Raw genomic sequence first — 57,487 nt, forward strand, 5'->3', positions numbered from 1 at the left:
AGTGACACCCGCACCCTGGAAACCGATACCTCCGGCCAGGTCTTCGTCGAGCGCCTGGGCGCCGCGGGCCATCGATTGGCGGCGCGGGTGTTGCTCAAGGACGATCTGTACAAGATCCGCGCCCAGGTCGCTACCTGGATCGCTGATGACGTGGTGCAGGTGGTGTTGATCACCGGCGGCACCGGTTTTACTGGTCGCGACAGTACTCCGGAAGCTGTGGCCTGCCTGCTGGACAAGCAGGTCGATGGTTTTGGCGAGCTGTTCCGGCAGATATCGGTGGCGGATATAGGTACTTCCACTGTGCAGTCCCGTGCCTTGGCCGGGCTGGCCAACGGCACCCTGGTGTGCTGCCTGCCGGGTTCCACCAATGCGGTACGTACCGGCTGGGACGCAATACTGGCCGAGCAATTGGATTCGCGGCATCGGCCGTGCAACTTCGTCCCTCACCTGAAACAGGCGGCGCCTTGTGAATCCCGTGGGTAAGCCGGGCAAGCAGGGGGCCTTGATGCCGGTGGAGCAGGCATTGGCGCGCCTGTTGGCCATGGCCGAGGCAGCGCCCATTGTCGAGCGTGAACGGCTGCCATTGGCAGCCACTGAGGGCCGGGTCCTGGCTGAGGCGCTGGTATCCAGCCTGGATCTGCCGCCTTGGCCCAACAGCGCCATGGATGGATACGCCTTGCGCGTGGAGGACTGGAAGGGCGAGCCCTTGCCGGTCAGCCAGCGGATTTTCGCCGGGCAGTCCCCCGAGCCCTTGCAGCCGGGAACCTGTGCGCGGATCTTCACTGGCGCTCCGGTGCCGGCGGGTGCGGATTGCGTCGAGATGCAGGAAAACACCCAGGTTCAGGATGATCAGCGCGTACGTTTTACCGAGCCATTGAAGGTCGGCCAGAACATCCGTCCCCAGGGCCAGGAAACCACCATAGGTGAGCAGGTCTTGGCTGCCGGTACGCGCTTGGGGCCCATCGAGCAGGGCCTGGCAGCGTCCTTGGGATGTGCCGAGCTTGAGGTGCTGCGTCGAGTCCGTGTGGCGGTGTTGTCCACCGGCGACGAACTGGTGGAGCCTGGTCAGCCTCTTGGTCCGGGGCAGATCTACAACAGCAATCGAGTGCTGCTGTGCAGTTGGTTGAAGCGTCTGGGTTGTGAGGTGCTGGATGCGGGAATCCTTCCCGACGATCTTCCCGCGACCCGTCAGCGCCTGGCGGAGTTGGGGGATGTGGACCTGATTCTTTCCACCGGCGGTGTCTCTGTGGGGGAGGCGGACTTTCTCGGTATCGCCCTGCGGGAAGCCGGTGAACTGGCCCTGTGGAAACTGGCGATCAAGCCTGGCAAACCCCTGACCTTCGGACATTTTCGTGGGGTACCGGTGATTGGCCTGCCGGGCAATCCGGCATCGACCCTGGTGACTTTCGCCCTGCTGGCGCGGCCTTATCTACTGCGGCGCCAGGGCGTGCAGCAGGTGCAACCATTGAGTTTCCAGGTGCCGGCAGGCTTTGTCTGGCCCAAGCCCGGCAATCGTCGCGAATACTTGCGTGGCCGCCTGGAGAATGGGCGAGCGATCATCTATCGCAATCAGAGCTCTGGCGTACTGCGCAGCGCTGCCTGGGCGGAAGGTCTGGTAGAGGTGCTGGAAGGTCGGACCCTGGAGGAAGGTGACGTGGTCAATTTCATTCCCTTGAGTGAAGTGCTGGAGTGAAGTGTTGGATTGATCGGCCACGGGCCCGGTTCTGCGCCGGGTCCGTGCTTTGCTTCAGCGCAGCAGCAATAACAGCAGCAGTCCGAAGCGACTGTGGAAACCCCAGGTCACCAGCCCTGCCATTATCGAGGCCGCACATGTCAACCAGGCCAGGCGTTTGATTATCGATAGCGGCCTGGAATGAGGCGGATGTGCTTCGGACGAGAGTGGCACATCGAACTCCCGAAGTGGAGGAGCCGCCAGCCAGGAGCTGTCGTTGATGCGATTGAGCGTTGAATGCCCTTGTGGATAAAACCCCTTGTCGTTCATGACGGTGCACTTCCTTGTATGAGGCGTCAGCGCCTGGCATGCACAGTCACTGATTGGCTCCGCAGGGTCAATTCAGGCAAATCTCATTCTTCGGTCAGAAAATTCACTTTGAGTCCTACGTCTCGTTTCAGGCGCCTGTACTGAGGCTGCCCGACGCCTGGGCCTGGGTTTATTTATCGGGCGAGTTGCCTGACGAGCAGCTTCGTCACTTGCCGTTGTGGCAGATTTACGGGGCCAACGCTGTTTCAAGTGCTACCGGGGGCGGCCGGAGCTCGGCCATAAATGTCGTTGAAGCGCACGATGTCGTCTTCGCCCAGGTACTCCCCGCTTTGCACTTCGATTATTACCAGGTCGATCACCCCGGGATTGCGCAGTCGATGAGGGCGACCGGGCTTGATAAAGGTCGACTCATTGGTGTCGAGCAGAAACTCGTCTTCTCCGTTGGTCACCCGGGCCATGCCGCTGACCACGATCCAGTGCTCACTGCGGTGGTGGTGCCTTTGCAGCGACAGCGAGGCGCCGGGTTTGACTTCGATACGCTTGATCTTGAAGCTCGGTCCTTCCTCAAGCACGGTATAGGTGCCCCAGGGGCGGTTCACGGTGCGGTGCAGGCGGTAGGCGTCGTGGCCCAGGCGCTTGAGCTCCTGGGCGATCAGTTTGACCTCCTGGCTGCGCTTGCCGTCGGCGATCAGCAGGGCGTCCGGGGTGTCGATGATGATCAGGTTGTCCAGGCCGATACCGCCCACCAGGCGCTGGCGTGAATCGATGTAGCAGTTGCGGACGTCATGCAGCACGGTCTCGCCGTTGCACTGGTTGCCGTGTACGTCCGCCGGGCTCAGCTCGCGCACTGCTTGCCAGGAGCCGATATCGCTCCAGCCGAGCTGGCAGGGCACCACGGCGACCTCCTTCGATCGCTCCATCACCGCGTAGTCGATGGAGATGTCCGGCGCCAGGGCGAAGCTGTCGCGGTCCAGCTCCACTTGCACTTCGCGTTGGCCTTGCCTGTGGCGGCTCAGTTCCAGGCAGCGCTCGACGGCATTGACCACCTGTGGCGCGAATTTGCGCAACTCACGGAGGATCACATCAGCGCGCATGCAGAACATGCCGGCGTTCCACAGGTGCTGGCCGCCGTCGACGTAACACTGGGCAGTGGCAGCATCGGGCTTTTCGACGAAACGGCTGACCTGGAAGCTTTCACCGTGCAAGCCCAGGCCTTTCTCGATATAGCCGAAACCGGTTTCGGCATGGCTCGGCTCGATACCGAAGGTCACCAGCCAGCCTTGCTCGGCCAACTGCCGGGCGCGCGCCACCGCGTTGGCGAATGCCTGGAGGTCATTGATCAGATGGTCGGCGGGCAGCACCAGCAGTTGTGCGTCAGCGCCGTAGTGCTGGTTGACGTGCAGCGCTGCGGCGGCAATGGCCGGCGCGGTATTACGGCCGAAGGGTTCGAGGATGAAATCCAGTTCAAGCTGAGTCTTGTTCAGCGGGCGGTAGTCATCCAGGGTGCGAAAGAGCACTTCACGGTTGGTCACCGTCAGCAACCGGCCGACGTCTTTCAGGGCCGTGGCGCGCACGAAGGTCTTCTGCAGCAGGCTCTCGCCGTCTGGCAGGCGCATGAAGGGTTTGGGCATCGCCTCACGGGACACCGGCCACAGGCGGGTGCCGGCGCCGCCAGCAATGATGCAGGGAATGAGCGGGCTCATTTAGAAGGCCTCGTGGATCATGATGACGGACGCGATGGTGCGGAACAGAATGTGCAGTTCAAGCCAGGCTGACCAATTTTCGATGTATTCCAGGTCGAATTCGACACGTTTTTCGATTTTTCCAGGGTATGAGGCTCGTCACGGTAGTTATTGACCGGCGCCAGCCCGGCAGCGGCAGATTGCGCAGGATCAGTTGCAAGCGCAGCCGGTTGTCGAAGAGCGACTCGGCGTACTAGCTATGAAAGATTTTCCTCGTTGGCAGGCTAACCTGGGTCATGAGTGGTGAGGTACGAGCCAGGCTGGCTTGGGCAAAAAAATAATCGATGGGACAGACTTATTTTGCTGTGCCCGAGGTCAACATCCCTCAAGGAACCCATAACCGGAGTCATGGTTGATGAATGAGCGCAAGGCACTGTTGATACTGCACGGCAAGCAGGCCCTCAACGATGAGGTGCGCGCTGCGGTTGAGGCCAAGCGTGCTGCCGGCTGGGAGGTTTCGGTGCGTCTGACCTGGGAGGCGGGAGATGCCCAGCGTCTGGTGAGCGAGGCGCTGGACGCCGGGCATACCCGGCTGATTGCCGGAGGCGGCGACGGTACGCTGCGCGATATCGCCGAGGCCCTGGCCAACGCGTCGACCCAGGCCAGTCTGGCGCTGCTGCCATTGGGCACGGCCAATGACTTTGCCCGGGCTGCCGGTGTTCCCCTTGATCCGGCGGCGGCCCTGGAGCTGCTGGACGTCCCGGCCCGGACGATCGACCTGGGGGAGGTTGGCGGGCAGATTTTCCTCAATATGGCCACCGGCGGCTTTGGTAGCCAGGTCACCGCCAATACCTCTGAAGACTTGAAGAAAGTCCTTGGCGGTGCCGCTTATCTGTTCACCGGGCTGTCGCGCTTTGCCGAGTTGAGTGCGGCTTATGGCGAGTTGCAGGGGCCGGATTTCCATTGGCGTGGTGAGTTGCTGGCCCTGGGCATCGGCAACGGCCGGCAGGCGGGAGGCGGGCACGAGCTTTGCCCGGGAGCCATGGCCGACGACGGCTTGCTGGATATCAGCATTCTGCCGGCGCCTCAGGAGCTGGTGGGCACTCTGAAGAGTCTGCTGGCCGGTGGCTTGGGGATCGACAATATGTTTGTCCGCGCGCGTCTGCCCTGGGTCGAGATCAAGGCCTCAAGAGGCCTGGACATCAATCTTGATGGCGAACCGCTGCAGGGCGACACTTTGCGGTTTACCGCCCGTCCTGCGGCCTTGCAGGTGCATTTGCCGGCGGATTCGCCGTTGCTCGGCGCCGCTCGCTGAGTCAGTCGTCGAGGCTGATGATGCGCTCGCGCACGGCGAACAGCACCAGCCCGGCGACGTCGAAGATCTGCAGGCGTTTCATGATCTGCGAGCGATGGGTTTCCACGGTCTTGATGCTTAAACCCAGGCCCAGAGCGATCTCCCGGGTGGACTTGCCCCGCACGATCAGCCGCAGTATTTCCAGCTGGCGAGCCGTCAGGTTGTGGTTTTCCGCAGGCTGGGGCTGGTGCTTCTGGGCTCGGGTCAGCGCCTGGTTGATCACGGTATGAGCAATGGCCGGACTCAGGTAGCGCTCGTTGTTGCGCAAGGCTTCCAGGGCGTGTTCGAGTTCGGTGGCGGTGGTGTCCTTGAGCAGATAGCCGTGGGCGCCGGATTCCAGGGCCTGCATGATCAGGGAGGGGTCGGTATGCATCGACAGAATCAGGACTTTGCTCTGGGGCCGCATTGCCTTGAGCCGGCGCAGGGCGTCCAGGCCGCCGATGCGTTTCATCGACAGGTCCAGCAGGACGATGTCCGGATGCAGTTTCTCGACCATTTCCAGCAGTTGCGCGCCGTCATCGGCTTCACCGATCACCGCGTATCCGGGAATGTCCGTGACCAGGGCACGCACGCCAGCCCGGATAAGCGAGTGGTCATCCACCAAGAGTAAATTACAGGTCAATGTGAAACCTTATTCGTGCTGGCCCGCTCCAGGGTGCGAGGGGCCCAGGGAAAGAGTGCTTCGATCTGGGTGCCTTGGTCGAGCTCGCTGGTGATCTGTAACAGGCCGCCCAACTGGCTGATTCGTTCCTGCATCCCGGCCATGCCTCGCTGGCCCAGGGCGCCGGGATCGCTGGCCGGGGCGAACCCCTGGCCATCATCGCTGATGAACAGCGAAAGGCCTTCCGGCAGTCGCTGTATTCGTACCAACAGGTTTTTCGCCTGGGCGTGGCGCAGCATGTTGGTGACCGCTTCCTGGGTGATGCGGAACGCTGCGACGGCCATCTCCTCCGGGATTCCCGACAGGCGCTGGCGGCATTCCAGGCTCCAGTGCACCGAGGTGTTTTCCAGGGTCTTGAGCAGGTGGGCGCGCAGGCTGGCCTCCAGTCCCAGGCTGGCCAACTGCCGGGGATTGAGGATTGCGGACACGTCACGCACTTTGGCCAGGGTCTCTTCCAGAGTGGTGCCGAGCACCGCGCAGGAGTCCTGCAGGTCGTCCGGCAGGCGACGCTTGAGCCAATCGGTCTGCAGTTTTGCCGCTGTCAGCAACTGGCCGATGTCATCGTGCAGTTCACGGCTGAGGCGGTGTCGCTCATTTTCCTTGACCTCTAGCAGGCGTTCGGCGAGCTCCTGGGGCTGAAAGCGGATGGACTTTCGCGAATAGCCGTATTGCACCCAGATACAGGTCAGCGCCGCGATGTTGAGCAGCAGCAAGATCAGCGGCAAGGGCCGGTCCAGGCAATAGATCAGTGCGTTGCCCAGGGTCGAGCAGGAACACAGCAACAGGCTGAGCCAGCGCAGATGATCTAGAGAGAGGGGCCAAGAGAAGAGAGACTTGAGGCTGGCGTACATAGCGGATGGAGCCAATGAATGTTCGCTGCGAGAGCCCTGTCAGAAGTGGATGACGAGGCTTGTTTGAGAAACGGTGTTATTTGAATACTCGGTTTCAATCAACGTTGTCTGTTTGTCTTGTACAAGCCGAGTAGTGACTGCCGACACTGGAATCAAAGTGCCATTACTGTGTCCGTTTATGGGCGACATAATACCACCGAAGATACCGTTGGTCGCGTTTATACGCACAGTTATATATGTCCTGAAAGTCAGGAATATGGATCTGCTGTACGTTTGTTCCATTTCCTCCATGGACTTCGGGAGGGGTAATGAAAGCGCGGGATATGGACGATGTTGCGGGCCCATACAGGGCTCTGAACAGTAAGTCCCGGGGCTGGCGCTAGTTGGAGTTGGTGAATCGATAATGTCGCTCTTGGGTATGAAATACTCAATAACGACCAGATAGTTGACCCTGAGTCTGAAGTTCTAGTGATATTTCGGGTTGGCTATTGTAACTGCGGGTTTTATCTGCCAGCCAGCGGCACAAGTGCAACTTCAATGGGTGCAGGATGGATAAGCGCAGGTACAGTTTTGCGCCACTTGATCGGTCAGTTCGTTGATCAGCAGGGCCTGTTCGCTGTCATCCAGATTGAGTTGGCCGTTGTGCGGGTCGATCAATTCCAGTTGCCAGGCCATCAGGGTCAGGCAGCTTTTCAAGGCGTCGAGGATCGGATCGTTGAGGTCCACTGGATGGGCTGTACGTTTCAACACGCCATGAATGTGCAAGGCGAATTCGGCCAGCGGGCTGATGGAATGGCGTGCTGCCGTCTGGGCCAGGCACAGCAGGCTGGCGAGCAGGCAGTTGATCGCTTCTTCGTCATTCCTGATCAAGTGCAGATGGCTCAGGCAATCTTCCGATTTAGCCAGTAGAGCCTGAGCTTCAAGCAGGAACTCAGGCAGGGGGGGAGCGCACTCATGGCCGTCCTTTAGCATGCTTATCTCCATGACTTCGAGTCCGATGGCGGGATAGGGCCTTGGCTGAACGGTTTTAAGGTATGACGCGTTTTTTGCGTTTGCATATCAGATATATCTGATTTTTTTTCAGGTGGCGCGAGCGGCTGTGAGAGTGGTTGTTCATCGCTTTTGCAAGCAGCCCGAATACCGGCCACAGCAATGCGGCGCACTTGCGCTGGGGCTTGATGGGCGTGGGTGCTGAGGCTTGAAAGGGTGCTGGGCCACCTTTCTGCGATCACAAACAAAAGCCTGACTCCGTTCATGCAATGAGAATGGCGTCACATTAATGGCTATTGGATATTGCGAATATCAGGATGGTCCTGATTGTTGCTAGGGGAAACCCTTAGGCGCGGGAACTTCACGCCGCGAAGGAGGTCGCGCCGTCGGAGAGTCGTGCTGATGAATTGACCGGCTCAGTAAAGCATGATGTTAATGTGACATCAATGGCTTTCATGCGGCAATTTGCATGCGGGTCAAGATCCGGCGGATCCCGCCGATATCTGTCTTTAGTGAATTCATCAGAACAAGCCCAGGAGTCATTAATGGCCGGCATTCTCGACACGGTAGATCAACGCACGCAGCTGGTGGGTGAGAATCGCCTGGAAATCCTCATGTTCCGCCTGGCCGGTCGGCAGCTGTTCGCGATCAACGTCTTCAAGGTCCAGGAAGTCCTGCAGCTGCCCAAGCTGACCCTGATGCCGCAGCGCCACCCGTTCGTTTGCGGTGTGGTCAACCTGCGTGGCCAGACCTTGCCGGTCATCGACCTGTCCCAGGCCATCGGCATGCGCCCGCTGGTTCCGGGGCCCAACAGCACCATCATCGTCACCGAGTACAACCGTTCGGTGCAGGCGTTCCTGGTGGGCGGCGTGGACCGCATCGTCAACATGAACTGGGAAGCCATCATGCCGCCGCCCACCAGCGCCGGGCGCCAGCATTACCTGACGGCCATCAGCAAGGTTGACGAGCAACTGGTGGAAATCATCGACGTCGAGAAGGTCCTGGCGGAAATCGTGCCCTACAACGCCAAGGTTTCCCGGGACAAGCTGGAAGATCCTGTGCTCGAACGTGCTCGCGGCCGTGAAGTGCTGCTGGTGGATGACTCCAACGTGGCGCTTTCGCAACTGCGCGACACCCTCGGCCAGTTGGGGGTGAAGATGCACATCGCCAGCGATGGCCTCAAGGCTCTGAACATGCTCAAGGCCTGGGCCGACACCGGGGTCGACATGACCGACAAGTTGTTGATGGTATTCACCGATGCGGAAATGCCTGAGATGGACGGCTATCGCCTGACTACCGAGATCCGCAACGACCCACGCCTGCGTGGGCTGTATGTGGTCCTGCACACATCCTTGTCCGGCAGTTTCAACGAATCGATGGTGAAGAAGGTCGGTTGCGACAACTTCCTCTCCAAGTTTCAGCCGGACAAACTGGTGGACGTGGTCCGTCAGCGTTTGATGCTGGATGAAGTCAGCGTCTGATTCATGAGGATGTCCGGCTGCTTTTCCCTTGCACCTTTGTTTCGTCGAAGCGCTGGTATAGGGTGAGGCTTTTTGCCCACACAGGGAGCTGGACATGCGTCTTAGCGCGCTTTATCGATACCCGTTGAAATCCGCAAAGGGCGAAACCCTGCAACAGATCGGCCTGGACAAGCTCGGCCTGGAGGGGGATCGCCGCTGGATGCTGGTGGACGAGGCCAGTGGGCGCTTCCTCACCCAGCGTGCCGTGGGCCGCATGAGTCAGCTCTCGGCGTTGTGCAATGACCAGGGTGGCCTGACCCTCAGCGCTCCAGGGTTTTCCACCCTTGACGTGCCCCTGCCAGCGGCCGATGCCGTACTGCGCGGCGTGACCATCTGGCATGACAGCCTGCGGGTGCCTGATGCCGGTGACGAAGCGGGCGCCTGGGTCAGTGACTTCATCGGCAAGCCCACCCGCCTGGTGCAGGTACCCGCGGAACGGGCGCGAAGCACCGCCGCCGGTTACGGCAGGGACGATGATCAAGTGGCGTTCGCCGATGGTTTTCCACTCTTGTTGATTGGCCAGGCATCCCTGGAGGACCTGGCCGGTCGCGTCGGGCGGCCTCTGGAGATGCTGCGTTTTCGACCCAATCTGGTGATCGAAGGCAGCGAGCCCTTTGCCGAGGACCAGTGGCGGCGCATACGGATTGGCGATGTCGAGTTTCGTGTGGTCAAGCCGTGCTCGCGCTGTATCCTGACCACCATTGACCCACAGACTGGCGAACGCAGCGCCGACCGCGAACCCCTGGCCACTTTGCAGAAATATCGCGCCCAGGCTGACGGGGCGATGTTCGGGCAGAATCTGGTCAACGACGGCAATGGTCGCTTGCAGGTGGGGATGCCAGTGACTGTCCTCGAATAGCGTTTCTTGGCCCCATGAAAAATGCCCGTCTCTTATAGGAGACGGGCATTTTTTGTCAGCGCGACAGCCGTGACAGGTGAATCAACCGCGGTATTCGCACAGGTAGGCGGTTTCCACGGCGACTTTCAGTTGGAACTTGCTGTTGGCCGGTACGTTGAACTGGCTGCCGGCAGGAAAGGTTTCCCAGTCGGCGCTGTCGGGCAGGCGCACGGTCAGGGCGCCGGACACCACGTGCATGATTTCCCGTTGCGCCGTACCGAACTCGTATTCGCCCGGGGCCATGACGCCAATGGTGGCTGGACCTTCGGCCGTGCCGAAGGCAATCGACTTGACGGTGCCGTCGAAGTACTCGTTGACTTTAAACATGGGCGATTCCTCAAGAAAGGGTCAAAAAGGTCGGCCAGTATGCACAAGGCCTCAAAGGCCGTCACCTGCCGCCATCATGGAAGAATCAGCGGCAATAAGCGCGCGGTATTGCGTGCATCTTCCAGGGCTCGATGCTGCTGGCCGTTGAACTGCATGCCGGCCAGTTGCAAGGCTGCATTCAGGCCCAGGGGGCGCTCCAGACGCCTGGCCTTGGCAAAGCGCTGCTTGAGGTTCATGTGGGGGACGTCATTCAACAGGCTGTGCAGTTGCTGGTTGTGCCACTCCAGTTGCAGTTGCTTGCGGTCATAGTCGCCCCAACTGGCCCAGCCCTCCAGGCGCGACTGATGCTGGCCCAGCCAGCGTTCGAACAGGGTCCAGACTTCGCCCAACGGTGCGGCGCTGTCGATATTGGCCTGGGTGATATGGGTCAGTTCGCGACAGAACGGCGTCAGCCTGGGACGTCGCAAGGGGCGGACGAAACGCTGGAAATGGTCCTGTTCCCGACCCTGACGGTTGACCAGGGTGGCTCCGATTTCGATGATTTCCATCTCGCTTACCGGCCAGCCCCCTTCATCCGTCGTGGCTTCCAGATCTATTACCAGCCAGTGGGGCATCGCTATTTCCAGCCTTCAAGCTCCTGATGAGGCTTGAGCGTAGCCAAAGCTGAGGCATCCGCCTAGTGCTCCATTTCCGCGGCGGGGGCGGCTTGCTCCACCTCCAGCAGAATCTGCCGGTTCTTCACCTGGTCCCCGAGGTTGACCTGGACCCGGGTGATCACTCCGTCGATCCCGGCCTTGAGCGGGTGTTCCATCTTCATCGCCTCCAGCACCAGCAGCAGCTGGCCCTTGCTGACACTCATGCCCTCGCTGACCAGTACGTCGACTATGGCCCCGTCCATGGGCGCCTTGAGGGTGCCGGAATCGGTGCTCAGTTGGCCCTGTGCCGGCGCATGGGTGCGGTCCTGCAGATGCAGGCTGCCCTGGCGGCTGCTCAGCCAGAGTTCGCCGTCGTGCAGTTGATAGATGTAGTGCCGACGAATGCCCGCGACCTCCAGCGTGGCCCGGCGGCCATCGGCGGCCATGACCTTGATTGCCCACACGTCATCCCCCTGCCGCACGTGCAACAGGCCCGATGCCGAGGGGCTCAGTTCCAGCGACCATTGACTGTCATCCAGACCGATGCGGTAGCCCAGGGGCACACCGGCGTTGTTGCTCCAGGCGCTCAGGTTTGAGCGGTGTGCGCTGGCGCTGTGGTGATAGAAGAGCGCAGCGGCAATGGCCAGTTCCTCAAGGCTGGGGCGCTGCGGTTGCAGGCTCAGGTCCTCGGCAAAATGTTCGGCGATGAAGGCGGTGCTGAACCGACCGCTGGCAAATACCGGGTGCCTGAGCAGACCGGCCAGCAGCCGGCGATTGCTCTCAAACCCCAGCAGCACGCAGTCCTCGACCCCGCGCAACAGCTTGCGCCGGGCTTCCTCGCGGGTGGCACCGTGGGCGATCAGCTTGCCCAGCATCGGATCATAGAAGGGGCTGACCCATTGGCCCTCCTGCAAGCCGTGGTCGGTGCGTATCCCCGGCGCCGGCTGCCAACGCAGGACCTGGCCGGTCTGGGGCAGAAAGTTCTGCGCCGGGTCCTCGGCGTACAGGCGAACTTCGATGGCATGGCCGTTGAGCTGCACCTGCTCCTGGGTCAAGGGCAGGGGCTCGCCTGCAGCGACTTGCAACTGCAGGGCCACCAGATCCAGGCCGGTGACCAGTTCCGTGACGGGATGCTCCACCTGCAGACGGGTGTTCATTTCCAGGAAGTAGAACTGACCGCGGGCGTCCAGCAGGAACTCCACAGTGCCGGCGCCGACATAGTTCACCGCGCGCCCGGCCTTGAGCGCCGCTTCGCCCATGGCTCGCCGCAGTTCCTCGGTCATCACCGGGCAGGGTGCCTCTTCTATGACCTTCTGATGGCGGCGCTGAATCGAGCAGTCCCGTTCACCCAGATAGATCAAGTGACCGTGCTGGTCGCCGAAGACCTGCATTTCCACGTGCCGCGGCTCGATCAGCGCCTGCTCCAGAATCAGCTCGTCGCTGCCGAAGGCATGCAGGGCTTCCGAGCGTGCGGTACGGATCTGCTCCAGCAGGTCTTCGTGCTGCTGCACCAGACGCATGCCGCGTCCGCCACCGCCGGCGCTGGCCTTGATCATCAGCGGATAACCGATGCGCTGGGCCTCGCGCTGCAAGGTGGCGTCGTCCTGCTCCTCGCCCTGGTAACCCTGGATGCAAGGCACGCCGGCTTCGAGCATGGCGATCTTCGAGCGGCGCTTGCTGCCCATCAGTTCGATGGCGGCGGCACTGGGGCCGATGAAGGTGATACCGGCGGCGGCACAGGCCGCGGCGAACTCGGGGTTTTCCGAGAGGAAGCCGTAGCCCGGATGAATGGCGTCGGCACCGCTGCGCCGGGCAGCGTCGAGGATCGCCTCGCTGTTGAGGTAGGACTGCTGCACCGGGGACGGGCCGATGTGGATGGCTTCGTCGGCCATGTGCACATGCAGGGCCTCGGCGTCGGCGTCGCTGAACACGGCCACGGTGCGATAGCCCAGGGCCTGGGCGGTGCGCTGGATGCGGCAGGCGATTTCGCCACGGTTGGCGATCAGGATCTTGCTGAAGGTGGGCATACAGGCTCCCGGGAATCGGTGGGGGGCATTCGCCGGCAAGCCGGCTGCTACAAGGGCTCAGCTGGCCCAGGCCGGTTTGCGTTTCTGCACAAAGGCCAGGGTGCCTTCGAGGCCTTCGGCGCCGGTGACGGCCTGGGCGAAGTCTTCGGCGGCCTGATCCAGCAGGGGCCCCAGAGGCTGGTCGACGCTGGCCAGGAGCAGGGCCTTGGTCGCAGCGTTGGCCCCGGGCGCGCAGCGCAGGACCTGTGACAACTGCTGTTCAAGGCGTTCTTCCAGGGCCCGGGGATCAGCTTCGACAAAGTGCACCAGGCCCAGCTGCAGGGCCTCGGCACCGTCGAAGCGGGCGGCGGTCAGGGTCAGGCGTCGGGCCTGGGTCAGGCCGATGCGCCGCACCACGAAGGGGGCGATCTGCGCTGGCAGCAGCCCGAGGCCGGTTTCCGGCATGCCGAACTGCGCACTGTGTTCGGCGATGGCGATATCGCTGACACACGCCAGGCCGAAGCCGCCACCCAACACCGCGCCTTGCAGCACGCAGACCAGCACCTGGGGCGTCTGCTGGGCTTCTTCCAGCAGTGCACCGAAGGCCCGGTTCAGTTCACGGTAGGCAGCGCTGCCTCGTGTGCGGGCGCCGGCCATGTCCTTGAGGTCGCCGCCGGCACAGAAATGGCCACCGGCGCCCCGCAGGACCAAGGCGCGGATGCTCCGCCGATCTCGCACGGCGGCGAGCACGGTACGCAGTTCCGCCACCATCTGCAGGCTCATGGCGTTGCGGCTCTCGGGGCGGTTGAGAGTAATGAACAGCACGCCGTGGCGTGGCTCCAGCAGCAGGGTCTGGCAGGTCGGGAGCGGGCTCATTTCTTTTTCCCCGGCAGGATGCCCATGAGTTTGCAGATGATCCCCAGCATGATTTCGTCGGCGCCACCGCCAATGGAAACCAGGCGCACATCGCGATAGGCGCGGGCCACCGGGTTGTCCCACATGAAGCCCATGCCGCCCCAGTACTGCAGGCAGCTGTCGCTGACCTCACGGCCCAGGCGCCCGGCCTTGAGCTTGGCCATGGAGGCCAGGCGGGTCACGTCCTGGCCGCGCACATACTGCTCGGTGGCCTGGTAGACCAGGGCCCGCAGGCACTCGATCTCGGTGGACAGCTCGGCCAGGCGGAAGTGGATCACCTGATTGTCGATCAGCGGGTTGCCGAAGGTGCGGCGCTCCTTGCAGTACTCGATGGTGCTGTCGACGCAGTACTCCAGGCCCTTGATCATGTTCGCCGCGCCGAACAGCCGTTCCTCCTGGAACTGCAGCATCTGCATCATGAAACCGGCGCCTTCATGACCGATTCGATTGCGCTGGGGCACCCGCACATCGTCGAAGAACACCTGGGCGGTTTCCGAACTGCGCATGCCGAGCTTGTCCAGATGCGAACTGAGGCTGATGCCCGGGGTGTTCATCGGCACCATGATCAGCGACTTGTTGATGTGCGGCTTGTCGTCCGAGGTATTGGCCAGCAGACAGATGAAGTCGGCGCTGGGTGAATTGGTGATCCACATCTTGCTGCCGTTGATCACGTAGTCGTCGCCGTCCTTGCGCGCATGGGTCTTGAGCCCGGCCACATCGGAACCGGCGCCGACTTCGGAGACGCCGATGCAGCCTACCTGCTCGCCCGTGATGGCCGGGCGCAGAAACTCGTCGCGCAGCTCATCGGAACCGAAGCGCGCCAGGGCCGGGGTGCACATGTCGGTCTGTACGCCGATGGACATGGGGATGCCGCCGCAATGGATGGTGCCGAACTCTTCGGCGGCGACGATGGAATAGCTGTAGTCCAGGCCCATGCCGCCGAATTTTTCCGGCTTGGAGATGCCCAGCAGCCCCAGCTCGCCGGCCTTGCGGAAAATCTCGTGGATGGGAAAGCGCCCGGCTTTCTCCCATTCCTCCACATGGGGGTTGATTTCGCGGTCGACAAATTGGCGCACCGTGCGCCGCAGTTCTTCGTGTTCCTGGGTGAAGATCATTGTTGTTCTCCTCAAGTGGGGTCAGACCGCGAAATGCCCTATCAAAACCGTGCCACACCGAAACTGTTGGGCTGCAAGACCCGGGCCTCGGCCTCATGGCAGATGTCCAGCAGATAGCCCAGCAGCGTGCGGGTATCCCGGGGGTCGATCAGGCCGTCGTCCCACAGGTTGGCGCTGCCGTACAAGGCCGTGGACTGGCTGTCGAGCTTCTGCGCGGTGACCTGCTCCAGCATGTCGAGCATCTTCGGGTCGGCTTCCTGGCCGTTCTTCGCATGCTTGGCCTCGGTGACGATGCGCAGCACCTTGCCGGCCTGGGCGCCGCCCATCACCGCGGTACGGCTGTTGGGCCAGGCGAAGATGAAACGCGGGTCCAGGCCACGGCCACACATCGCATAGTTGCCGGCGCCGTAGGAGCCGCCGACGACGATGGTCAGCTTCGGCACCCGGGCATTGGCCACCGCCTGGATCATCTTCGCCCCATGCTTGATCACCCCTTGCTGTTCCGACTCGGTGCCCACCATGAAGCCGGTGGTGTTGTGGAAAAACAGCAGCGGGGTGCGGCTCTGGTCGCAGAGCTGGATAAACTGCGCCGCCTTGCTCGCGCCCTGGGGCGTGATCGGGCCGTTGTTGCCGATAAAACCGCAGGGCCGGCCCTGGATCTGCAGGTGGCCGCACAGGGTCTGGGCATCGAACTCGCCCTTGAATTCCAGGAACTGCGAGCCGTCCGCCAGGCGGGCGATGATTTCCCGGGCGTCATAGGGCTTTTTCGGATCAAAGGGAATCAGTCCGAGCAGTTCGTCGATGGGATACAGCGGCTCGCTCCAGGTTCTGGCGGGCTGTACCGGCAGTTGAGCATTCCACGGCAACAGGCTGACGATCTCGCGGACGATGCGGATGCCGTCGGCGTCGTTCTGCGCCAGGTACTCGGCGGTACCGGCGACCTGGGCGTGCATCTCGGCGCCCCCCAGTTGTTCATCGGTGGCCACCTCGCCGGTGGCGGCCTTGAGCAGTGGTGGCCCGGCGAGAAACAGCTTGGCCTTGCCGCGTACCACCACCACGTAATCCGAGAGCCCGGGCTGGTAGGCGCCACCGGCGGTGGCCGAGCCGTGGACCACGGTGATCTGTGGCAGGCCCATGGCCGACATCCGCGCCTGATTGGCGAAACTGCGCGCGCCTTCGACGAAGATCTCCGCCGCGTAGTTGAGGTTGGCGCCCCCGCTTTCCGCCAGGGTTACCACCGGCAGCTTGTTCTCCATGGCGATCTGTTGCAGGCGCAGGGACTTCTTCAGGCCACTGGGGGAAATGGTCCCGCCCTTGATCGCACTGTTGTTGGCCACCACCAGCATGCGCACCCCGCACACGTAGCCGATGCCGGCGATCAGGCCGCCGCCGGCCTGGCTGCCGTCCTTGTCGTCGTGCAGCTTGTAGCCGGCGAGGCTGGCCAGTTCAAGAAAGGGCGCGCCGGGGTCCAGCAGCAGGTTGAGGCGTTCCCGGGGCAGCAGCTGGCCGCGCTTGTCGAATTTGGCCTTGGCCTCGGCCGCCTTGTTCAGCAGGTTTTGCTGCAGGGTCTGCAACTGTTGCAGGCCCGCCAGCATCGCCTCGCGGTTCTGCGCGAACTGCGGGCTGTGGGGATCGAGCTGGGATTGGATCACCGGCATGGCTCAGTCCTCGCCTTTGAGCACATCGGGCAGATAGGCCCGATGAAAACCGTTGTACGACTCACTGTTGCGCGCCTTGGCCAACGGCCAGGCGCGGCTGCCGAGGCTGGCGGCGCCGTCGATGCGCAAGGTGCTGCCGCTGACAAAGGCCGCACCGGGGCTGAGCAGAAAGACGATGGCCGCGCTGACTTCCGATTCCGTACCGATGCGTTTGAGCGGCACGTGCTCGCGCAGGGTGGGAATGATTGCCTTGAACGCGCCTTCGTAGGTGTCCATGCCACTGGAGGCGATCCAGCCCGGGGCCACGGCGTTGACCCGGACCCCGGCGTGGCCCCATTCGTAGGCAGCGGTCTTGGTGAAGTTGTCCATCCCCGAGCGGGCCGCGCCGGAGTGGCCCATGCCGGGCATGCCGCCCCACATGTCGGCGAGCATGTTGACGATGCTGCCGCCGTGGCGGCTCATGGATTGGTTGAAGACTTCCCGGGCCATCAGGAAGCCGCCCACCAGATTGGTGCGCAGCACGGTTTCGAAACCTTTCTGGTTGATCGAAGCCAGGGGCGCCGGATATTGGCCACCGGCATTGTTCACCAGGCCATGGATCGGACCAAAGCGCTCGACCAACTGCCCTACCAGGGCCTTGACCGCTTCCTCGTCGCGAATGTCGCAGGCCCGCCAGTGGGCCTGGCCGCCGTCCTCGGCGATCTCCCCGGCAACCTTCTGCAGTTTTTCCGCCTTGCGCCCCACCAGCAGCACCTGGGCCCCCAGGGCCGCCAGCTCATGGGCGGTGCAACGACCAATGCCGCTGCCACCGCCGGTGACGATGATGGTCTGGCCGGTAAACAGTTGCGCTTTGAAAATCGAGTCGTACACCACGGCAGCTCCTTTAATTGACGGCATCGGCAATGCTCTGCGGCACCGGGATCTGGATTTCCAGCAACTGCTGGGCGAAGGCCTTGCCTTGCGGGTCGATGCGCAGGCTGGCGACACCGCCGCCGCCCAGGGCGTTTTCCAGCAGGAAGTTGAGGCCATGAATGCCCGGCAGGTACCAGCGCTGGACCCGGCCGTGGACCGGGTCCAGCACATGCCCCATCCAGTCCACCAGCACTTCGGGGGTCAGGGCTTCGGCGATCCATGGCAGGTAGTCGGGATGGCGCGCCAGCACACCGATGTTGCTGTGGTTGCCCTTGTCGCCCGAGCGCGCCACCGCCAACTTGACCAGGGGCACGCTGGCATCGGGACGACCTTGGGGCTTGGGCAGTGAATGCGGGGCGGGCAGGGCGCTGGCGTCCAGGCGGTCGACTTCGGGCAGGGCGCAGGGATGACGCTGGCCGGCGAGGTCGATTTCCAGGTGGCAGGCGTCCTTGTCCAGCAGGAAAGAAAACAGCCGGATCACTGGATACACCGTGGGTCGTCCACCGACGATGCCGGTCAGCCCTGGAGCCATGCCGGTGGCGGCCTGGGCAATCTCCCTGGAGAACAGCACCAGCGCCGCCTTGTGCGGATGGCGCACCGCCAGCTTGATCACCACTTCGCGGCTGTCCTGGCGACGGCCATGGGGGCCGTAGGTGGCTTCGCTGCCCAACAGTTCAATGTTGACTTCGCTGTAGTCCGGCCAGCCGCGCTGGCTGAACATTTCACGGGTCTTGTCGATGATCGCCTGGCTGACCCGGCGTGCCTTGGCCACCGCGTCGATCCCGGCCATCAGGCAACTGGCGGTGCAACGGAAGCCGTCCGGGTAGGTGGCGCTGACCTTGTACTGGTGGCTTGGGGGCAGACCCTTGGCGCCCTGGACCCGGACTTCATTCGGTGCCGACTGCTGCACCTGCACCTGGGAGAAATCGCACACCACATCGGGAAGCAGATAAGCCCGTGGATTGCCTATTTCGTACAGCAACTGCTCACCGACTGTCAGCGGACTGATGAGCCCACCGGTACCCGGAGCCTTGCTGACCACGAACCCGCCGTCGGCGTCGACCTCGACGATGGGAAAGCCGATGTGCTCGTAGTCCGGCACCTCGCGCCAATCGGTGAAGTTGCCGCCACTGCACTGGGCGCCACACTCGATGATGTGTCCGGCGAGGGCCGCCTGGGCCAGGCGGTCGTAGTCCCGCCAGGACCAGGCGAATTCGTGGACCAGGGCGCCGCTGACCACCGCGCTGTCGACGCCGCGACCGGTGATCACGATATCCGCTCCCAGGCGCAGGGCCTCGACGATGCCCGGGGCGCCGAGGTAGGCATTGGTGGAGACGCACATCGGTGGCAAGGGGGCATCACTGAACATTTCCTTGATTGCGGCGCCGGCCAGTTGCTTGAACTGCGGTTGCAGGTCGTCCCCCAGCAGCACGGCGATCTTCAGTGGCACCCCGGCCTGCTCGCAGGCGCTGCGCAAGGCACTGGCGCAGGCGTGGGGATTGACCCCGCCGGCATTGCTGATCACGCGGATCTGCTGTTCATGGATCGATGCCAGCAGCGGCTTGAGCACCTCGACAAAATCCGTGGCGTAACCCGTGTCCGGGTCTTTCATGCGGGCCCCGGCCATGATCGACAGGGTGATCTCCGCCAGGTAATCGAACACCAGGTAATCCAGGCGTCCACCTTCCACCAGTTGCGCGGCGGCGCTGCTGGTATCGCCCCAGAAGGCGCTGGCGCAGCCGATTCGTACGGTCTTGGTCATGGCAGGGCTCTCGAGAAAAGAACTGCGAGGAGGCTACCAAGCAAGCGCTTGGTTTGTAAATGGGCGAGTGGATTCTTCGACCCAAGCGCTTGCTTGGTAGCACTGAGGGGCTTAAATTGCGCGCGCTACAGCCGGTTTCCGGCTGAGCTTTTGACGAAGTGACGGTAGGAGAACACCGGTGGATGAGCAAAAAGCCTTGCAGGTAGTGCGCGAGCTGATCGCCAGCGGACAAGTGACCGATCCCGAGAGCGCCCGGGGCAAGCTGTTGCAGACTGCCGCGCACCTGTTTCGCAACAAGGGTTACGAACGCACCACGGTGCGCGATCTGGCCGGCGCGGTGGGTATTCAATCCGGCAGCATCTTCCACCACTTCAAGAGCAAGGACGACATCCTGCGCGCGGTGATGCAGGAAACCATCCACTACAACACCGCCTTGATGCGCGCCGAACTGGCCGAGGCCGGCAGCGTGCGCGAGCGGGTGCTGGCGCTGATCCGCTGCGAACTGCAATCGATCATGGGCGGCAGCGGCGAAGCCATGGCGGTGCTGGTCTATGAGTGGCGTTCGCTGTCCCCGGAAGGCCAGGCCGCGGTTCTGGCATTGCGGGACATCTACGAACAGATCTGGCTGCAGGTGCTGGGCGAGGCCAAGGACGCCGGATTCATCAAGGGCGATGTGTTCATTACCCGGCGCTTCCTCACCGGCGCCTTGTCCTGGACCACTACCTGGTTTCGCGCCCAGGGCAGCATGACGCTGGAGCAATTGGCCCAGGAAGCCTTGCTGTTGGTGCTCAAGGATCATTGAGGCGCTGATTTATTCTCTGCCGCGAGATTGTCGAAGCGCCTGAAAACGCCTAGCTTTACGGCATTCCTTTTCTTTTCTCCGAGGTGTGTTGCCTTGATGTCCTTGCCGCTGCGGTCAGCCTTGCGAATGCTCTTGCTGGCGCTGGCAACACTTTGGGTCTGTCCGGCCTTCTCGGCGCAGCTGGTGCGGGTCGCGGCGGCGCATTTTCCGCCCTATACCGTCCGTCCTGAAACCGGTGCCGATACCGGTTTGCTGCCGCAATTGGTGGAAGCGCTCAACCAGTCCCAGAACGACTACCAGTTCGTCCTGGTTCCCACGTCGATTCCCCGGCGCTTCCGAGACTTCGAACAAGGTCGGGTGGACCTGGCGATCTTCGAGAATCCGGCCTGGGGCTGGCAGAGCATTGCCCATACCAGTGTCGACATGGGCCTGGAAGATGCGGAGATTTTCGTTGCCCAGCGCGAGCCCGGCCGCGGCCAGGAGTATTTTGCCGAGCTCAAGGGCAAGCGCCTGGCACTGTTCAGCGGCTATCACTACGCCTTTGCCCAGTTCAATGCCGACCCCAAGTACCTGGCCGACAGCTACAACGCCACGCTTACCTACTCCCATGACAGCAACCTGCTGATGGTGCTGCGGGGCAGGGCGGACATTGCCCTGGTGACCCGTTCCTACCTCAGCGACTTCCTGGCCCGCAATGCCCAGAGCAGTGGCCAATTGCTGGTGTCCCAGCGCATCGATCAGGTCTACCACCACTACACCCTGATCCGGCCCAAGGCGCCCATCAGCGCCGAAGACTTTGCCGGGTTCCTGCAAAAACTGCGGGACAACGGCCAGATGCGCAAAATCTTCGATCCCTACCGCATCGTCGTGATGCCCGTGCCCCACGCCTGAGGCCCGGGTTTTCCCGCTTCTGCGGCGAGCGCGCCTAAATTTCTCCTCGCGGCCCACGTCACTTGGTTGAATGCCCAATGACGGTGAGCCTTGCCATGTCCCTTGTGAATCCGCTGAGTGTCGAGGCTGTGTCCGCCGGCAGGGCGCCGGTGATCGACGAAGTTGCCGGCCGGCAGCGGCTGTTCGAATGGATCTGTGCCCGGGGGGCGGCGCCCATCGATGCCCAGTCCGTCGAAGTGGCCCGGCAGGACCGGCTGGCATTCTGGCTGTCGGCGCAGGTGCACGCGCTGTACCTGGACCCGCCGGGTACGCAAGCGCCCCCGGCATTCGCCCACGCCCCCGCCTGTGCCGGGCATAACCGTTGTCGGTACTGCCAGCAGGAGTTCGATCTGTTGCACAAACGTGCGGCATTGCTGGTGCTTGGCCAGAGTGGCCTGCTTGAGGTGTGAACACGGTTCAAGCCAGGTGCTGCAGGGTGCCGGTCGCAGGTCAGCGGCGGGCGAAGGTGTCGGGTCGGTTGCCCGAGACTTTGCGGCAATGCACCAGGGCATCGCGAATCATGAAGTTCACCAGGGTCGGCGAGACACCCAGCTCCTTGGCGATGTCCTTTTGCGGAACGCCATGCAGGCGGTACATCTCGAAGGCGTAGCGCGTGCGGCTGGGCAGTTCGGTCAGGGCTTCGGCGATGTTTTCCAGGGTGGAAAAGTTCATGTGGGAGGTTTCAGGTGAGGCGCCATGAATGACCACATTCAAGCCTTCCTCTTCAGTGCCTGAATACTTCTGCTCCAAAGCCTGCTTGCGGTAGTGATCGATGGCCAGGTTGCGCACGATCTGGAACAGGTAGCTGAGCTGGGCCTTGAACGAGGAGGTGATTTGCGGCGCCGACTGCAGGCGGAAAAAGGCATCTTGGACCACATCTTCAGCCCGGGATCGGCAGCCGGTAATACGGGCTGCGATCTTGACCAGGATCAGACGGTTGTCGACAAAAGCCTGGAGTAACGGTGAATCGCACCTGCTTGTGGATACTTGTTCCGTCATGGAAATCACCTTGTTGCAAAGAGGTAAGTGGGACGTCAGAAAAATCCGACCTGTCCTACACATCGAGCGACAAATTAGGCTGAATGATAATGATTGTCAATTGAGAAAAAGAACTAATGCTCTCTGCCGGTGAAGATTGAGAACGGCTGCTCGTTCATGGGGTGGATCAGGGCCTTGAAGGGCAGCATGCGGACTAATTATTTCAAGACGTCATCCGTTCTCATTGGAGAAAGATTCCGGGCAGCAAGCCCGGCCACGGCGCCTTCCGGATGCCCATGATTTACTTATAACTATTTGATTTATAGATAGTTTTTAGGTTATGGCAGAGCAGGGCCCGATCTCCATTGCAAGCATAATCCTGGCAGGAAACCCCATGACGGACGCGTTCGAACTCCCCAGTACCCTGGCCCAAGCCCTTCAACGCCGGGCAGTCCTGGCACCTGATCAAGTGGCGTTGCGTTTCCTCGCCGAAGAGCAGGCGCAGAGCGTGGTCCTCAGTTATCGGGATCTGGACCTTCGCGCGCGGACCATTGCGGCCGCCCTGCAAGCCAATGCCCGGCAGGGGGATCGGGCGGTCCTGCTATTCCCCAGTGGTCCGGACTACGTCGCGGCATTTTTCGGTTGCCTGTATGCCGGGGTGATCGCGGTGCCGGCCTACCCGCCGGAATCGACCCGTCGTCATCACCAGGAGCGCCTGATCTCGATCCTCGCCGACGCCGAGCCGCGGCTGCTGCTGACCAGCGCCGGGCTGCGCGATTCGCTGTTGCAGATGGACGAACTCAAGGCCACCGGCGCGCCGCAACTGCTGTGCGTGGACACCCTGGACGCCGGGCTGGCCGAAGACTGGCAGGCCGTTGAGCTTGAGGACCACGACATCGCCTTCCTGCAATACACCTCTGGTTCCACCGCGCTGCCCAAGGGCGTGCAGGTCAGCCACGGCAACCTGGTGGCCAACGAGCTGTTGATCCGCCGCGGCTTCGGCATCGACCTCAACCCGGACGACGTGATCGTCAGCTGGCTGCCGCTGTACCACGACATGGGCCTGATCGGCGGCCTGCTGCAGCCGATCTTCAGCGGCGTGCCCTGCGTACTGATGTCGCCGGCTTACTTCCTGGCTCGCCCCGTGCGCTGGCTGGAAGCGATCAGCGAATACGGCGGCACCATCAGCGGTGGCCCGGATTTCGCCTACCGCCTGTGCAGCGAGCGAGTCAGTGAATCGGCCCTGGAGCGCCTCGACCTCAGCCGCTGGCGCGTGGCCTATTCCGGTTCCGAGCCGATCCGCCTCGACACCCTGGAAGGCTTTGCCGAAAAGTTCAGCGCCAGCGGTTTTTGTCGCGACAACTTCCTGGCTTCCTACGGCCTGGCCGAAGCCACCCTGTTCGTCGCCGGCGGCGTGCGCGGCCAGGGCATCCCGGCCTTGCGCCTGGACGACCAGGCCCTGGCGCAGAACCGTGCCGAGCCGGGGCAGGGCAGCGCCATGATGAGCTGCGGTTTCAGCCAGCCGGAGCACGCCGTGCTGGTGATGGACCCACAGCAGCTCAGCGAACTGCCTGACAACCGCATCGGCGAAGTCTGGGCCGCCGGGCCGAGCATCGCCCACGGCTACTGGCGCAATCCCGAAGCCAGCGCCAAGACCTTCGTCCAGCATGCCGGCCGCACTTGGCTGCGCACCGGCGACCTGGGTTTCATGCGTGACGGCGAGCTGTTCATCACCGGGCGCCTGAAAGACCTGCTGATCGTGCGCGGGCACAACCTGTATCCCCAGGACATCGAAAAGACCATCGAGCGCGAAGTGGAAGTGGTGCGCAAGGGGCGGGTGGCGGCGTTTGCGGTCAGCGACCAGGGCCAGGAAGGCATCGGCATCGCTGCGGAAATCAGCCGCAGCGTGCAGAAGATCCTGCCCCCCGAGGCACTGATCAAGGCCATCCGCCAGGCTGTGGCCGAAGCCTGCCAGGAAGCGCCCAGCGTGGTGGTATTGCTCAACCCCGGGGCCCTGCCGAAAACCTCCAGCGGCAAGTTGCAGCGCTCCGCCTGCCGCACCCGGTTGGCCGATGGCAGCCTGGATTACTACGCGCTGTTCCCGCAGGCCGGCAGCGAACCCGCCCGCGTCGGTGAAGGTTCTGATGATGAACTGCAAAACCTGATCGGGCGAATCTGGCAGGAACAGCTGCAATGCGCGGCAGTGGCCGCCGACGATCACTTCTTCCTCCTGGGGGGCAACTCCATCGCGGCCACCCAGGTCATGGCCCGCCTGGGTCAGGAACTGGGCCTGGAGTTGAGCCTGCGCCTGTTGTTCGAAGCGCCGACCCTGGGTGAATTCAGTGCCGCCGTGGCACGTCTGCAACAGGACGGCGGCGTGGCCCAGGGCAGCATCCAGGCCCTGTCGCGCCAGCAGCCGCTGCCCCAATCCTTGGCGCAGAACCGCCTGTGGATCACCTGGCAACTGGACCCCCACAGCAGCGCCTACAACATTCCCGGCGGCCTGCGCCTGCGTGGCGAACTGGACGAAGACGCCCTGCGCAGCAGCTTCCAGCACCTGCTCCAGCGCCACGAAGCGCTGCGCACGCGGTTCTTCGAGCGCGACGGCCAGGCCCTGCAACAGGTGGACGCGGCCGGTGAGTTCAATCTGCAGGTGATCGACATCAGCGACCTGCCGCCAACCGAGCGCGAAGCCCGGGCGCAGCAGATTCGCGAAGACGAGGCGCGCACCCAGTTCGACCTGGAAAAGGGCCCGTTGTACTGGGCGACCCTGATCCGCCTGGATGATGAAGAGCACCAACTGCTGTTGACCCTGCACCACATTATCGCCGACGGCTGGTCGCTGACTGTGCTGATCGACGAGTTCTCCCGGCTCTACGCCGCCGCGGCCCAGGGCCAGCGCCTGGAACTGGCGCCCCTGGCCCTGCAATACGCCGACTACGGCAGCTGGCAGCGCCAGTGGCTGGCCCAGGGCGAAGGCCAGCGCCAGCTGGACTACTGGAAGCAGCAACTGGCCGATGAGGCCCCGGTACTCAGCCTGGCCACCGATCACCCGCGTTCGGCCCAGGTCCGTCACAGCGCCGCACGCCACAGCCAGCGCTTGAGCGTGACCCTCAGTGAGGCGATCCGCCAGACTGCCCAGGCCCAGCAAGTGACGCCGTTCATGCTGTTGCTGGCCACCTTCCAGACCCTGTTGCACCGCTACAGCGGGCAGACCGACATTCGCATCGGCGTGCCCAACGCCAACCGTCCACGCCTGGAAACCCAGGGCCTGCTGGGCTTCTTCATCAACACCCAGGTACTGCGCGGCCAGCTGGATGCGCGCCAGACCTTCGCCGAGCTGCTGCAGCAGACCCGCCGCATCGCCCTTGAAGCCCAGGCGCATCAGGACCTGCCCTTCGAACAGTTGCTCGAAGCCTTCCCCGACGCCCGCGAGCAAGGCCTGTTCCAGGTCATGTTCAACCACCAGCAGCGCGACCTCAGCGCCTTGCGCCGCCTGCCCGGTCTGCTGGCCGAAGAGCTGCCGTGGCACAGCCGCGAGGCCAAGTTCGACCTGCAACTGCACAGCGAGGAGGACCGCAACGGCCGCCTGAGCCTGGCCTTCGACTACGCTGACGAGCTGTTCGACGCGGCGACCATCGAGCGTCTGGCCGGGCACTTCATCAGCCTGCTGGAGCAGGCCTGCCAGCAACCGGACAGCGCCCTGGGCGACTTGCCGTTTCTCGGCAAGGTCGAAGCGGCGCAATTGCAGCAATGGAGCATGGCCCCCTGCGCGCGCGCCGAGCGTTGGTTGCCGGAGCGCCTGCAGGAACAACTGCAGCAGACCCCGGAGCGCACCGCGCTGATCTGGAACGGCGGCCATCTGAGCTTTGCCGAACTCCATGCCCAGGCCAACCGCCTGGCCCATTACCTGCGGGACAAGGGCGTCGGCCCGGACGTGTGCGTGGCCATCGCCGCCGAGCGTTCGCCGCAACTGCTGATCGGCCTGTTGGCGATCATCAAGGCCGGTGGCGCCTACGTGCCCCTGGACCCGGATTATCCCGCCGAGCGCCTGGCCTACATGCTCGAAGACAGCGGCGTGCAACTGCTCCTGACCCAAACCCATTTGCTCGGCCAGATGCCCGAGGCCCCAGGCGTCAGCACCATCGCCATGGACAGCCTCAAGCTCGACAGCTGGCCGAGCCAGGCCCCGGGCCTGCACTTGGACGGCGAGCACCTGGCCTATGTGATCTACACCTCCGGCTCCACCGGCCAGCCCAAGGGCGTGGGCAACACCCATCGCGCCTTGATGGAGCGCCTGCAATGGATGCAGGACAGCTATCAATTGCAGGCCGACGATGTGCTGATGCAGAAGGCCCCCATCAGCTTCGACGTCTCGGTGTGGGAGTGCTTCTGGCCGTTGATCACTGGCTGCCGCCTGCTGCTCGCCGCCCCCGGCGAGCACCGCGACCCGCATCGCATCGCCCAGCTGGTTCAGGAGTACGGCGTGACCACGCTGCACTTCGTGCCGCCGCTGTTGCAGCTGTTTGTCGATGAACCGCTGAGCGCCGAATGCCACAGCCTGCGCCGGGTGTTCTCCGGTGGCGAAGCCTTGCCCGCCGAACTGCGCAACCGGCTGTTGGAGCAGTTGCCGAACGCGCAACTGCACAACCGTTACGGCCCCACCGAAACCGCGATCAACGTCACCCACTGGCAGTGCTCGGTGGAGGACGGCGAGCGCTCGCCCATCGGCCGCCCGCTGGGCAATGTGCTGTGCCGGGTGCTGGATGCCGAGCTCAACCTGCTGCCCGCCGGGGTTCCGGGCGAGCTGTGCATCAGCGGCCAGGGCCTGGCCCGGGGTTACCTGGGACGCCCGGCGCTGACCGCCGAACGCTTTGTGGTCGACCCGCTGAGTGAGGAGGGCGCGCGCCTGTATCGCACCGGCGATCGGGTGCGCTGGTGCGCTGACGGCGTGCTGGAATACCTCGGCCGCCTCGACCAGCAGGTCAAGCTGCGGGGCTTTCGGGTCGAGCCGCAGGAAATCGAAGCGCGGCTGCTGGCCCAGGACGGCGTGGCCCAGGCCGCGGTGCTGGTGCGCGACAGCGTCGCCGGCCCGCAGTTGATCGGCTACTACACCGCCCCTGCCTGCGACGAAGATGAAACCGAGCAACGCGCTCGGCTGACCACCGCCCTGGCCGCCGAGTTGCCGGAGTACATGGTGCCGGCGCAACTGCTGCGCCTGGAGGCCATGCCCCTGAGCCCCAGCGGCAAGCTGGATCGCCGGGCCCTGCCGGAACCGCAATGGCAGGTGCGCGAACACGTCGAACCGAGCACCGATCTGGAACGGCAGATCGCCCAGATCTGGCGCGAAGTGCTGGGCCAGCCACGGATCGGCCTCAAGGACGACTTCTTCGCCCTGGGCGGGCATTCGCTGCTGGCCACCCAGATCATTTCCCGTACCCGTCAGGCCTGCGATGTCGAGTTGCCGCTGCGGGCGCTGTTCGAAGCCAGCGAGCTGGGAGACTTTGCCGAACAGGTGCTGCTGATCCAGCAGTCCGGCGCGCGCAACCAGCAGCCGCCGATTGCCCGGGTCGACCGCAGCCAGCCGGTGCCGCTGTCCTATTCCCAGCAGCGCATGTGGTTCCTCTGGCAGATGGAGCCCGACAGCCCGGCCTACAACGTCGGCGGCATGGCGCGGCTGTCCGGGGTGCTGGACGTGGGCCGCTTCGAGGCCGCGTTGCAGGCGTTGATCCTGCGCCACGAAACCCTGCGCACCACCTTCCCCAGCGTCAATGGCGTGGCCCACCAGCAGGTGCATGCCGACACCGGCCTGCGCATGGCCTGGAAGGATTTCTCGGCCCTGGCTCCGGATGCCCGGCAACAACGCCTGCAACAACTGGCGGACAGCGAAGCGCACCAGCCCTTCGACCTGGAGACCGGCCCCTTGCTGCGCGCCTGCCTGGTCAAGGCCGGCGAGCAGGAGCACTACTTCGTCCTGACCCTGCACCACATCGTCACCGAAGGCTGGGCCATGGACATCTTCGCCCGCGAGCTGGGCGCGCTGTACGAAGCCTTCCTCGACGACCGCGAATCGCCCCTGGAACCCTTGCCGGTGCAGTACCTGGACTACAGCGTGTGGCAGCGCCAGTGGCTGGAATCCGGCGAGCGCCAGCGCCAGCTGGACTACTGGACCGGGCAACTGGGCCGCGAACACCCATTGCTGGAACTGCCCAGCGATCGGCCACGGCCCGCGGTGCAAAGCCACCAGGGCGAGCTGTACCGCTTCGACCTGAGCGACGAGCTGGCGGCCCGGGTGCGGGCTTTCAATGCCGAACACGGCCTGACCCTGTTCATGACCATGACCGCCGCGCTGTCGGTGCTGCTCTATCGCTACAGCGGCCAGACCGACCTGCGCATCGGCGCGCCGGTGGCCAACCGTATCCGCCCGGAAAGCGAAGGGCTGATCGGTGCCTTCCTCAACACCCAGGTGCTGCGTTGCCAGCTCGACGGGCAGATGAGCGTCGGCCAGTTGCTGGAGCAGGTGCGCCACACGGTGATCGAGGGCCAGTCGCACCAGGACCTGCCGTTCGACCATCTGGTGGAAGCCTTGCAGCCGCCGCGCAGCACCGCCTACAACCCGCTGTTCCAGGTGATGTGCAACGTCCAGCGCTGGGAGTTCCAGCAAAGCCGGCAACTGGCGGGCATGACCGTGGACTACCTGGTCAACGATGCCCGGGCCACCAAGTTCGACCTCAACCTGGAAGTCACCGACCTGGATCAGCGCCTGGGTTGCTGCCTGACCTACAGCACCGACCTGTTCGACGAGCCGCGCATCGCGCGCATGGCCGCCCATTGGCGCAACCTGCTGCAGGCTCTGATCGACGATCCGCAGCGGCGCCTGTGCGAACTGCCGCTGCTGCACGCCGAGGAACAGCAACAGCTGCTGGACAGCCTGAGCGTCGAGCCCGGTGAGCACCGCCTGGATCAGTGCATCCATCACCTGTTCAGCGAGCAGGCCCTGGCCCGTCGCGACGCTCCGGCCCTGACCTTCGCCGGGCAGACCCTGAGCTACAGCGAACTGGACAGCCGCGCCAACCGCCTGGCCTGGATGCTCCGCGAGCGTGGCGTGGGCCCGCAGGTGCGGGTCGGCCTGGCGCTGGAACGTTCCCTGGACATGGTCGTCGGCCTGCTGGCGATCCTCAAGGCCGGTGGCGCCTACGTGCCCCTGGACCCGGAATACCCTCTGGACCGCCTGCACTACATGATCGAAGACAGCGGCCTCGGCCTGCTGCTCAGCGATGCGCGAATGTTCGCCGCCCTGGGTGAGTTGCCGGCGAGTGTTGGTCGTTGGTGCCTGGAGGAGGACGGCGCGTTGCTGGCCGACTACCCGGCCAGCGAGCTGCCCTTGATCAGCCTGCCCCAGCATCAGGCGTACCTGATCTACACCTCCGGCTCCACCGGCCAGCCCAAGGGCGTGGTGGTGTCCCACGGGGAAATCGCCATGCACTGCCAGGCGGTGATCCGCCGTTTCGGCATGCGCCCGGACGACTGCGAGTTGCACTTCTATTCCATCAACTTCGACGCCGCCACCGAGCGTCTACTGGCACCGCTGCTCAGCGGCGCCCAGGTGGTGCTGCGGGCCCAGGGCCAGTGGGATGCCGAAGAGATCTGCCAGCTGATTCGCCAGCATCGCATCAGCATCCTCGGCTTCACCCCCAGCTATGGCAGCCAGTTGGCCCAGCATCTGGCCACCCAGCAGCAGACCCTGCCGGTGCGCATGTGCATCACTGGCGGCGAGGCCCTGACCGGCGAACACCTGCAGCGCATTCGCGCGGCGTTCCAGCCGAGCCTGTTCTTCAACGCCTACGGCCCCACCGAAACCGTGGTCATGCCCCTGGCCAGCCTGGCGCCGGAGCACTTGGCCGAAGGCGTGGCCAGCGTGCCCATCGGCCGCATCGTCGGGGCGCGGGTGGCTTACATTCTCGACGCTGATCTGGCGCTGGTGCCCCAAGGGGCGACCGGTGAGCTGTATGTCGGCGGCGCCGGGCTGGCCCAGGGTTATCACCGTCGTCCGGGGATGAGCGCCGAGCGTTTCGTGGCCGATCCGTTCTCCGGCGATGGCGGGCGCCTGTACCGCACCGGCGATCTGGTGCGCCAGTGCGCCGACGGTCAGCTGGAGTACATCGGCCGGGTCGACCATCAGGTGAAGATTCGCGGTTTCCGCATCGAGCTGGGAGAGATCGAAACCCGTCTGCTGGATCATCCGGCCGTGCGTGAAGCGGTGGTGCTGGCCCTGGACACCCCGGCGGGCAAACAGCTGGCCGCTTATCTGGTGACCGAGGTGGCCGAGCACAACGAGGTGCAGCAGGCCAACCTGCGGGAAGCCCTCAAGCAGCAGCTGAAAACCCAGCTGCCGGACTACATGGTGCCGACCCACCTGATCCTGCTGGAGAGCATGCCGCTGACCGCCAACGGCAAGCTCGACCGCCGGGCCCTGCCGATGCCGGACCCGGAGCTCAACCGCCAGCAGTACGTGGCGCCGAGCAATGATCTGGAGCAGACCCTGGCCAAGGTCTGGGGCGAAGTGCTGAACGTGCAGCGCGTGGGCCTCAACGACAACTTCTTCGAACTGGGGGGCGACTCGATCCTGTCGATCCAGGTGGTCAGCCGCGCCCGCCAGCTGGGGCTGCACTTCACTCCGCGGGACCTGTTCCAGCACCAGACCGTGCAGACCCTGGCCCGGGTCGCCAGCCATACCCAGCGCATCAGCGCCGAGCAGGGCCAGCTCAGTGGTGAAGCGCCGTTGACGCCGATCCAGCACTGGTTCTTCGACAGCCGCATTCCCCAGCCACAGCACTGGAACCAGGCGCTGCTGCTGGAGCCACTGGGCCTGCTCGATGCCCAGACGCTGGAACAGGCGCTGCTGGCGGTGCTGGAGCAGCACGACGCCCTGCGCCTGCGTTTCTCTCAAGCGGACGGTCAGTGGCGCGCCGAGTACCTGCCGCTGTCCGACGCGCCTGTGCTGTGGCAAGTGCGGGTGCCGTCCATGGCCACCTGCGAGGCACTGTTCGCCGATGCCCAGCGCAGCCTCGACCTGGAACACGGGCCGCTGTTGCGGGCGGTGTTGGTGGACGGGCCGGAAGGCGAGCAACGCCTGCTGCTGGCGATCCACCATTTGGTGGTGGATGGCGTGTCCTGGCGCGTGCTGTTGGAGGATCTGCAGAACGCTTATCGCCAGTTGCAAGCCGGACAGAGCCTGAGCCTGCCGGCCAAGACCAGTGCCCTGCGGGACTGGTCGAGCCGCCTGCAGGCCTATGCCGGCAGCGAATCCCTGCGTGAAGAACTCGGCTGGTGGCAGCAGCAACTGGCCGGCCCGGCCGCGCAACTGCCGGGCTTGAATGCCGCCGGTAGCCAGCAGCATCAGCAGGCTCGCAGCCACAGCGTGACCCTGGATGCCGAGCGCACCCGCCAACTGCTGCAACAGGCCCCGGCGGCCTACCGCACCCAGGTCAACGACCTGCTGCTGACCGCCCTGGCCCGGGTGCTGTGCCGCTGGAGCGGGCAGCCTTCGGCCCTGGTGCAACTGGAAGGCCACGGCCGCGAGGCGCTGTTCGACGAAATCGACCTGACCCGCAGCGTCGGCTGGTTCACCAGCGCCTATCCGCTGCGCCTGACCCCGTTGCAAGTGGAAGAAGCGGCCGGGCAGGGCGCTTCGATCAAGGCCATCAAGGAACAACTGCGGGCCGTGCCGCACAAGGGCCTGGGTTACGGCGTGCTGCGCTACCTGGCCGATGACGCCTGCCGCGAGGCTTTGGCGGCGCTGCCGCTGGCGCCGGTGACCTTCAACTACCTGGGGCAGTTCGACCAGAGCTTCGGCGCCGACGCATTGCTGCGTCCGCTGGATGAATCCGTCGGTCCGACCCATGCACCTGAAGCACCGTTGCCCAACGAGCTGAGCATCGACAGCCAGGTCTATGGCGGCGAGCTGGTACTGCGCTGGACTTACAGCGGCGAACGCTTCGCCGCCGAGCTGATCGGCGAACTGGCGGACGCCTACCTGGGTGAGCTGCAGAGTCTGATTGCCCATTGCCTGCGCGACGATGCCGGTGGCCTGACGCCGTCGGACTTCCCCCTGGCGCGCCTGACCCAGGCCCAGCTCGATGGCCTGCCGGTGCCGGCTGTGCAGATCGAAGACGTCTACCCGCTGACCCCGATGCAGGAAGGCATGCTGCTGCACACCCTGCTGGAGCCGGGCACCGGCTTGTATTACATGCAGGACCGCTACCGCATCAACAGCGAGCTGGACCCGGAGCGTTTCGCCCAGGCCTGGCAGGCGGTGGTGGCGCGCCACGAGGCTCTGCGCGCGTCGTTCTGCTGGAACGTCGGCGAAGACATGCTGCAAGTTATCCACAAACCGGGCCGCACCCCGATCGAGTTTCTCGACTGGAGCGCGGTGCCCGAGGCCGAGCAGGAACCCAAGCTCCAGGCCCTGCATAAAGCCGAGCGCGAGGCCGGTTTCGATCTGCTCAACCAGGCGCCGTTCCACCTGCGGCTGATCCGCGTCGGCGCCGCGCGCTACTGGTTCATGATGAGCAACCACCACATCCTCATCGATGCCTGGTGCCGCTCGCTGTTGATGAACGACTTCTTCGAGATCTACACCGCCCTGGGCGAAGGCCGCGAGGCGCAACTGGCGGTGCCACCGCGCTACCGCGACTACATCGGCTGGCTGCAACACCAGAGCCTGTCCGAGGCGCGGCAGTGGTGGCGGCAGAACCTTGAAGGTTTTGAACGCACCACGCCGATCCCCAGCGACCGGCCGTTCTTGCGTGAACACGCCGGTGACAGCGGCGGCATGATTGTCGGCGACTGCTACACCCGCCTGGATGCCCGGGACGGCGCGCAACTGCGCGAGCTGGCGCAGCAGCATCAGCTGACCGTCAACACTTTCGCCCAGGCGGCCTGGGCCCTGGTGCTGCGGCGCATGAGTGGCGATCGCGACGTATTGTTCGGGGTCACCGTGGCCGGGCGCCCGGTGGACATGCCGGAGATGCAACGCACCGTCGGCCTGTTCATCAACAGCATCGCGCTGCGGGTCAAGCTGCCCGAGGAGGGCCAGCGTTGCAGCGTGCGCCAGTGGCTCGGCGACCTGCTCGACCGCAACATGCAACTGCGTGAATACGAATACCTGCCGCTGGTGGCGATTCAGGAGTGCAGCGAGCTGCCCAAGGGCCAACCGCTGTTCGACAGCCTGTTCGTGTTCGAAAACGCCCCGGTGGAAGTCTCGGTGCTGGACCGCGCCCAGAGCCTGAACGCCAGTTCGGATTCCGGCCGTACCCACACCAACTTCCCGATCACCGCCGTGTGCTACCCGGGGGATGACCTGGGCCTGCACCTGTCCTACGACCAGCGCTACTTCGAACAGGCGACCATCGAGCGCCTGCTCGGCGAGTTCAAGCGCCTGCTGCTGGCGCTGATGCAGGGCTTGCATGGCGACATGGCCGACCTGCCGCTGCTGGGTGAAGAGGAGCAGGATTTCCTGCTGGCCGGCTGCAACCAGAGCCAGCGTGAGTACCCGCTGGAGCGCAGCTACGTGGAGCTGTTCGAGGCCCAGGTGGCGGCCCATCCGCAGCGCATCGCCGCCAGTTGCCTGGACCAGCGCTACAGCTATGCCGAGTTGAACCGCTACAGCAACCGCTTGGGTCATGCCTTGATCGCCAACGGCGTGGGCTTTGATCAGCCAGTGGCCTTGCTGGCCGAGCGCGGCCTGGAACTCTTGGGCATGATCATCGGCAGCTTCAAGGCCGGGGCCGGCTACCTGCCCCTGGACCCGGGCCTGCCAAGCCAGCGCCTGGGGCGCATCATCGAGCTCAGCCGCACGCCGATCCTGGTCTGCACCGCGGCTTGCCGCGAACAAGCCCAGGCCCTGCTGGACGAGTTCGCCTGTGCCGCACGGCCACGGTTGCTGGTCTGGGAAGAGCTGCAAGCCGCCGGGCATGCCGAAAGCAACCCGGGGCGCTACAGCGCGCCGGACAACCTGGCCTACGTGATCTACACCTCCGGTTCCACCGGCCTGCCCAAGGGCGTGATGGTGGAGCAGCGCGGCATGCTCAACAACCAGCTGAGCAAGGTGCCGTACCTGCACTTGAGCGAGGCTGACGTGATCGCCCAGACCGCGTCCCAGAGCTTCGACATTTCGGTCTGGCAGTTCCTTGCCGCGCCGCTGTTCGGTGCTCGGGTCGACATCGTGCCCAACGCCATCGCCCACGATCCCCAGGGCCTGTTGGCTCACGTCCAGGAGCAGGGCATCACCGTGCTGGAGAGCGTGCCGTCGCTGATCCAGGGCATGCTCGCCCAGGACGCCATCGCCCTGGATGGCCTGCGCTGGATGCTGCCCACCGGCGAGGCCATGCCGCCAGAGTTGGCACACCAATGGTTGCTGCGTTATCCACAGATCGGTTTGGTCAACGCCTACGGTCCGGCGGAATGTTCCGATGACGTGGCCTTCTTCCGGGTGGACCTGGCTTCGACCCGGGGCGCCTACCTGCCCATCGGTACGCCCACCGACAACAACCAGCTGTACCTGATGGACGAAGCCCTGGCGCTGGTGCCCCTGGGCGCGGTCGGCGAGTTGTGCGTGGCTGGCACCGGGGTTGGCCGCGGTTACGTCGGCGACCCGTTGCGCACCGCGCTGGCCTTCGTGCCCCATCCGTTCGGTGCGGCGGGCGAACGCCTGTACCGCACCGGCGACCTGGCACGCCGGCGCAGCGACGGCGTACTGGAATACGTCGGCCGGATCGACCATCAGGTGAAGATCCGCGGCTACCGCATCGAGCTGGGGGAGATCGAAGCGCGCCTGCACGAACAGCCGGAAATCCGCGATGCCGCCGTGGCGGTGCAGGAAGGGGTCAACGGCAAGCACCTGGTGGGTTACCTGGTGGCCAGTGACTCAAGCCTGAGCCCGAGCGAATGCCTGGAGCGGATCAAACCGCGCTTGCGCGCCGAACTGCCGGAATACATGGTGCCGCTGCACTGGCTGTGGCTGCCGCGCCTGCCCCTCAACGCCAACGGCAAGCTTGATCGCAAGGCCCTGCCGGCCCTGGAGATCGGTCAGTTGCAGAGCCAGGACTACCAAGCCCCGGGCAGCGAGCTGGAGCAGACCCTGGCGGACATCTGGGCCGAGGTGCTCAAGGTCGAACGGGTGGGCGTGCGCGACAACTTCTTCGAGTTGGGCGGGCATTCCCTGCTGGCCACGCAGATCGCCTCGCGGGTACAGAAAACCCTGCAACGCAACGTACCGCTGCGGGCCATGTTCGAATGCAGCACGGTGCAGGAGTTGGCCGCGTACATCGACGGTTTGGGTGCCAATGAAATCAGCGAGGAGAAGGTCGACCGGCTGAGTGATCTGATGGCTGAGTTGGAGGGCTTGTAAGCTTTTACGGCGGGCGCAGCCACCCCAAAGGCTGCGCCTCACTCCTTCAGGAAGGTCGCGTATTCAGGCTTTACGGCCGTTGCATAACCGAGCGGTCTCTACAGGAAGCCTATTCAGGGGGGAAATAGAAAGGCAGTATTCAGCTAAGGGTTTTTGTTTGCCCTTATCGATTGGACTGAGCATGAAGAAAAAATAACAAGGATGCACCGAATGAAAGCAGAGTTGCGAGGCGGCGAAAAAATCATCAAAGAAGGGCCGGCAAACCTTCAAAGAAATATTGAGACGGTGGGCGGAAGGCTTTTTCTGACGAACCAGCGTCTGCTATTTGTCGCGCATAAAATTAACTTCCAAAGCGCTCCTGACGAGATTGAAATCTCAAACGTCCAGTCATTGCAGCCGGCGTGGACTAGATTTTTAGGTTTTATCCCCATTTTCCCCAACTCTTTATCTGTTTTTACAAAGCAGGGTATAGAGTCTCGATTTGTACTGTTTGGCCGTGACGCATGGGCTGCTGCTATTGCTGCAACCATGAATGGGGCCAATGGCTAAATAACCTTCAGTTTGAAATAGTTCGCCGCGCATTGCCCGACAGCAGCCCTGTCGGGCTTTGTCGTTTCAGACAGTTCAAGGACCGGAACCATGGCAGAACAGCTTTACTGGCACGACATCGAAGACACCCTGGGCAACTGGAGTGGCCTCGGTGTCGAGGTCGAACCGGGTGCCACGGACAGGCCGCCGCTGCACCTGCGCACCGGCGCCAATGCCCGGATCAAGCTGATGCACCACGACACGCCACTGTTCTGGGCCACCTTCGCCTGGGATCACGGCGGCGTCTGGCTGGTGCGCAACCCGCTGGCGGAAGGCGCCGAATGCCGAATGCTGGCCCCCATCGATTCACCCACAGTCCAACAGTACGCAGCCCTGGCGCCTGAGCTACGGATCAAAGCCTGGAGCCGCTATTTCGTCAGCCGCCTCAGCGAAAGCGCCCGGCACTTCCTCACCCCCGGTTACTGGCTGGCCCAGAGCCTGCTGCCGGAGCCCTCCAGCACCGCGAACGGCCTGGACCACTGGCGCTTCAGCTCCCGCGAAGATGCCCTGACCCACGTGCCCAACTGGCGGCTGTACGGCGAGGATTTTCTCGACAACCTGCAACCCCAGACCCTGGAGTGGATCGACTGGTGGCACGGCGGCGGCAAGCTTATCGGCCTGCACCGGGTCGACCCCGAGGCTGGGCGCTTGAAATGGTGGCGCAAGAAGGCCCGGGAAGGCAGCCTGCCGCCGATTCTGCTGTGGTACGTCGGCGGGCTGGCCTCCTATGTGGTCATCGATGGGCATTACCGCTTGCAGGCGGCCATCGCGGAAAACCTCGCGCCATCATTCATCGTCCTCAGCGCCACCCGCGAGCGCGACTTCGCGCCGAGCCTGGAGCATCAGCAGCGGGTCATGGATTCACTGCGCAAGCGCGGCGACGCGGTGCCGCGCAACCCGGCGCTGAGCACCGAGCACCTCAACCGGGTGCTGATCCAGGCGTTCGATGACCGGCCGCAATACCGCAGCGCTACCCCGGCCTGGGCCGGCAACGAGCCGCAATCGCAGTGGTGCGACGAGGTGCGCCAGTGCCTGAGCGGGCAAGGGCTGGAGGACCAGATGGAGGCGGTGATTGCCCGGCGTGGATAGGGCGCTGGCCGTGTCGCTGGCAAGCCAGCTCCTACAGGGGGGCTGCGTGTAGGAGCCGGCTTGCCGGCGAACAGGTCCCCAAACACTCTGCTATATTCGCGCCCGCCCGCCGCAGGGCCGGTCATTGATAAAGGATTAGGGACAATCGTGGAACAGCTTTTCTGGCGTGACATCGAGGATTTGGCCGGCCAGTGGAACGGCCTCGGCGTGGACGTCAAACGCCCGGCCAGTGGCAAGCCCAACCTGTGCCTGCTCAGTGGCGACAACCGCCGCATGCAGCTGGTGCTGGGGGACCAGACTCTGCTCTGGGGCACCATGTCGCACTGCCGCTATGGCGTGTGGCTGGTGCGCAATGACCTGCCGGAGCAACTGCCGCAAACCCTGGTGGGCCCCATCGACTCGCCTCAGGTTGAACAACAGGCGCGCCTCGACCCGGCCCTGCGCCTCAAGGCCTGGAGCCGCTTCTTCGTCGAGCAACTGATGCAGCACCAGCCGGACTTCTTCTACCCCGGCTCCTGGCTGGTGCGGGCCTTGCGCCCGGCGTCCCAGAAACCCATGCGGCCGCTGCTCAGCGGCACCGAAGCCTGGTACTTCAAGGGCGGCGAAGACGCCCAGAGCCATATGCCGCAGTGGGCGATCTACGGCCGCAACATCCTCGACAACCAGCAGCCCGGCTCGGCGCGCTGGGTCGAGTTGTACGAGGGCGGCGGGGTGGTGGTCGGCCTGCATGCCGTGGACCCCCATTCCGGACGCTTGAAATGGTGGCGCAAAAAAGCCCGCGAAGGCAGCTTGCCGCCGATCCTGCTGTGGTACGTCAGCGGCCTGAACTGCCACCTGATCCTCGACGGTCATTACCGCCTGCAGGCGGCCATCGATGAAAACCTGCCACCGGAGTTCCTGGTGCTCAGCACGCCGCGGCTCTACCACTATCGCCCCAACCCGCAAGAGCAGCAGAAAGTGCTGGGGGCGCTGCAAGTGCAGGTCCAGCGCAACAACCTGGACACTAGGCGCTTCAACCAGTTGCTGATCAGCACCTTCGACGATCGGCCGTATCACGGCTTCGGCAGCCAGTCGTGGGCGGGGATTGCTTCGGAGCAGGAGTGGATCGACCAGGTCAGCGGCATCCTCAAGGCGCGCGGAGGCCTGAGCGATCTGGAGGAAATCCTCGAACGCGAGGCGCCGGAAGAATACCGCTGAGTCATGCTTGCGGCTGATGCCAGTCGGTTTTTTGTAGCCGCTGCCGCAGGCTGCGTACGGCTGCGCAGCAGACGCGGCGATTTCAAGGCCGCCAGCGTTCTTTGACGGGAGATCGCCAAGCAAGGTCCTGCGGACCTTTTCGCAGCCTCGCCAAGGCTCGACAGCGGCTACAGTACCCCCTGGCGACCCTGTAGCCGCTGCCGCAGGCTGCGTACGGCTGCGCAGCAGACGCGGCGATTTCAAGGCCGCCAGCGGTCTTTGACAGGAGATCGCCAAGCAAGGTCCTGCGGACCTTTTCGCAGCCTCGCTAAGGCTCGACAGCGGCTACAGTACCCCCTGGCGACCCTGGAGCCGCTGCCGCAGGCTGCGTGGCAGACGCGGCGATTTCAAGGCCGCCAGCGGTCTTTGACGGGAGATCGCCAAGCAGGGTCCTGCGGGCCTTTTCGCAGCTTCGCCAAGGCTCAGCAGCGGCTACAGGGCAACAATTCCATAGGTCCATAGGTCCATAGGTCCATAGGTCCACAGGCCAATGCCGATCGGGGCAAGGTGGTTTCGGAAGCGGGCTGGAAGGTCGCTGGAACGGTGTTTAGTCGCTTTCTTTTGTAAGGCAAATCCGAGAAACTGCGGGCCGCTTGAATGCGCCTGGTGGGCGGGCTAGGGTTCCGGAGCCATCGCCCAATCGATGGCTCGGATGTGCAAGTCCGACCGTTACCAGACGCATAAGCGCTCAGTCATGCCTGAGCGATTTCATGTTCGCCGTGTTATGGCGGCCGTGCGCGGGAGGTCTTCGGATCTGCCGGGGTTCTGGTAACTCGGTCTTGCACACCCGCGTACGGCTGCCACCTTATTCGTGTGCAAGCGAACGGTGTCAGCTCCTTGTCATTACCAGGAGTTTGACCATGAAAAAGCTCGTCCCCGATCCCCCCACGTCCTATCGCGATCCCGCCCTGAAGGAAGCCAACGCCACCCTGCGCGTGGCCCTGGCCCGGCAACCGCTGGACCCCGCGCTGTTCCAGCTCACGACCCAAGCCAAAGCCGTTTCCCCCGACTCGCTGTTCAGCGTGCGCGAAGGCGTCAGCGCCGAAGAGGCCCTGGTGCATGTGGCGTTGTTGCTCAAATGTGCTGAAGAGGTCTGCGATGAAATTACCCAGCAGGGCAGCGGCCTGGAGCGCGGGCTGATCTGGTCCATGGTGCATTCGGTGGAGATGGCCCGCGCGGTGGTGGAGGCCTTGCTCGACGGCCAGCGCGGGCCGTGAATCCGGGCATTTCCTGATACGTTTTTGTCGCCCCGGTCCGATTGACTGAGCCTGGTTCACGGCACAGTCTGTCGGACCTTTTTCGTCATTCCCTACAGGAGCTAGCCGATGCCTTTCGCGACCATCGATGGACAACCGTTGCACTACCTTGACCAGGGCCAGGGGCCGGTGGTGTTCCTGGCCGGCAGTTATTTGTGGGACACCAGCATGTGGGCGCCGCAGATCGAGGCGTTGTCGGCGCAGTACCGGGTGATTGCGGTGGACCTGTGGGGCCATGGCCAGTCCGGGGCGCTGCCGGCAGGCACCGCGTCGCTGGACGATGTGGCGCGGCAGATGCTGGCCTTGCTCGATCATTTGCACATCGAGCGGGTGACGTTGGTGGGCTTGTCGGTGGGCGGCATGTGGGGTGCACGTCTGGCCCTGGCGGCGCCGCAGCGCATCGACGGTCTGGTGCTGATGGACACCTACCTGGGGGCCGAGCCGGAGCCGACCCGGCAATACTACTTTTCCCTGTTCCAGCAGATCGAGGACAGCGGCCTGATCGCCGAAGCGCTGCTGGATATCGTGGTGCCGATCTTCTTCCGCTCGGGTATCGATCGGCAGTCGGCGCTGTATCAGGATTTTCGTGCCAGCCTCGCGGCGCTGCCGGCCGAGCGTTTGCGCGCGAGCGTGATTCCCATGGGGCGCATCACCTTCAGCCGGGCGGATGTGCTGGAGCAGTTGCAGCACCTGGATGGGCCGAACACCTTGCTGCTGTGTGGCGACCAGGACCAGCCGCGGCCACCGGCGGAAACCATCGAGATGGCCGAGCGCATTGGCTGCCCTTATCAGCTGGTGCCCGAGGCCGGGCATATTTCCAACCGTGAGAATCCGGAATTCGTGACCCGGGCCTTGCTGGCGTTTTTACAGCGCCACGGTTGAAGCCCGATTCTTCCGTTGCAGGAGCTGGCTTGTCAGCGAAGGGGCCTGCAAGTCAGGCGCCCATCGCAAGGACGCTTTCGCCGGCAAGCCGGCTCCTACAGAGGCTGCACAATGGCGAGGTGTTCACCTGCTGTCGTAGGAGCTGGCTTGCCAGCGAAGGGGCCCGCAAGCCAGGCGCCCGTCGCAAGGACGCCTTCGTCGGCAAGCCGGCTCCTACAGGGGCGGGGATTTATTTCGGGCCGAAAATCTGCGTCAGCTTGCCCGGGGCCGGGGCGCCTTGCTGTTGTTGCAGTTCGCCCTTGTCGTCGAGGTAGAAGATCGCCGGGGTCGCCGACAGCTCCAGTTCCTCCATCAGCTTCATGTTGGCGTCGAGCTTGGCCTGCACCGCCGCTGGAATGCTCGCCAGGGGTTTCAGGGCGCTGGCCTTGCCGGCTTTCTCGTGGTCCTGCAGGGCCTGTTGCGGGTCCTTGGCGGCCAGCAGGGCGGCGGATTTGCCCGGGCTGTCTTCGCGGATGATGCCCACCATGATGTGCCGCAATTGCACCTTGCCGGCGTTCACCCAGGGCCGCGCCTGTTGCCAGAACATGTTGCAGTAGGGGCAGTTGGGGTCGCTGAACAGGTAGACGATGCGCGGCGCATCAGCCTTGCCGTCGGCGATCCAGTTGCTCTTGTCCAGGTTGTTCCAGACTTCCTTGGCCATCGGTGCGTAGACCAGTTTCTGCAGCGGCTCGGCGCTGAGGTCCTTGCCGTCGGCGTCGTACAGGTTGCCCAGCAGCACGTGCTTGCCGTCCGGGGTCAGGTACAGGGCCATGCCACGGTTCTGGTACTGCGCGGCGTAGCCCTTGAGGCCATCCGGGGCATCGAAGCTGCCGAGGATCTTGGCGCCTTTTTCTTCGATCTTGCGGATCGGTGCGGGCAGTTCTTCGGCGTGCAGCAGCGGCGCGCTGAGCAGGGCTGCGCCCAAGGACAGGCTCAGCAGGTGGCGGATGAAGGGCATGGCAGTTTCCTTGCAGGGGCGACCGGGGTCGGATGGGCGTCGTCGAAGTTTTCCAGGGCACGGGCCAGGCTGGCTTCCGAGAGTTCACCCAGGTGACTGCTCAGCAGGCGGCCGTCGGCGCTGTAGAACAGTGTAGTGGGCAGGGCCATGGAGCCCACGGCCTGGCCCAGGCGGCCGCCGCTGTCGAACAGCACGTTGTTCAGGTTCAGTTCCTGGGTGGCGAGGAAGGTGGCCACGCTTTGCATGCTTTCGCCCTGGTTGACGAACAGGAAGGTCAGGTCCGGACGTTGCTGCTGGGCGCGCTCCAGGACCGGCATTTCTCGCCGGCACGGCGGGCACCAGGTGGCCCAGAGGTTGATCACCAGTGGCCCACCCTGGTAGTCGGTGAGCTGCACGGTGTCGCCTGTGGCATTGCGCAGGGGCATTTCCGGCAGGCGGGTGCCCTGGTCGTAGAGCGTCAGGGACAGGCTGGCCAGCAGCCAGAAGGCCAGGCCGCTGGCGATACCGGCGCCCAGCGGGCGGCGCAGCGGTGGGCGTTTCCAGCCCCAGGCCAGGGCCGCCAGGAGCATGAAGATGACCCCCGGCCAGGCCAGGAAGCCGCCGTCGCGCAGGTCGATGATCAGCCACAGGTTGTGCTGGTAGTGCTTCCAGTAAGCGATGACGAAGCAGATCCGCGCCGCGAGCATGCCCAGCAGGAACAGCATGAACAGCACCGATTCCGGGTTGTCGCCGCCGCGCTTGGCCACCCGCCAGCCCACCAGGGTGGCCAGGGCCAGGGCACTGATCAGCAGCAGGTGGTTGAGGGCGATGGCGAAGGTGCCGATGGTAAAGGTCAGCATCAACGGGCTTCCCGGGTCTGGGTCCAGCGTTGCAGGAAGGTGTTGGCATCCACTTCACCGGTGATGCGCTGGCTGCGGCGTTCGCTGCCGTCCGGGCCGATCCACAGCATGCTCGGTGGCCCCGGCACTTTGTAGCGGCCCAGCAGTTCGCGGCCGTCGGCGTTGTCCAGGGTCACGTCCAGGCGCAGCAGGCGCACGTCCTTCAGGGCGTCGAGGACTTGGGGCTGGCCGAACACGGTTTTCTCCATGATCTTGCAGGACACGCACCAGTCGGCGTAGTAGTCCAGCAGCACCCATTGGCCCTGGGCCTGGGCGCTGTCCAGGGCACGTTGCAGTTCCGCGGGCGACTTGACGGTGGTGAAGGCATCGTGGGCGGTGGCGCTGCTGGCCACGCTGCCACCGCTGTAGACCTTCAGCGGTCGCCACAGGTCATCGCTGCCACCGGCGGCGCCCACCAGCAGCACGCTGCCCCACAGGCCGAACAGCACGGCGGCGGCGCCGAACAGGTGCAGCAGGCGCCCGGCGATGGCCCGTTGCTGCCAGGCGCAGTAGGCCAGTACCAGGGCCAGGGCGCCCCACAGACCGATCCACAGGCTGGTGTCGAGCACCGGGCGCAACATATAGATAGCGGTGCCCAGGAACAGGAAGCCGAACACGCCCTTGAGCAGGTTCATCCAGGGCCCCGGCTTGGGCAGGAAGCGGTTGCCCAGGGTCACCAGCAACAGCAGCGGCAGGCCGATGCCCAGGCCCAGGGCGAACAGCGCCAGGCCGCCAAACAGGGCGTTGCCGGTCTGGGCGATGTACAGCAGGCCACCGGCCAGGGGCGCGGTCATGCACGGACCCACCAACAGCGCCGACAGCGCGCCGAGAGCGCCACAGCCGATCAGGCTGCCGCCCTGGCGCTGGCGGCTGGCGCCCTCCAGGCGGTCGCGCAGAAACGCCGGCATTTGCAGTTCAAAGAAGCCGAACATCGGCAGCGCCAGCAGCACGAACAGCGCGGCGAAGCTGCCCAGCACCCAGGGCTGTTGCAACCAGGCCTGCAGGTTGCTGCCCAGCAGGGCGGCGATCACCCCCATGCCGGCATACACCAGGGCCATGCACAGCACGTAGCTGGAGGCCAGGGCCAGGCCCCGGCGCGGGCTGGCGCCGCTGCCGACCACGATCCCCGCGAGGATCGGCAGCATCGGCAGTGAGCAAGGGGCGAAGGCCAGCAGCAGGCCGAAGCCGAAGAAGGCCAGCAGACCCAGGCCCCAGGATTTTTGTTGCAGGTCGTTGGCCAGCAGTTGGTCCTGGGCCGTGCCGTTGCCGGTTGCGGCGCTGTTGCCGGCGGCAACAGCGGGGGCGCCCCCCAGGTTGACTTCCAGGGTCTGTGGCGGGTAGCACAGGCCGGCATCGGCGCAGCCCTGCCAGCCCAGCTTGACCTTGCCGCTGGCGGCTGCCGGCAGCTTCACTTCCAGGCCCTGGCGATACACCGTCTGTTCGCCGAAGAACTCGTCGCTGTGGTGTTCGCCGTCCGGTAGGGCCGGCTGATGGTCCTGGGCCAGGCCGTCGAACTTCAGGCGTTTCTGGTACAGGTAGTAGCCGTCGGCAATCTGCCAGAACAGCTGGGTTTCCCCAGAAGGCAGGCGCTCGGAGGTGAAGGTGAAGGCCTTGTCCACCGGCAGGAAGTCGGGCTTGACCTCGAACGGATTGTTGCTGGCTTCTGCCAGGGTGGTGAACAGCATAAACAGCAAAATGAGCAATCGACGCATGGTCAAGCCTTAAACCGGTGCAAGTGGGATGCACAATGGCGGGTCCTGATTAACCGATGATTAACCATACTTGGGTTGTTGCACGGCAGTGGCGGGCATAATGTCCGCTTAATCCGCCGCCTGTCTAATCAACGCCTTTGTTACAGGACCGACCATGCACGTACTTGTCTGTGAAGATGATGAGCTGATTGCCAGCGGAATAGTCGCCGGCCTCACGGCCCAGGGCCTGACGGTCGAGCATGTGGCCTCTGCCTCGGCGGCGCGGGCCATGCTCGGCGTGGCCGATTTCGACGTGATGGTACTGGACTTGGGCCTGCCGGATGAAGATGGTTTGAAGTTGCTCAAGCAACAGCGCCAGCAGGGCCTGGAGATTCCGGTGCTGATCCTCACCGCCCGCGACTCGGTGACCGATCGGGTCGACGGCCTGCAGGCCGGGGCCGACGATTACCTGCTCAAGCCCTTCGACCTGCGGGAACTGGCGGCGCGTCTGCATACCCTGTTGCGCCGGGTGGCGGGGCGCAGTGTCAACCTGATCGAACACGGACGCCTGACCTACGACCCCAGCACCCGGGAAACCCGCCTGGGCGGCGAGCCGGTGGACCTGTCCCGGCGCGAACAGGCGCTGCTCCAGGCCCTGCTGCACAACCGCGGCCGGGTGCTGTCCAGCGAACAGCTCAAGGACAGCGTCTACGGGTTCAACGATGAGCTGGAAAGCAACGCCCTCAACGTGCACATCCACCACCTGCGACGCAAACTGGGCAACGGCATCGTCGAGACGGTGCGCGGCCTGGGCTATCGCCTGGGGCCGGCCGATGGCCAGGAGAAGTCCTAAGTGAGGAGCCTGCGCCTGCGCCTGAGCGTGACCCTGGGCGCCGCCTTCATTCTGATCTGGACCCTGGCCGCGGCCTGGATGCTCAGCGATCTGCGCAATCAGATGATGTTCTCCCTGGACCAACGCCTGGTGGCGTCGGCGCGCATGGTGGCCGGCCTGCTGGAACAGATGCCGGCGTTGCCTTCCGACACCCACGCCCATCCCATTGCCAGCGCGGCCTTGACCATTCCCGGGGGCATGGCCTGTCAGGTCAGCTCCCTGCGCGGGCAGGTCCTGGCCCGCAGCCACAGCACGCCTGAACACACCCTGGAAGCCGAGAAGCTGGGCTTTCACGACCAGATGATCGACGGCGCGCCCTGGCGCACCTTCACCCTGGTGCGCGGCGATCTGCGCATTACCACCGCCGACCGCCAGGTGGAGCGCGAGGCCCTGAACATGTCGGTGCTGCTGGCCGCTTCGGTGCCGGTGGGGGTGGCCCTGCTGGGTTGCCTGTGGCTGTTGTGGCTGGGCATCGGCCAGAGCCTGGCGCCGTTGAACCGGATTCGCGACGCGCTGATGCGCCGCAGCGCCGACTCCCTGGAGCCGTTGCAGATCCAGCCCATGCCCAGCGAATTGCGGCCGCTGGTGGACACCCAGAACCAGCTGTTCCAGCGCATCGCCAAGACCATCGAACGCGAACGCCGGCTGACCGGCGACGCCGCCCATGAGCTGCGCAGCCCGCTGACCGCGATCAAGACTCACCTGCAGGTGGCGCGCATGACCGACGGCGCGGCCCGGGATCAATCCCTGGCCCGGGCCGAGGAGGGCGCCGACCGCCTGCACCGGACCCTGGAGCAACTGCTGTTGCTGGCTCGGGTCGAGGGCAGCCTGTCGTTCGATGACGGCGTGCACTGCAATGCCGAGCAAGTGGTTCGCCTGGCAATCCAGGATGCCGCCGTGGGCGCCCGGCAGCGGGTCAAGGTGCACCTGGGAGAGCACGCCGCCGAGGCCCCGGTGGCCATGCCCTCGACCCTGGCGATTGCCGCCTTGCGCAACCTGTTGGACAACGCCCTGCGCCACACCCCGCAAGACTGCCCGGTGGAGTTGAACCTGGAGCTGGTGGCCGGTCGCCTGCGTTTCCAGGTGCGTGACCATGGCCCGGGGATTGCCCAGGAAGACCTGCAGCACCTGACCCAGCGCTTCTGGCGCAACAGCCAGAGCACGGGGTGCGGACTGGGCCTGGCGATTGTCCAGGCCATCGTCCAGCGCTGCGGCTGCGAGCTGAACTTCGACAGCCGTCCTGACGGCCTGCGGGTCGAACTGACCCTGCCTGCCCACCCCGCCTGACCCATCACCGCCCGCCGCAGGCGCTGGCTTGCCAGCGAAGGGGTCCTTGAAACCGCCTTCGCCAGCAAGCGGACTCCTACAGGGCCTTGTACGTTCCGCCTGCCCGCCGCAGGAGCTGGCTTGCCAGCGAAGAGGCCCCTGAGATCGCCTTCGCCAGCAAGTTGGCTCCTACGGGGCGGTATATGCAATTTCCTCGTCCTGGGGTGTAAATCCCGACCGCGCTGATGCGTTTTTAGAACAGGAAAACCTGTCAGTGCGCACCCGCGCTTGGGCTGCGCATCCGGCCGGTGGTCGTTTTGCTCAAATTGCAGCGCGAGGGTTCGAGACATGTCAGCCGTTACCAGCCTTATGGACGATCAGCCGGTGGGCCTTGCTCCCGCCCCGGCCGAGGCGCTTTACCAGTTCGAGGAGTCGCCCCTGCTGGCCCGTCAGAGCCGTCAGGAATCCAATGCCCGCAGCTATCCGCGGCGCATTCCCCTGGCCCTGAAGCGGGCCAGTGGCATTCATGTCGAGGATGTCGAAGGCCGGCGTTTCATCGATTGCCTGGCCGGGGCCGGGACCCTGGCCCTGGGCCACAACCACCCGGAGGTGATCGCCGCGATCCAGCAGGTGCTGGCCGATGAACTGCCGCTGTTGACCCTGGACCTGACCACCCCGGTCAAGGACCAGTTCGTCCAGGACCTGTTCGGCCTGTTGCCCGAGGCCCTGGCCGCCGAAGCCAAGATCCAGTTCTGCGGCCCCACCGGCACTGATGCCGTGGAAGCCGCGCTGAAGCTGGTGCGCACCGCCACCGGACGCAGCACCGTGCTGTCGTTCCAGGGCGGGTACCACGGCATGAGCCAGGGCGCGCTGAGCCTGATGGGCAGCCTGGGGCCCAAGCGTGCGTTGGCGGGACTCTTGAACAACGGTGTGCAGTTCCTGCCCTTTCCCTATGACTACCGCTGCCCGTTCGGACTGGGGGGCGCCGAGGGGGTCAAGGTCAACCTGCATTACCTGGAAAACCTGCTGAGCGATCCTGAAGCGGGCGTGGCCCTGCCGGCGGCGGTCATCGTCGAGGCGGTGCAGGGCGAGGGCGGGGTGATCCCGGCGGACCTGGACTGGCTGCGAGGGTTGCGGCGCATCACCGAGCAGGCCGGGGTGGCGCTGATCGTCGATGAAATCCAGAGCGGCTTCGGTCGCACCGGCAAGATGTTCGCCTTCGAGCACGCCGGGATCATTCCGGATGTGGTGGTGATGTCCAAGGCCATCGGCGGCAGCCTGCCGCTGGCGGTGATGGTCTATCGCGACTGGCTCGACACCTGGCAGCCGGGGGCACACGCCGGGACCTTCCGCGGCAATCAGATGGCCATGGCCACCGGTTCCGCGGTGATGCGCTACCTCAAGCAGCACCGTCTGCCCGAGCACGCGGCGGCCATGGGCGAGCGCTTGCGCGAGCACCTGCTGATCCTGCAGTGGGACTTCCCGCAACTGGGGGATGTCCGTGGCCGTGGCCTGATGCTTGGCGTCGAGCTGGTGGACCCGGCCGGCGCCCCGGATGCCCAGGGCCATCCGCCGCAACATTTGCGCCTGGCGCCGCTGGTGCAGCGTGAATGCCTCAAGCGCGGCCTGATCCTCGAACTGGGCGGGCGCCATGGCAGCGTGGTGCGCTTCCTGCCGCCGCTGATCATCAGCGCGGCGCAGATCGATCAGGTGGCGGACATCTTCAGCAAGGCAGTGGCTGCCGCGGTGGCCAGCCTCTAATTTTTCTCGGCCCTGGTTCGTTCCTTCTACACAACTGCCACGCCTGGGGCGCGGCACACCTTATTAACGACGGAGACAAGCAATGACTTCAGTATTCGACCGTGAGGACATCCTGTTCCAGGTGGTGGTCAACCACGAAGAGCAATACTCGATCTGGCCCGACTACAAGGCCGTGCCCCAGGGCTGGCGCACTGTGGGCAAGAGCGGCTTCAAGAAAGAGTGCCTGGCCTACATCGAAGAAGTCTGGACCGACATGCGGCCCCTGAGCCTGCGCCAGAAGATGGACCAGCAGGCCGTGGCCGGCTGATCTGCAAGGCCTGTAGCCGCTGCTGAGCCTGCGAAGCTGCGCAAAGGGCCGCAGGCCCTTTTGCGTTCTCAAAAGCAGCGCCTCCTGCGGAGTCGTTCGCAGCCTGCGGCAGCGGCTACAAAAACCGGATCGAGATTGTTGTGTAGCCGCTGCTGAGCCACGGCGAAGCTGCGCCAAGGACCGCAGGCCCTTTTGCGTTCTCAAGAGCAGCGCCTCCTGTGGAGTCGTTCGCAGCCTGCGGCAGCGGCTACAAAAAACCGGATCGAGATTGTTGTGTAGCCGCTGCTGAGCCACGGCGAAGCTGCGCAAAGGACCGCAGGCCCTTCAGCGTTCTCAAGAGCAGCGCCTCCTGCGGAGCCGTTCGCAGCCTGCGGCAGCGGCTACAAAAAACCGGATCGAGATTGTTGTGTAGCCGCTGCTGAGCCACGGCGAAGCTGCGCCAAGGGCCGCAGGCCCTTCAGCGATCTCAAGAGCAGCGCCTCCTGCGGAGCCGTTCGCAGCCTGCGGCAGCGGCTACAAAGGCGCTGGCGTCTTGAGCTTGGTGGTTTTTCATGCCGGGCGATCAGGCCAGGCGCTTGACGGCTTGCAGGGTGTAGCTCAGTGGCAGGCGCCATGGCGCTTCCTTGAGTCGCCATTCGCCGCGTTCATCCACCACCATCTGCCCGGGCAGGGCCTCCCAGGGAATGCTCTGGTGTTCCACCAGCCCGGTGATTTCCAGGCCTTGGGCCAGCAAGGCGCTGATGATTTCCCCCAGGCCGTGATTCCACTCGTGGGTCACCGTGGCCTTGAGGCTGCTGTCGGTTTCCACGTACGTGGCGTCATCGTCCCAGACCAGCGGCTCGCTGCGTTCGAAGTAGGGAAACGCCACTTGCAGCGAGTCGCTGTGACCCTCATCCAGGGCCCAGAGCATTGGATGCCCCTCGCGGATAAACAGCCGGCCACCGGGCTTGAGCAGGGCGCCGACGGTCTGTGCCCAGCGCTCGATGCTCGGCAGCCAGCACAGCGCGCCGATGCCGGTGTAGACCAGATCGAAGCTGCCCTTGGGCAGCACCTCGGCGGCCAGGAACACGTCCGACTCGTGGTAGTCGATGGGCGTATGGCAGCGCTGGGCCAGGGTCCGGGCTTCAGCCAGGGACGCCGAGGAAAAATCCAACCCGCTCATCTGCGCGCCAAGGCGGGCCAGGGACAGGGTGTCGGTGCCGATATGGCATTGCAGATGCACGCCGCGCAGGCCCTGGATGTCGCCCAAGAGAGGACGGTCGAACTGCACCACGTCGGAGAGAAACTGCGGGTCATCGACAAAGCGCTGCACCGCGTAGTCTGCCGAGGCGGCGTGCAAGGGCGCGCGTTCGTCCCAATTGGTCTTATTGAGTGTCAGGTATTCGCTCATGGCCTGGTCTTCCTGTCTGGGCATTGTTGCGACGCGCAGACTAGCACCGGGAAATGACCGCAATCTTGAGCAAATATGTAAGCGGCACCGTTCCCCTGACCCCGACTGTAGCCGCTGCTGAGCCATGGCGAAGCTGCGCAAAGGTCCGCAGGACCTTGCTTGGCGATTGTCTGTCGAGCGCCGCGTCCCTGCGCCGGAGTGCCGCCCAGGCCTTCGCAGCCTGCGGCAGCGGCTACAAAATTCCGGATCGAGATGGGTGCTGTAGCCGCTGCTGAGCCATGGCGAAGCTGCGCAAAGGTCCGCAGGACCTTGCTTGGCGATTGTCTGTCGAGCACCGCGTCCCTGCGCAGGAGTACCGCCCAGGCCGCTCGCAGCCTGCGGCAGCGGCTACAAAAGTCCGGATCGAGATGGGTGCTGTAGCCGCTGCTGAGCCATGGCGAAGCTGCGCAAAGGTCCGCAGGACCTTGCTTGGCGATTGTCTGTCGAACACCGCGTCCCTGCGCAGGAGTACCGCCCAGGCCTTCGCAGCCTGCGGCAGCGGCTACAAGGCCAGGGCCTGGGTGACTTTCTGCAGGTTGCCTTCCAGTTCGTCGAGCGGGTCGGCGCCGTCGGTTTCAAGGACCAGCAACTGGCTGCCACCGGCGCTGATGGCGGCTTTCAGTGCCTCGGACGGCTGGCGGTGGTGCAGGACCAGGGCCACGTCGTTGTCCTTGAGCCGGGCTTGCAGCTTCTGCAAGGCTTCGGGCGTCCATTCGTTGTCGGCGCGGGCGTCGACTTCCACCAGCTCCAGGTTCAGGCCGCTGACCAGATAGCCAAAGTGCTCGGAGAGGCTCAGCACGCTGAGGTTGTCGGCCTCGGCCAGGCGCGCTTCGCTGTCGGCGCTGAGTTTGAGCAGGCGTTGTTTGATTCCCGCCAGGTTGCGCTCGATCTGCGGCTTGGCTTCGGGGGTCAGGCGTGCCAGGTCGGCGGCGAGCACATCCGCCATGCGCCCCAGGTTGTTGCTGGACAGCCAGGGCTGGGCGTTGAGCCCGTCGCTCTTGCCCGGTTGCAGGGCCACCCCGGGCAGGGCGCCATCCACCGGGCGGGCGGCATCGATCTCGACGATGCGGATATTGCTGCGCCGGGCGTTGGGGTACAGCGGGTCGTCCGGCCAGATCGAGCGCAGACCGATCACCGCGTCGGCATCCAGCGCCAGCTTGCTCAGAGCCGGGGCACCGCGCCCGGTGAAATAGGCGGTCTGCCGCGAGCCGGGAAGATTGGCCGGGGCCGCCCGTTCCAACTTGACGTGGGTGCCCTGCAGCAGGATCTGCCCCAGGCCGAAGGTCACTGGCAGCGAGGCCAGCACCGTCAGCGGTTTTTGCGAGGCGGCGCTGTGCAGCGCGGTATTGCCCATGCCGTGGCTGGCCACCACGCGCATCGGTTCGAAGTGGTCGCGCTCGGCCAGGGCCGGGCTGCTGATCAGGCCGCCGAGGATCAGGGCCAGGCTCAGTTGAGGCAGTGACAAGTGACGCAGTGAACTGTGCATTTATCCGATATTCCCTTTCAGGCTGGGGACGGTGCCGCGGGCGATGGCAGCCAGGGCGAAGGCCACGCCGGCCACCAGGATGATGGCCGCGCCGGAGGGCACCGGCAGGTCGAAGACGATGGGCAGCAAGATGCCGCACAGGGTGCTGACGGTGGCGATGCTCACCGAGATCCAGAAAAAGCCCTTGAGCGACTGGCTGAGCAGGCGGGCCGCTGCGGCCGGAATCACCAGCAGCGCGCCCACCAGGATGGCGCCGATGACCTTGACCGCGGCCACGGTGATCAGGGTCACCAGGATCACGAACAGGTAGTCCAGGGTCTTCACCGCCACTCCGCGCACGGCCGCCAGCTGCGGGTTGAAGCTGGCCAGCATGATGCGGTTGTACAGCGGCAGGCTCAGGCCCAGCACCAGGGCGCCGACGATCAACAGCACCAAGAGGTCGTTACCGTTGACCGTGAGCACCGAGCCGAACAGCACGTTTTCCAGGATGTGCACGTTGATCTTGCCGGCCAGGATCAGCAGCAGGCTGGCGCCCAGGGCCAGGGACACCGAGAGAAACACCCCGATCAGGGTGTCCGGAGCCAGCCCGGTGCGGTTGCGCAGGTAGTTGAGGAGGATGCCGAACAGCAGGCAATAGCCGAACAGGCTGCCGTAGGGGCCGGTGTAGGGTTCGCCCAGCAGGATACCGATGGCCACACCGGTCAGCGCCGCATGGCCCACGGCTTCAGAGAAGAAGGCGAAGCGCTTGACCACCACCAGCGTGCCCAGGCCGCCGAGCACCGGGCCGATCAGCAGGCCGGCCAGCAGCGCATTGACCACAAAGCCGTAGGCCAGGGCTTCGGGCAGGTAGCCGGCCGAGGCCCAGCCCTGGACCATCAGGCGAAAAGTTTCATAAGTCATCAGGCGGTACTCCTCAGACAACGGCAGCGCCGGCTCGTGGATGGGTGGAGAACAGACTGAGCAGGCGCTCCGGGGTCAGGGTCTGTTGCGCCGGACCGTCGAACAGCACCCGGCGGTTGAGGCCGGTGACTCGGTCCGCCAGGCGACCCACCGCCTCAAGGTCGTGCTCGATCCACAGCAGGGTGATGCCGCTCTGGCGCCAGTCGTGGAGCAGGCGTTCGAAGACCTGGATCCCGGCTTCGTCCAGGGCCGACATCGGTTCGTCCAGCACCAGCAGTTGCGGGGCCGGGATCAGGCCCTGGGCCAGCAGCACGCGCTGGTGTTCACCCCCGGACAGGGCGCCCATGCGCCGTTTGCGCTTGTCCTGCATGCCGACCCGTTCCAGGGCTTCGCCAATTGCCTGGGCGTAATGCCGGCTCAGGCCAAGGAAGGCCGGGCGCCGCTGGCACATGGCGGCCATGAAATCGTCCACGGTCATCGGCAGGCCACGGTCGAACTCCAGGGCCTGGGGCACGTAGCCGATGGTGCCGGGGGCGCCGGGCCATTGCAGGCGCAGTTGGCCCTGGTGCGGCATCTGCCCCAGCAGGGTCTTGATCAGCGAACTCTTGCCGCCGCCGTTGGGGCCCACCAGTGCGTGCACGCTGCCGGGCTGCACCTGGAAGGTCACGCGGTCGAGGATGGTGGTGCGGCCCAGGGTCAGGCTGACCTGGTCGAACTCGATGGCCGGGCCGCGCAGCAGGGTTTCGATGGCGGTCATGCCCCGGCCTCCTGGATGGCCCGGACCACGGTGTCGAGGTTGCCTTTCATTTCCTTCTCGTATTTGTCGGCGCTGTAGTCGCCGTAGGAAATGTGCGACAGCGGGTAGAGCTTGACCCCGGATTCGCGCTGGATGGTCTCGACGTAGGTGGAGGGGAAGTCCATCTCCGAGAAGATCACCTTGACGTCCAGTTCCCGCAGTTGGTCGATGGTCTTCTTCAACTGGCTGGGGCTGGGCTCGATGCCGTGGGCCGGTTCCACCACCGCGGTGACTTGCAGGCCGAACTCACGCAGCAGGTAGTCGTAGGCCGCGTGTACCGTGGCCACCCGCAGGTCGGCGTTGGGCGCCTGGGTCAGCTTGGCCAGGGCGTCGGCGCGCATCTGCCGCAGGCGCTTGCCGTAGGCCCGAGCGTTCTGGGTGTAGGTCTTGGCGTTGGCCGGGTCCATCTTGCCCAGCTCCCGGGCGATGTTGTTGACCTGGGCGATGGAGGCGCTGATGGACAGGAAGGTGTGCGGGTTGACCACTTTGCCGGCGCCCCGGGCGGCGACGCCGGTGGCGGCCAGCAGCGGCACGTTCTCGTTGGCTTCGATCACCGGGATGTCCGGGCGCTCGCTGGCGGCGATCATGCGGTCGGCGAAGTCATCGTGGCCCACGCCGTTGAGCACGATCACGTCCAGGCTGCCGATGCGCTTGATGTCCTCGGCCCGGGGCTCGTAGGCGTGGGGGTTGAAGCCGGCGGGAATCAGCGGCACCACCTCGGCCTTGTCGCCGACAATGTTCGCTACGTAGCTGTAATAAGGGTGCAGGGTGATACCGATGCGCAGGCGCTTGGCCGGGTCGGCGCTGACCAGGGGGCTGAGCACCAGGGCCAGCAGGCTGACCAGCAGCACCCGCAGGAATGGGCGGCGTTGCGATGAAATGGGCATGGCTAGCGTTCTTCTCTCGGGTGAATGCAAAAAGATCAGTGACGATGCTGGCGAGTTACCCCGGCATCGAATTGCGCGACCACCTGTTGCCAGCCGGCGGCGGCCAGCGTCGCGTCGCTGAGATCGACCGGCACGGCGACGGATGGGGCGCGGTTGAGCCAGATGTCCACCTTGGCCTGATTCTCGGTGTCCAGGCGCATCAGGAAGGAGCCGGCCACTTGCGGGTTCTGGCTCAGGCCCAGGTAGGCCTGGTCCTTCAATTGCCAGGCATGGCCGCCGCGACTCACCGAGCTGGCGTCCTGGGCGAAGGGGGCGAAGCCTTCCTCGGCCAGTTGCTCCGGGCTCGGCAGCGTCTGGCTTTCGGCCTGCAGCAGATGGATCTCGTCGAGGGTCACTCGCAGGTCGGCGTAGATGCCCTGTTCGCCGGCGCTCAGATCGCGGCGGGCGTCGAGCTGGTGGCTGGCGACGCTGGCGGTTTCGACTGTTTCGCCGCGCCACAGCACCACGCTGCCGGCGACACACAGAATCAGCAGGCACAGCAACAGGACGTAGAGGGTTTCGTGACCGGCGCCGGCGGGGCGCACGACCTGGGTGGTGGCAGGAGTCATGGGGTCTCGATATCCGCTTGGTCGATCTCGACCACGTGGCCGGGGCCTGCATCGAACAGCACGTAGAACTCGCTGGAAGGCTTCTTGAAGGTCAGGGTCGAATCACTGCCGAGCTTGCCCGGCACGAGGATGGTTTCGTCGTAGCCGATCACGTCCAGGGTCACTCCCGGCGCGCCGCTGCCGTCGGAAAAACCGCCGGTGCAGCGGATCTGCTCGGCGTCGATGGCCTTGCATTCGCACATCGGGTTGTGGGCCAGGGCGCTGTGGCTGAAGGCTGCGCCCAGCAGCAACAGGGCAGCGGCGCCGAGGCGCCGGGTGGATACTGCGCGAATCATCATTTGCCTCCTTGTTTTTCGAGCCAGGCCACGGTGGCGGGGGATGCCTGGCTCAGGGGAATGGATGCCTGGTGCATGCTGCCGTCCCAGCCTTCCAGGGTGATCCACAGCTCAGCGTCGGCTTTGGTCTTTTCCGGAATCGGCAGGCTGGCCCCCATGCGGTACGGGCTGCCGAAGAAGATCACCCCGGCGGCCCGCAGGCTGCGGGGTTTGCCGATGCGCAGGTAGGTCGCCTTGACCGGTTCGATGCAGGCCTGGCACAGGGCGGCGTTGAAGCTTTTCAGGTAGCCGGCGGGGCCATCGCTGCGGGGCGCTTCGTTGCGCATCTCGGCCAGACGCAGGCTCCAGGGGCCGACCTGGATGTCACCGATCTCCCGTTCCCCCAGGCCGCTGTCGCCGCGAAACAACGAGGCATCGGCGAGGTACTTGGGCATGAAGCCCAGGGGGATCAGCAACAGCAGGATGTTCAGGTGAAAGCGCCATTTATGCCAAAGCCGGCTCAGCTGCGAAGGCGCGGTTGCGCTGTGGGTCTGGCTCACGGGTGGCTCTCCGAAGTTTCGATGCTCATGGCCGGGGTGGGCGTCGGCACGGGTTTGCTCGCGGGACGCGCCCGGGCGGCCTTCTCCTCACGCTTGAGGGCGTTGGCGGTGGCCAGGGCGGTGCGCTTGGTCCAGATCAACAGCCCGCTGAGGACCATCATGCTCAGCACCAGGCCGAAGAAGAACCAGATCAGCTTGACCCAGATCCCGCCAAAATCTCCGGTGTGCAGCGGGCGCATGGACTCGGTGACGAACTCCAGGGTGTTGCGGTCCCCCAGCAGGTGAGAGGTGTCCAGGGAGCCGGTGTAGGGGTTGATGTTGGCGGTCTGGTACATCAGCGGGTACCAGCCACGACCGCCTACGTACAGGTGGCTGTAGGCATTGCTTGGCAGGCTGACGAAGCTGATGTCGAAACCGGGGATCTTCTGGGTGGCGATGCCGATGGCCTGGTCCAGGCCGATCATCGGCGCGGGGCTGCCATCGGTGGTGGTCGGCACCTGCTCCCGGGCGATGACCGGAACAATGGGTTGGCTGGAAATGCTGATGTGGTTGTCGGCGAGCACGGCCTCGATCAGGAACCAGATGCCGGTGATCGAGATCACCGTGATAAACCAGATGGACCAGATGCCGCTCAGGCGGTGGAAGTCGCCCCAGAAGATCCGTGCCCCATGGCGCAGGCGCAGGGTCGGCTTGAGAAAGCCCTTCCAGAACTTCTTGTAGACCACCAGCCCGGTGATCAACGAAATCAGCAGCGGCAGGCCGAGGAACGACACCAGGTACCAACCCCAGCTGTAGCCGTTGGTGAAGGGCACCAGCCACCAGCCATGCAGGGCCCGGGTGAAGCCCTGGAAGTCGAACACTGGGCTGGTGCCCTGGATCGCCCCGGTGTAGGGGTTGACGTACAGCGTTGGGGACCGGCCGTCCGGGTAGCTGACGCTGACACTCAGGGCGAAATGGCTTTCGTCCGGGGTCACGATGGTATCGATGCGGGTGCTGGGGGCGGCCTGCTTGATGGCCGCCACGATCTGGTCGTAATTGAGCGGCTGGGCATCATCGCTGGGTTTACTGGCTCGGATATCCGGATTGGCCAGCCATACGATCTCCTGGCTGACCACCGCCAGGGTGCCGGTGACACAGACGATCAGCACAAAGAACCAGATGGGCAGGGCCAGCCAGCTGTGCACCAGAAACCAGATTTTTGAACGGGACTTCTTCGACATGGAGTGGGCGTCTTGATTCGAGGAATGGAGCGGCACTGGAACCCTGGGCCGAGCCCGGCGCAAAGGTGCCGGGCATAGCCTTGGCCAACGCGGCCTGCTGCATCTAATTAAGACGAATGAGAATCGTAAATCCTGAAAGGCGATATGAAAGTAAATGTTACGAAGCCAGGGAAGCCCCGTAAAAATGGGTTTTTTCCTGGGCTTTGGGTTTGTGCATCAGGGGCGGCTGATCGGTGTAGGCGCTGGCTGGCCAGCGAAGGGGAGCCTGAGATCACCTTCGCCGGCAAGCCGGCTCCTAGGGTCTTGGACGTCAGGGCGGGTCAAAGGGGTTGTTGCTGGAACATTTCCTGCGCCCGCCGGCTGATTTCCTCGGTACTCAGGTCTTCCTTGCGGCTGGCCAGGAACCACACATGGCCGAACGGGTCACGCAGGCTGCCGCTGCGGTCGCCGTAAAACTGGTCCTTGAGCGCCGACACCTCGGTGCCGCCGACGGCCAATGCCCGGGCGAAGCTGCGATCGACATCTTCCACATACAGATGCAGTCCAACCGACGTCTTGTGGCTGTCCGGGCTTTCCATCGGGGTTTCTTCACAGGGGCTGCCGAGCATGATGGCCGAGCCGCCGATGCGCAGTTCGGCATGGCCCACGCTGCCGTCGGGCATCTCCAGGCGCATGGTTTCCACCGCGCCGAAGGCCTGCTTGTAGAACTCGATGGCCTCGGCGGCGCGCTTGATGCCCAAGTAGGGAGTGACGCCGTTGAAGCCTTCGGGAATGGGTTTGACGCTCATCTGGGTTTCTCCTTGATGTTGTTGTTGGAAACGGGTCCGTCGCTGGATCGAGCAGCGTTCACTCTATACCCGGGAACCTTCGGTGCCGGTGTGGGCTGACGAGGTGTCGTCCAGGCAACAGCGACTCACTGTTGGCCCAACAACAGCCCTCCAGCAATTTGTCTGGCGGCCCGCTGGGCAACCGCCAGGAACGGGCTGTAAGCCCTTGAATTCACAGGGCTGATCTTTCGGCACAGAAGCTGCAATG

At 64.5% G+C, this 57,487-nt stretch carries 45 protein-coding genes and 1 pseudogene (1 of these 46 only partly in view); 18 read left to right on the forward strand and 28 right to left on the reverse strand.

Annotated elements, in window-relative coordinates; all coding sequences use genetic code 11:
• Both moaB and glp read left to right on the forward strand, forming a co-directional pair.
• Positions 1-483 carry the 3' portion of a molybdenum cofactor biosynthesis protein B gene (moaB, locus tag Q8O96_RS10045; protein WP_102860929.1) on the forward strand. Its footprint begins 57 nt before the window's first position, so the window shows 483 of its 540 coding nt (coding positions 58-540); the start codon falls outside the window, past its left edge; the stop codon is at positions 481-483.
• Positions 467-1,693, forward strand: coding sequence for a gephyrin-like molybdotransferase Glp (gene glp / locus Q8O96_RS10050; protein WP_102860930.1), 1,227 nt, complete (start codon positions 467-469; stop codon positions 1,691-1,693). Before moaB ends, glp begins: the two co-directional genes overlap by 17 nt.
• Positions 1,694-1,747: 54 nt before the next feature.
• Here the strand turns inward: glp and Q8O96_RS10055 are convergent, their stop codons facing one another.
• From Q8O96_RS10055 to Q8O96_RS10065, 3 genes and pseudogenes are all read right to left on the reverse strand, one after another.
• Positions 1,748-2,002 (reverse strand): hypothetical protein, encoded by a 255-nt coding sequence (locus Q8O96_RS10055; protein WP_115580621.1) that lies wholly within the window; start codon positions 2,000-2,002, stop codon positions 1,748-1,750.
• A gap of 245 nt (positions 2,003-2,247) precedes the next feature.
• Positions 2,248-3,705: a mannose-1-phosphate guanylyltransferase/mannose-6-phosphate isomerase gene (locus Q8O96_RS10060; protein WP_305948729.1), complete on the reverse strand. Its 1,458-nt coding sequence runs from the start codon at positions 3,703-3,705 to the stop codon at positions 2,248-2,250.
• A pseudogene (locus Q8O96_RS10065) lies at positions 3,706-3,872 on the reverse strand (sugar transferase); the annotation flags it as partial. It abuts the gene before it with no gap.
• Positions 3,873-4,099: 227 nt separating this feature from the next.
• Between Q8O96_RS10065 and yegS the strand changes: the two are divergent.
• Entirely contained in the window at positions 4,100-4,999 is a 900-nt protein-coding gene (yegS, locus tag Q8O96_RS10070; RefSeq protein ID WP_102860933.1) for a lipid kinase YegS, read from the forward strand.
• A gap of 1 nt (position 5,000) precedes the next feature.
• On the opposite strand, the gene Q8O96_RS10075 is transcribed toward yegS, so the two are convergent.
• From Q8O96_RS10075 to Q8O96_RS10085, 3 genes are all read right to left on the reverse strand, one after another.
• On the reverse strand, positions 5,001-5,660 hold the full coding sequence (locus Q8O96_RS10075; RefSeq protein ID WP_102860934.1) for a response regulator transcription factor: 660 nt from the start codon (positions 5,658-5,660) through the stop codon (positions 5,001-5,003).
• Positions 5,657-6,550 (reverse strand): sensor histidine kinase, encoded by an 894-nt coding sequence (locus Q8O96_RS10080; RefSeq protein WP_102860935.1) that lies wholly within the window; start codon positions 6,548-6,550, stop codon positions 5,657-5,659. Before Q8O96_RS10080 ends, Q8O96_RS10075 begins: the two co-directional genes overlap by 4 nt.
• A 534-nt stretch (positions 6,551-7,084) precedes the next feature.
• On the reverse strand, positions 7,085-7,522 hold the full coding sequence (locus tag Q8O96_RS10085) for a hypothetical protein (RefSeq protein ID WP_102860936.1): 438 nt from the start codon (positions 7,520-7,522) through the stop codon (positions 7,085-7,087).
• Positions 7,523-8,085: 563 nt separating this feature from the next.
• On the opposite strand from Q8O96_RS10085, the gene Q8O96_RS10090 reads away from it, so the two are divergent.
• The gene (locus tag Q8O96_RS10090; RefSeq protein ID WP_102860937.1) at positions 8,086-9,021 is read left to right on the forward strand and encodes a chemotaxis protein CheV; all 936 of its coding nucleotides are present in this window, start codon (positions 8,086-8,088) and stop codon (positions 9,019-9,021) included.
• 94 nt (positions 9,022-9,115) lie between these two features.
• The gene (locus Q8O96_RS10095) at positions 9,116-9,919 is read left to right on the forward strand and encodes an MOSC domain-containing protein (protein ID WP_305948730.1); all 804 of its coding nucleotides are present in this window, start codon (positions 9,116-9,118) and stop codon (positions 9,917-9,919) included.
• A gap of 81 nt (positions 9,920-10,000) precedes the next feature.
• Here the strand turns inward: Q8O96_RS10095 and Q8O96_RS10100 are convergent, their stop codons facing one another.
• The 8 genes from Q8O96_RS10100 to Q8O96_RS10135 all read right to left on the reverse strand — a co-directional run bounded on the left by Q8O96_RS10100 (position 10,001) and on the right by Q8O96_RS10135 (position 19,288).
• Positions 10,001-10,285, reverse strand: a complete 285-nt coding sequence (locus Q8O96_RS10100; protein ID WP_102860939.1) for a pyrimidine/purine nucleoside phosphorylase — start codon at positions 10,283-10,285, stop codon at positions 10,001-10,003.
• 74 nt (positions 10,286-10,359) lie between these two features.
• Complete coding sequence (locus tag Q8O96_RS10105; RefSeq protein ID WP_102860940.1) at positions 10,360-10,899, reverse strand: exonuclease domain-containing protein; 540 nt, start codon at positions 10,897-10,899, stop codon at positions 10,360-10,362.
• 62 nt (positions 10,900-10,961) lie between these two features.
• Positions 10,962-12,947, reverse strand: a complete 1,986-nt coding sequence (locus Q8O96_RS10110; protein WP_305948731.1) for an acetyl/propionyl/methylcrotonyl-CoA carboxylase subunit alpha — start codon at positions 12,945-12,947, stop codon at positions 10,962-10,964.
• 57 nt (positions 12,948-13,004) lie between these two features.
• Positions 13,005-13,802, reverse strand: coding sequence for an enoyl-CoA hydratase/isomerase family protein (locus Q8O96_RS10115; RefSeq protein WP_250329411.1), 798 nt, complete (start codon positions 13,800-13,802; stop codon positions 13,005-13,007).
• Positions 13,799-14,956 (reverse strand): citronellyl-CoA dehydrogenase, encoded by a 1,158-nt coding sequence (gene atuD, locus Q8O96_RS10120; RefSeq protein WP_102880409.1) that lies wholly within the window; start codon positions 14,954-14,956, stop codon positions 13,799-13,801. The genes Q8O96_RS10115 and atuD overlap by 4 nt, the downstream gene beginning before the upstream one ends.
• Before the next feature lie 41 nt (positions 14,957-14,997).
• Complete coding sequence (gene atuC / locus Q8O96_RS10125; RefSeq protein WP_305948732.1) at positions 14,998-16,614, reverse strand: geranyl-CoA carboxylase subunit beta; 1,617 nt, start codon at positions 16,612-16,614, stop codon at positions 14,998-15,000.
• Positions 16,615-16,617: 3 nt separating this feature from the next.
• The gene (locus Q8O96_RS10130) at positions 16,618-17,487 is read right to left on the reverse strand and encodes an SDR family oxidoreductase (RefSeq protein ID WP_250329659.1); all 870 of its coding nucleotides are present in this window, start codon (positions 17,485-17,487) and stop codon (positions 16,618-16,620) included.
• A gap of 10 nt (positions 17,488-17,497) precedes the next feature.
• Complete coding sequence (locus tag Q8O96_RS10135) at positions 17,498-19,288, reverse strand: acyclic terpene utilization AtuA family protein (protein WP_305948733.1); 1,791 nt, start codon at positions 19,286-19,288, stop codon at positions 17,498-17,500.
• A gap of 178 nt (positions 19,289-19,466) precedes the next feature.
• On the opposite strand from Q8O96_RS10135, the gene Q8O96_RS10140 reads away from it, so the two are divergent.
• The 3 genes from Q8O96_RS10140 to Q8O96_RS10150 all read left to right on the forward strand — a co-directional run bounded on the left by Q8O96_RS10140 (position 19,467) and on the right by Q8O96_RS10150 (position 21,430).
• Entirely contained in the window at positions 19,467-20,090 is a 624-nt protein-coding gene (locus Q8O96_RS10140) for a TetR/AcrR family transcriptional regulator (RefSeq protein WP_102880406.1), read from the forward strand.
• 96 nt (positions 20,091-20,186) lie between these two features.
• Positions 20,187-20,981, forward strand: a complete 795-nt coding sequence (locus Q8O96_RS10145) for an ABC transporter substrate-binding protein (RefSeq protein WP_305948734.1) — start codon at positions 20,187-20,189, stop codon at positions 20,979-20,981.
• A 95-nt stretch (positions 20,982-21,076) separates the two neighbouring features.
• Positions 21,077-21,430: a pyoverdine biosynthesis protein gene (locus Q8O96_RS10150; RefSeq protein WP_102861009.1), complete on the forward strand. Its 354-nt coding sequence runs from the start codon at positions 21,077-21,079 to the stop codon at positions 21,428-21,430.
• 40 nt (positions 21,431-21,470) lie between these two features.
• Here the strand turns inward: Q8O96_RS10150 and Q8O96_RS10155 are convergent, their stop codons facing one another.
• Positions 21,471-22,019 carry an RNA polymerase factor sigma-70 gene (locus Q8O96_RS10155; RefSeq protein ID WP_011062465.1) on the reverse strand — a complete coding sequence of 183 codons (549 nt, stop codon included), beginning with the start codon at positions 22,017-22,019 and terminating at the stop codon, positions 21,471-21,473.
• A 373-nt stretch (positions 22,020-22,392) separates the two neighbouring features.
• On the opposite strand from Q8O96_RS10155, the gene Q8O96_RS10160 reads away from it, so the two are divergent.
• The 6 genes from Q8O96_RS10160 to Q8O96_RS10185 all read left to right on the forward strand — a co-directional run bounded on the left by Q8O96_RS10160 (position 22,393) and on the right by Q8O96_RS10185 (position 40,460).
• Positions 22,393-35,409 (forward strand): non-ribosomal peptide synthetase, encoded by a 13,017-nt coding sequence (locus tag Q8O96_RS10160; protein ID WP_305948735.1) that lies wholly within the window; start codon positions 22,393-22,395, stop codon positions 35,407-35,409.
• 210 nt (positions 35,410-35,619) lie between these two features.
• Complete coding sequence (locus tag Q8O96_RS10165) at positions 35,620-35,958, forward strand: hypothetical protein (protein WP_108546042.1); 339 nt, start codon at positions 35,620-35,622, stop codon at positions 35,956-35,958.
• 90 nt (positions 35,959-36,048) lie between these two features.
• Positions 36,049-37,086 (forward strand): ParB/Srx family N-terminal domain-containing protein, encoded by a 1,038-nt coding sequence (locus Q8O96_RS10170; protein ID WP_305948736.1) that lies wholly within the window; start codon positions 36,049-36,051, stop codon positions 37,084-37,086.
• 147 nt (positions 37,087-37,233) lie between these two features.
• Complete coding sequence (locus tag Q8O96_RS10175; RefSeq protein WP_305948737.1) at positions 37,234-38,283, forward strand: hypothetical protein; 1,050 nt, start codon at positions 37,234-37,236, stop codon at positions 38,281-38,283.
• Between the two features lie 899 nt (positions 38,284-39,182).
• A complete protein-coding gene (locus Q8O96_RS10180) occupies positions 39,183-39,539 on the forward strand; it encodes a DUF6124 family protein (protein WP_250329407.1) in 357 nt (118 codons plus the stop codon).
• A gap of 108 nt (positions 39,540-39,647) precedes the next feature.
• Entirely contained in the window at positions 39,648-40,460 is an 813-nt protein-coding gene (locus Q8O96_RS10185) for an alpha/beta fold hydrolase (protein ID WP_305948738.1), read from the forward strand.
• Positions 40,461-40,689: 229 nt separating this feature from the next.
• On the opposite strand, the gene dsbG is transcribed toward Q8O96_RS10185, so the two are convergent.
• From dsbG to dsbD, 3 genes are read right to left on the reverse strand one after another with little or no spacing between them, the layout of a single operon-like run.
• Positions 40,690-41,457, reverse strand: a complete 768-nt coding sequence (dsbG, locus tag Q8O96_RS10190; RefSeq protein WP_102860955.1) for a thiol:disulfide interchange protein DsbG — start codon at positions 41,455-41,457, stop codon at positions 40,690-40,692.
• Positions 41,433-42,296, reverse strand: coding sequence for a TlpA disulfide reductase family protein (locus tag Q8O96_RS10195; RefSeq protein ID WP_115580610.1), 864 nt, complete (start codon positions 42,294-42,296; stop codon positions 41,433-41,435). The genes dsbG and Q8O96_RS10195 overlap by 25 nt, the downstream gene beginning before the upstream one ends.
• A complete protein-coding gene (dsbD, locus tag Q8O96_RS10200) occupies positions 42,296-44,047 on the reverse strand; it encodes a protein-disulfide reductase DsbD (RefSeq protein WP_305948739.1) in 1,752 nt (583 codons plus the stop codon). Before dsbD ends, Q8O96_RS10195 begins: the two co-directional genes overlap by 1 nt.
• Positions 44,048-44,201: 154 nt before the next feature.
• Here dsbD and Q8O96_RS10205 point away from each other — a divergent pair, with 154 nt between their 5' ends.
• From Q8O96_RS10205 to Q8O96_RS10220, 4 genes are all read left to right on the forward strand, one after another.
• Entirely contained in the window at positions 44,202-44,879 is a 678-nt protein-coding gene (locus Q8O96_RS10205; protein WP_016965114.1) for a response regulator, read from the forward strand.
• Entirely contained in the window at positions 44,880-46,205 is a 1,326-nt protein-coding gene (locus Q8O96_RS10210; RefSeq protein WP_060840356.1) for an ATP-binding protein, read from the forward strand.
• A 327-nt stretch (positions 46,206-46,532) separates the two neighbouring features.
• A complete protein-coding gene (locus Q8O96_RS10215; protein ID WP_305948740.1) occupies positions 46,533-47,945 on the forward strand; it encodes an aspartate aminotransferase family protein in 1,413 nt (470 codons plus the stop codon).
• An 82-nt stretch (positions 47,946-48,027) separates the two neighbouring features.
• A complete protein-coding gene (locus tag Q8O96_RS10220) occupies positions 48,028-48,252 on the forward strand; it encodes an MbtH family protein (protein WP_016965112.1) in 225 nt (74 codons plus the stop codon).
• Positions 48,253-48,814: 562 nt separating this feature from the next.
• Here Q8O96_RS10220 and Q8O96_RS10225 read toward each other — a convergent pair.
• The 10 genes from Q8O96_RS10225 to Q8O96_RS10270 all read right to left on the reverse strand — a co-directional run bounded on the left by Q8O96_RS10225 (position 48,815) and on the right by Q8O96_RS10270 (position 57,240).
• Positions 48,815-49,642, reverse strand: a complete 828-nt coding sequence (locus Q8O96_RS10225; protein WP_207166321.1) for a bifunctional 2-polyprenyl-6-hydroxyphenol methylase/3-demethylubiquinol 3-O-methyltransferase UbiG — start codon at positions 49,640-49,642, stop codon at positions 48,815-48,817.
• A 541-nt stretch (positions 49,643-50,183) separates the two neighbouring features.
• Positions 50,184-51,167, reverse strand: coding sequence for a metal ABC transporter solute-binding protein, Zn/Mn family (locus Q8O96_RS10230; protein WP_305948741.1), 984 nt, complete (start codon positions 51,165-51,167; stop codon positions 50,184-50,186).
• Positions 51,168-52,067: a metal ABC transporter permease gene (locus tag Q8O96_RS10235; protein ID WP_115580605.1), complete on the reverse strand. Its 900-nt coding sequence runs from the start codon at positions 52,065-52,067 to the stop codon at positions 51,168-51,170.
• A 13-nt stretch (positions 52,068-52,080) separates the two neighbouring features.
• Entirely contained in the window at positions 52,081-52,824 is a 744-nt protein-coding gene (locus tag Q8O96_RS10240) for a metal ABC transporter ATP-binding protein (protein ID WP_305948742.1), read from the reverse strand.
• Positions 52,821-53,750 (reverse strand): metal ABC transporter substrate-binding protein, encoded by a 930-nt coding sequence (locus tag Q8O96_RS10245; RefSeq protein ID WP_102860964.1) that lies wholly within the window; start codon positions 53,748-53,750, stop codon positions 52,821-52,823. Before Q8O96_RS10245 ends, Q8O96_RS10240 begins: the two co-directional genes overlap by 4 nt.
• 35 nt (positions 53,751-53,785) lie before the next feature.
• Entirely contained in the window at positions 53,786-54,358 is a 573-nt protein-coding gene (locus Q8O96_RS10250; RefSeq protein WP_305948743.1) for a DUF6162 family protein, read from the reverse strand.
• The gene (locus tag Q8O96_RS10255) at positions 54,355-54,693 is read right to left on the reverse strand and encodes a hypothetical protein (protein WP_102860965.1); all 339 of its coding nucleotides are present in this window, start codon (positions 54,691-54,693) and stop codon (positions 54,355-54,357) included. The genes Q8O96_RS10250 and Q8O96_RS10255 overlap by 4 nt, the downstream gene beginning before the upstream one ends.
• Positions 54,693-55,232: a thiamine pyrophosphate-binding protein gene (locus Q8O96_RS10260; protein ID WP_305948744.1), complete on the reverse strand. Its 540-nt coding sequence runs from the start codon at positions 55,230-55,232 to the stop codon at positions 54,693-54,695. Before Q8O96_RS10260 ends, Q8O96_RS10255 begins: the two co-directional genes overlap by 1 nt.
• Positions 55,229-56,452 carry a PepSY domain-containing protein gene (locus Q8O96_RS10265; RefSeq protein WP_305948745.1) on the reverse strand — a complete coding sequence of 408 codons (1,224 nt, stop codon included), beginning with the start codon at positions 56,450-56,452 and terminating at the stop codon, positions 55,229-55,231. The genes Q8O96_RS10260 and Q8O96_RS10265 overlap by 4 nt, the downstream gene beginning before the upstream one ends.
• 320 nt (positions 56,453-56,772) lie before the next feature.
• The gene (locus Q8O96_RS10270) at positions 56,773-57,240 is read right to left on the reverse strand and encodes a VOC family protein (RefSeq protein WP_102860968.1); all 468 of its coding nucleotides are present in this window, start codon (positions 57,238-57,240) and stop codon (positions 56,773-56,775) included.
• Positions 57,241-57,487 lie beyond the last annotated feature (247 nt).

The organism is Pseudomonas sp. LPH60, assembly GCF_030718165.1.
In the GTDB taxonomy this organism is placed as follows: Bacteria; Pseudomonadota; Gammaproteobacteria; order Pseudomonadales; family Pseudomonadaceae; genus Aquipseudomonas; species Aquipseudomonas danubii.

Excerpts from the sequence above, each read along its gene's own strand:
- Q8O96_RS10055 (WP_115580621.1), bottom strand. The coding sequence starts at position 2,002 with ATGAACGACAAGGGGTTTTATCCACAAGGGCATTCAACGCTCAATCGC.
- Q8O96_RS10060 (WP_305948729.1), bottom strand. The coding sequence starts at position 3,705 with ATGAGCCCGCTCATTCCCTGCATCATTGCTGGCGGCGCCGGCACCCGC.
- yegS (WP_102860933.1), top strand. The coding sequence starts at position 4,100 with ATGAATGAGCGCAAGGCACTGTTGATACTGCACGGCAAGCAGGCCCTC.
- Q8O96_RS10080 (WP_102860935.1), bottom strand. The coding sequence starts at position 6,550 with ATGTACGCCAGCCTCAAGTCTCTCTTCTCTTGGCCCCTCTCTCTAGAT.
- Q8O96_RS10085 (WP_102860936.1), bottom strand. The coding sequence starts at position 7,522 with ATGCTAAAGGACGGCCATGAGTGCGCTCCCCCCCTGCCTGAGTTCCTG.
- Q8O96_RS10090 (WP_102860937.1), top strand. The coding sequence starts at position 8,086 with ATGGCCGGCATTCTCGACACGGTAGATCAACGCACGCAGCTGGTGGGT.
- Q8O96_RS10095 (WP_305948730.1), top strand. The coding sequence starts at position 9,116 with ATGCGTCTTAGCGCGCTTTATCGATACCCGTTGAAATCCGCAAAGGGC.
- Q8O96_RS10100 (WP_102860939.1), bottom strand. The coding sequence starts at position 10,285 with ATGTTTAAAGTCAACGAGTACTTCGACGGCACCGTCAAGTCGATTGCC.
- Q8O96_RS10105 (WP_102860940.1), bottom strand. The coding sequence starts at position 10,899 with ATGCCCCACTGGCTGGTAATAGATCTGGAAGCCACGACGGATGAAGGG.
- Q8O96_RS10110 (WP_305948731.1), bottom strand. The coding sequence starts at position 12,947 with ATGCCCACCTTCAGCAAGATCCTGATCGCCAACCGTGGCGAAATCGCC.
- Q8O96_RS10115 (WP_250329411.1), bottom strand. The coding sequence starts at position 13,802 with ATGAGCCCGCTCCCGACCTGCCAGACCCTGCTGCTGGAGCCACGCCAC.
- atuD (WP_102880409.1), bottom strand. The coding sequence starts at position 14,956 with ATGATCTTCACCCAGGAACACGAAGAACTGCGGCGCACGGTGCGCCAA.
- atuC (WP_305948732.1), bottom strand. The coding sequence starts at position 16,614 with ATGCCGGTGATCCAATCCCAGCTCGATCCCCACAGCCCGCAGTTCGCG.
- Q8O96_RS10135 (WP_305948733.1), bottom strand. The coding sequence starts at position 19,288 with ATGACCAAGACCGTACGAATCGGCTGCGCCAGCGCCTTCTGGGGCGAT.
- Q8O96_RS10145 (WP_305948734.1), top strand. The coding sequence starts at position 20,187 with ATGTCCTTGCCGCTGCGGTCAGCCTTGCGAATGCTCTTGCTGGCGCTG.
- Q8O96_RS10150 (WP_102861009.1), top strand. The coding sequence starts at position 21,077 with ATGTCCCTTGTGAATCCGCTGAGTGTCGAGGCTGTGTCCGCCGGCAGG.
- Q8O96_RS10155 (WP_011062465.1), bottom strand. The coding sequence starts at position 22,019 with ATGACGGAACAAGTATCCACAAGCAGGTGCGATTCACCGTTACTCCAG.
- Q8O96_RS10160 (WP_305948735.1), top strand. The coding sequence starts at position 22,393 with ATGACGGACGCGTTCGAACTCCCCAGTACCCTGGCCCAAGCCCTTCAA.
- Q8O96_RS10165 (WP_108546042.1), top strand. The coding sequence starts at position 35,620 with ATGAAAGCAGAGTTGCGAGGCGGCGAAAAAATCATCAAAGAAGGGCCG.
- Q8O96_RS10170 (WP_305948736.1), top strand. The coding sequence starts at position 36,049 with ATGGCAGAACAGCTTTACTGGCACGACATCGAAGACACCCTGGGCAAC.
- Q8O96_RS10180 (WP_250329407.1), top strand. The coding sequence starts at position 39,183 with ATGAAAAAGCTCGTCCCCGATCCCCCCACGTCCTATCGCGATCCCGCC.
- Q8O96_RS10185 (WP_305948738.1), top strand. The coding sequence starts at position 39,648 with ATGCCTTTCGCGACCATCGATGGACAACCGTTGCACTACCTTGACCAG.
- dsbG (WP_102860955.1), bottom strand. The coding sequence starts at position 41,457 with ATGCCCTTCATCCGCCACCTGCTGAGCCTGTCCTTGGGCGCAGCCCTG.
- Q8O96_RS10195 (WP_115580610.1), bottom strand. The coding sequence starts at position 42,296 with ATGCTGACCTTTACCATCGGCACCTTCGCCATCGCCCTCAACCACCTG.
- dsbD (WP_305948739.1), bottom strand. The coding sequence starts at position 44,047 with ATGCGTCGATTGCTCATTTTGCTGTTTATGCTGTTCACCACCCTGGCA.
- Q8O96_RS10205 (WP_016965114.1), top strand. The coding sequence starts at position 44,202 with ATGCACGTACTTGTCTGTGAAGATGATGAGCTGATTGCCAGCGGAATA.
- Q8O96_RS10215 (WP_305948740.1), top strand. The coding sequence starts at position 46,533 with ATGTCAGCCGTTACCAGCCTTATGGACGATCAGCCGGTGGGCCTTGCT.
- Q8O96_RS10220 (WP_016965112.1), top strand. The coding sequence starts at position 48,028 with ATGACTTCAGTATTCGACCGTGAGGACATCCTGTTCCAGGTGGTGGTC.
- Q8O96_RS10225 (WP_207166321.1), bottom strand. The coding sequence starts at position 49,642 with ATGAGCGAATACCTGACACTCAATAAGACCAATTGGGACGAACGCGCG.
- Q8O96_RS10230 (WP_305948741.1), bottom strand. The coding sequence starts at position 51,167 with ATGCACAGTTCACTGCGTCACTTGTCACTGCCTCAACTGAGCCTGGCC.
- Q8O96_RS10235 (WP_115580605.1), bottom strand. The coding sequence starts at position 52,067 with ATGACTTATGAAACTTTTCGCCTGATGGTCCAGGGCTGGGCCTCGGCC.
- Q8O96_RS10240 (WP_305948742.1), bottom strand. The coding sequence starts at position 52,824 with ATGACCGCCATCGAAACCCTGCTGCGCGGCCCGGCCATCGAGTTCGAC.
- Q8O96_RS10245 (WP_102860964.1), bottom strand. The coding sequence starts at position 53,750 with ATGCCCATTTCATCGCAACGCCGCCCATTCCTGCGGGTGCTGCTGGTC.
- Q8O96_RS10250 (WP_305948743.1), bottom strand. The coding sequence starts at position 54,358 with ATGACTCCTGCCACCACCCAGGTCGTGCGCCCCGCCGGCGCCGGTCAC.
- Q8O96_RS10255 (WP_102860965.1), bottom strand. The coding sequence starts at position 54,693 with ATGATTCGCGCAGTATCCACCCGGCGCCTCGGCGCCGCTGCCCTGTTG.
- Q8O96_RS10265 (WP_305948745.1), bottom strand. The coding sequence starts at position 56,452 with ATGTCGAAGAAGTCCCGTTCAAAAATCTGGTTTCTGGTGCACAGCTGG.
- Q8O96_RS10270 (WP_102860968.1), bottom strand. The coding sequence starts at position 57,240 with ATGAGCGTCAAACCCATTCCCGAAGGCTTCAACGGCGTCACTCCCTAC.